The following is a 56,914-nucleotide window of genomic DNA, read 5'->3' as shown; positions in this document are numbered from 1 at the left end:
GGCCAACTCCGTCATCTCACGGAACCCCAACCGTCCGGAGAAGCGGCTGTGGACCGCCGAGGGTGAGGGCCACAAGATCATCGGTTACGTGGGCGAGAACGAGCACGACGAAGCCCAATTCATTGCCAAGGAAATTGACCGGCTCCAGGACGAGGACAACCTCCGCCCGGGAGATGTCGCAATTTTCTACCGGACCAACGCCCAGTCGCGCTCCATCGAGGACGTGCTGGTCCGCGTGGGCCTGCCGTACAAGGTGGTGGGCGGCACGCGCTTCTACGAGCGCAAGGAGATCAAAGACGCCCTCGCCTATCTGCGCGTCCTGGTCAATCCGGACGACGACGTCAACCTGCGCCGGGTGCTCAACGAGCCAAAGCGCGGGATTGGCGACCGCGCCGAGGGCGCCGTGGCCGCGCTGGCCCAGCGGGAACGGATCTCATTCATGGCTGCAGCCCGCCGTGCTGAACAGGCTCCGGGCATGGCAACCCGGTCCGTAAACGCGGTCCTCGGGTTTGTGAAGCTGCTGGATGACCTGGCGGAGGTGGCGGCAGGCTCGGGCGCGGCGGCGGCGCTGGAAGCCGTCCTGGAGCAGACCGGTTACCTGGCCGCGCTGCGTTCCAGCACCGATCCGCAGGACGAGTCGCGGGTGGAAAACCTGGCGGAACTCGTCGCCGTGGTCCGTGAATACGAGCAGGAGAACCCGGAAGGATCACTGGAGGCCTTCCTGGAACAGGTGTCCCTGGTGGCCGACGCCGACCAGATCCCCGACGCCCCGGGAGCGGACATTGATGCAGCCGTCGCCGAGGCAAAGCGGCTTGGCGTGGTCACCCTCATGACGCTGCACACCGCCAAGGGCCTCGAATTCCCGGTGGTGTTCCTGACCGGCATGGAACACGGGCTGTTCCCGCACCAGCGCTCGGCTACCGATCCGAAAGAGCTGGCGGAGGAACGCCGGCTGGCCTACGTGGGCCTCACCCGCGCCCGCAAGCGGCTCTATGTCACCCGTTCCGAGGTCCGCAGCATGTGGGGGCAAAGCCAGTACAACCCCGCCAGCCAGTTCCTGGAGGAGATTCCCGCTGAACTCCTTGAGTGGAAGCGTGAAGGAACCAGCAGGCAGTCCAACTGGGGCGGCGGGTCCATCAGTTCGGGCCGCTACAGCGGATCCTTCTGGGGCGCCGGAACTTCCCGCGGTGCTGCCGCCGACCCGTCAGCCGGCTTCAACGCCGACGTCCCCGCCGTCATCGCCCGGAACCGGGTGCAGCCGCAGAAAGAGATCGTCGCCGTCAGTGTGGGGGACAAGGTCAACCACACAAGCTTTGGCAACGGGACCGTCCTGGCACTCGAGGGAGCCGGGGACAAAACTGTCGCCAAGGTGAAGTTCGACGTCGGCGAAAAACGGCTGCTGCTGCGGTACGCGCCGCTCACCAAGCTCGACGCCTAGAAGGAGGCCGGACCAGGTCCGCCCTTGTCCGGCCCGCCCGGCGGGTTTACAGTTCAGGAACCTTTTCCCAGCAGCCGTAAACAACAAAACGGAGCGGGCCGTGAAGATTCTGTTTGCCAGCCAGGCCATCGACGGCCATTTCAACCCCATGACCGGGGTGGCAATGGAGCTCACCAAACGCGGGCACGATGTCCGCTGGTACACCGGTCCCGTCCTGGCAGACAAGCTCCACGAGCTCGGGATTCCGCTGTTTCCTTATAAGCGGGCCATCGAGCACCGCGCCGACAACCTCACCGAGCTGTATCCGGAACGCGCCAGGCTGAAAGGGCCGCGCGCCATTGGCTTCGACGGGGAGAAAATCTTCGCCAGCAACATCAGCAGCTTCTTCGAGGACATCCGGGAACTGGACCGGGACTTTCCGTTCGATGTCCTGGTGGCCGACACTTCCATGTTCATCCACCGGCTCGTCGCGCACCTGATGGGGAAGCGGGTGGTGGGCTTTGTGGTGATTCCCAATATGGAAAGCGACCCGCTGGTGCCTCCGCTCTTCTTTGGCTTCCTCCCGGCCCGGAACCTGGGAGAGAAGGCCCTGCAGGCCGCGGCCGGGCTGCTGTCCGACAAGGTCATCCTCCGGCCCGCCAGCCAAAGCTACCGGCGGCAGCACGCGTTCTACGGGCAGGAGGTGCCCAAAGGGGGCCGGCTCACCGACGAGCCCTACCGGTGCTCTGACGCCGTTATCCAAACCGGCCCCAGGTCACTGGACTTCCCGCGGCGCAGGGACAACCCCAAAGTCCGGTACGTCGGAGCGCTACTGCCCTACCGGCTTCCGCGGGCTGCTGTTCCTGACGCCCGCGCTGAAGATTTTGCCAACACAGTTGTGGTCACCCAGGGCACGGTCGACAACCTGGACCCGAACAAGCTCATCGTTCCCACGATCGAGGCCCTGAAGGGCGCGGACATCCTGGTGCTGGTGGCGACGGCAGGCCGCGGAACGGCGGAACTGCGCCAACGCTATCCGCAGCCGAACATCCGGATCCATGGCTACATCGATTTTGCGGCCGTCTTCGAATTCTCGGACGTTTTTGTCACCAACGGCGGGTTTGGCGGAGTCCAGCTCGCACTTTCCAAGGGAGTCCCCCTGGTGGCGTCAGGGCTCAACGAGGGAAAGAACGATGTCAACGCACGGGTTGAGTACGCCGGAGTGGGCATTAACCTGCGGACAGACAACCCCTCAGCGCAGAGCATCGGCAAGGCCGTCAACAGCATCCTGGCGGACCCGGCATGGAAGCGCCGGGCGCAGCAGATGCGCCGGGATTTTGGTTCAAACAACCCTGCGGAGGCGGCGGCCGATGTGGTTGAAGACGTACTCGGCAACAGGTAAAGCACCGCCGTAAAGCATAATGGGGCGCATGCGACGGACTGTTCTGGGGGTCTTCGCCGCCCTCATCCTGGCGGCGGCCACTGCCTGCACCATCACCACCCAGGATCCCGGCTACGTCCCGCCGCCACCGCTGCCGCCTCTCAAACAGCTGGAACAGGCCGCTTTGGTGGACGCCAAAAACTTTGCCAACGGCGATGGGGTGATCTCTTTCATCACTGAAGACCGGACCGTTGCCTGTTCCCTGACGTCAGCCAGGGGCGAGCACGTGAACCTGCCGTACGAGCAGAACAACTTCGATGATTCGGCCAACAACAAACTCGCAACGGTGCCGGTGGCGCACTGCGAACTTGCCACGTACCCGCAGCCTAAGGCGGGGGACGCGAAGGACGACTGCGCAGGAACCAACCTCGGCTACCTGGGCGGCGTTGTACTGCTCACCCCGGACAGCGCCCGGTACGGCGAATGCCGCTCCGGCGTCACACAAATGGAGGCAACTTACGGCCCCAAAGGAAGCAAGGCGGGGGAGATTGCCCAGCTTGAGGTGCTGGGGGAGGGGCAGAACCTCGAAGGGAACGGACTGCGCTGTTCGGCCTACAACGGCGGGGTGGCGTGCGGAAACGTCTCCGCCGGCGTCGGATTCTTTGTTTCCCCGGAGCATTACGAGCTTATTTCCGGGTCTTCCGGAAGTGCCTCCCCGGCCCCGGCAGAAGGCTCAAAAACCTCGTAAATCCGCGGTTTTTCTACGCTCCATAGAATAGTGTGCTTACTCACATAAGCGGTAGTCTTGGACGGGCCGGTCCCTTCAAAGGACTAGAGTTCCCAGTGGAGCATCACGCCGCGTGGCTCGTTTCCAACAGGCCGCCGGTGCGTGCAATTCCGCAGCCCGGTCATCGTCTTCGATGGTGTCCGACTGTACAGAAACTACTTCGACGTAGAAGGACACTAAACCGTGGACCTGTTTGAATACCAGGCGCGCGATATGTTCGAGGCGCACGGTGTACCCGTGCTTGCCGGCATCGTGGCGCACACCCCAGAAGAAGCAAAGGCAGCTGCCGAGAAGATCGGCGGCGTAACTGTCGTCAAAGCACAGGTCAAGGTTGGCGGCCGCGGCAAGGCCGGCGGCGTCAAGGTCGCAAAGTCCGCTGACGAGGCACTTGAGCACGCCACCAACATCCTGGGCATGGACATCAAGGGCCACACTGTCAACAAGGTGATGATCGCCCAGGGTGCTGACATCGCCGAGGAATACTACTTCTCCGTCCTCCTGGACCGGGCCAACCGCAACTACCTGGCCATGTGCTCGGTCGAGGGCGGCATGGAAATCGAACAGCTCGCCGTCGAACGCCCCGAAGCGCTGGCCAAGATCGCCATCGACCCCGCTGTGGGCATTGACCAGGCCAAGGCAGACGAAATCGTCGCAGCCGCCGGCTTCGCTGAGGAACTCCGCGGCAAGGTGGCCGACGTGATCCTCAAGCTCTGGGACGTCTTCAAGAAGGAAGACGCCACCCTCGTAGAGGTCAACCCGCTCGTCAAGACCGGCGCCGGCGAGATCGTGGCCCTGGACGGCAAGGTCTCGCTCGACGAGAACGCCGACTTCCGCCACGCCAAGCACGCCCTCCTTGAGGACAAGGACGCAGCCGACCCGCTTGAGGCCAAGGCAAAGGCGCAGGACCTCAACTACGTCAAGCTCGACGGCGAAGTGGGCATCATCGGAAACGGTGCAGGCCTGGTCATGTCCACCCTGGACGTCGTTGCCTACGCCGGCGAAAACCACGGCAACGTCAAGCCCGCAAACTTCCTGGACATCGGCGGCGGAGCCTCTGCTGAGGTCATGGCCGCCGGCCTGGACGTCATCCTCGGCGACGAGCAGGTCAAGTCCGTCTTCGTCAACGTCTTCGGTGGCATCACCGCCTGTGACGCCGTAGCCAAGGGCATCGTCGGCGCGCTGGCCGAGCTCGGCCACACCGCCAACAAGCCGCTGGTGGTCCGCCTCGACGGCAACAACGTCGAAGAAGGCCGCCGCATCCTGAACGAGGCCAACCACCCGCTGGTTACCCTGGCCGCCACCATGGACGAGGGCGCCGACAAGGCCGCCGAGCTCGCCAACGCAGCGAAGTAAAGGGACGCGACAATGTCTATCTACCTCAACAAAGACTCCAAGGTCATCGTCCAGGGCATCACCGGCGGCGAAGGCACCAAGCACACCGCCCTGATGCTCAAGGCCGGCACCAACATCGTTGGCGGCGTCAACGCCCGCAAGGCCGGCACCACGGTCCTCCACGGCGACGACGAAATCAACGTCTACGGCACCGTCAAGGAAGCCATCGCGGAAACCGGCGCTGACGTTTCCATCGTCTTCGTGCCGCCGGCATTCACCAAGAACGCTGTTGTGGAAGCCATCGAAGCCGGCATCGGCCTCGTTGTGGTCATCACCGAAGGCGTGCCGGTCCAGGACTCCGCCGAGTTCTGGGCACTGGCCCAGTCCAAGCTGGACGCCGACGGCAACCAGGTGACCCGCATCATCGGCCCGAACTGCCCCGGCATCATCACCCCGGGCGAGGCGTTGGTGGGCATCACCCCGGCCAACATCACGGGCAAGGGCCCCATCGGCCTGGTCTCCAAGTCAGGCACGCTGACCTACCAGATGATGTACGAACTGCGCGACCTCGGCTTCTCCACCGCCATCGGCATCGGCGGCGACCCCATCATCGGCACCACGCACATCGACGCCCTGGCCGCGTTCGAGGCTGACCCCGAGACCAAGGCGATCGTGATGATCGGCGAAATCGGCGGCGACGCCGAAGAGCGCGCAGCCGACTTCATCAAGGCCAACGTCACCAAGCCGGTCGTCGGCTACGTGGCAGGCTTCACGGCTCCCGAAGGCAAGACCATGGGCCACGCCGGCGCCATCGTCTCCGGTTCCGCCGGAACCGCACAGGCCAAGAAAGAAGCCCTCGAGGCTGCAGGCGTGAAGGTCGGCAAGACGCCGTCCGAGACCGCCAAGCTGCTGCGCGAAGTCTACGCAGCGCTCTAGGCTTTACGAGCAACCAGCGCGGGGTCACTTCCCGCCCGTTCCACGCAGTGGGATGGGTGCGAGGTGACCCCGCGTCGCTGTTTAAGCGCGTTGCTGTTCAGGTACGACGACGGCAGGTCACCTTTCCGGGAAAGGTGACCTGCCGTCGTCGTACTTTTTTGTCTAGACCTTGGCGCCGCTGAGCAGCTCGTCCAGGCGCTCGTAGCCTTCGCTCATGCCGCCCTCCATTCCGGACTGCGCCATGCCGTCCCGCGCCTCCTGGCTGGGGTAGACGGAGTGGCCGCGCAGCCGCGTCCGGCCGTTGCCGAGGTCCTCGAACGTCATGAATTCCAGGCTGACCACATCCGGGTACCCGCCGAATTCAAAGGTTTGGATGGCGAACTCGTTTTCGCGGACGGTGTGGAAGATGCCCTTGAACTCGTAGGGCACGCCCTCGGGACCGGTGTGCAGGTAGCTGTAGCTGCCGCCTGTGCGGAAATCGTAGTGGTCGATGTCCATCTTGTAGCCGCGCGGCCCCAGCCACTGGACAATCAGGTCCGGCTCCTTGTGGGCGCGGAACACGTCCGCGAGCGGGAAATCAAACTCGCGCTCGTAATCGATGAAGGGGACGCCCTCAGGAACGCTGAGTTTCAGGGAATTGCTCATGATGACTCCTTGGGTTTGTCGCTGCTGCCCGCAGCGTTTGATCTAAGTACGGCGTCGAGGCTGCGGAACTGCCCTTCCCGGACCAGCCTGTACTGGTCGATCCAGGCGGTGAGGGCCTCAAGCCGTGCCGGGTTCAGGTGGACGGGCCTGCGCTGCGCATCCCTGGTCCGGGTCACCAGTTCCGCCTGCTCGAGTACCTGGATATGTTTCGAGACCGCCTGTTTGGAGATCGCGAACGGTTCTGCCAACTCATTAACCGTGGCCGGGCCCCGGCTGAGCCGGGCGATAATGCTCCGCCGCACGGGGTCGGCCAGGGCCATAAAGGCCGAGTCCAGTGCCGCGCTTTCGAAGCTCATGATCGACCTCTTCTAATCAACTCTCTTGTTTATCAACCTGTTGGTTGTTTAATGATATGCCCTTGGTGGGCAGCTTCAATAGTTTCAGCCTTGTTTGTCAATGCCAGAGTTTGTTATTATGTCAGGACAAACTGCAAAAGGAGAAGCTCGATGCCACTGGTCCGTATTGACCTCAATGAAGGCCGGTCCGTGGAGGACCTGCAGCGGCTTAGCCGCGGGATCCATGACGCGATCCTCGCCGAATATGGCATCCCGGAACGCGACTACTTCCATATCCTTACCGAACATCCGCGGGGGCAGATCGTCGCGCAGGATGCGGGCCTGGGCTTCGAGCGGGCCGGGGGAGTGGTGCTGATCCAGATCTTTACCCAGGGCGGACGCACCCAGGAGGCGAAGCAGCGCCTGTTCGCTGCGGTCGCCGATGAATTGTCGGCGGCTGGGGTTGCCGGGGAGGACGTTTTTATCGGCTATGTCGAAAACGGCGCGGGCGACTGGTCATTCGGCTTCGGCCGGGCGCAGTACATTACGGGGGAGTTGGCGGTCCCCAAAAAGTAGTTTCCTCCGCCCTTCTCCGAAGTTGCGGGAGGGCGAAAGTTTCGTTGTAAGTATGTCATTACAAACCTTTGACAGGACATTCATTCTAGGGCAAAGTAGTGCCTGTGGCCCGCACCACGGCCTGCCAGTCCAGGAACTCCTGCCGCTCAAAGGACCCGAGTTCCACACCAGAAAGGTCCACGATCACCGTGACCCACGAGCTTCTTACGATCGGGCGCATCAGCGTTGATATCTACCCGAACGACATCGGGGTTGGCCTGGAGGATGTCAATTCCTTCGGTAAATACCTGGGCGGTTCACCGTCGAACGTTGCCGTTGCCGCCGCCCGATACGGACGACGGACCGGAGTCATCACCCGCACGGGGGATGACCCGTTCGGCGAGTACCTGCACCGCGAGCTGCGCAAGTTCAACGTCGATGACACCTTCGTGTCCCCGGTGAAGGAGTATCCGACGGCGGTCACGTTCTGCGCGATCAAGCCGGCGACAGACGAGTTTCCGCTGTACTTCTACGGCCGGTTCCCCACCGCGCCGGACCTGCAGATCGAGGCTGGGGAACTTGACCTGGACGCCATCCGGGAAGCCGGGATCTTCTGGTCCACCGTGACCGGCCTGTGCCAGGAGCCGAGCCGCAGCGCCCACATCGCCGCCCATAAAGCCCGCCCCCGGACCGGCCTGAAAGAGGGCCAGTTCACCATCCTGGACCTGGACTACCGGCCCATGTTCTGGGCTTCGGAGGAGCAGGCCCGCGCCGAGGTCGCCAAGATCCTCCCCCAGGTCACCGTTGCCATCGGCAATGACAAGGAATGCGCCGTGGCCGTAGGTGAAGGCACCCCTGATGAGCAAGCAGACCGGCTCCTGGCAGCCGGCGTGGAAATCGCCGTCGTCAAACTCGGCCCTGAAGGTGTCATGGCAAAGACCCGTACAGAGCGTGTAGTTTCCGCCCCTGTTCCCGTGGAGACCCTCAACGGCCTGGGTGCCGGTGACTCCTTCGGCGGCGCCTTCTGCCACGGGCTGCTCTCCGGTTGGCCGCTTGCCCGTGTCCTGGACTACGCCAACGCCGCAGGCGCCATCGTCGCCTCCCGCCTCTCGTGCGCCGATGCCATGCCGACCCCGGACGAAGTTACCTCGCTGTTGGCCGAACGCGGCCGTCCGGTTCCCGGCACCGGGGCTGCCGGCTCCGAGGCCAATGCCCAGCTTGCCGTTGAAGGAGCAACGCTGTGACTCTCACCCCGATTGCCCCGAACAATTCCGTGGACGACGATCCGCGCCGCTACGAGCACCTGAGCACCATCCGGCTCGAAGACCCGGAAGCCGTGGCCCGCGCCGCCAAGTCCCGGCGCCGCCACCCCGGCCTCAAGGCGGGCCGGCAAAACTTCATCGTCGCCGCCGACCACCCCGCCCGCGGCGCCCTTGCCGTCGGCAGCGACCCGGTGGCGATGGCCGACCGGCGGCAGCTGCTGGACCGGTTGCAGATCGCGCTCGCCAACCCCGCCGTCGACGGAGTCCTGGCGTCCCCGGACATCATGGACGACCTTCTGCTGCTGGGCGCACTTGACGGCAAGCTCGTGTTTGGTTCGATGAACCGCGGCGGACTGTCCGGGCTGGTCAACGAGATCGACGACCGGTTCACCGGCCACACGGCCGCTGCGCTGGAAGCCCTCGGGGCTGATGGCGGCAAGATGCTCACCCGGATCTGCCTGGCCGACCGGGACACCGTTGCTACCTTGGAAGCCACCGCGAAGGCTATTGATTCGCTCGCGGAGCGGAAGCTGATCGCCATGGTGGAGCCGTTCCTGTCTATCCGCGAGAACGGCAAAGTCCGCAACGACTTGTCCACCAACGCGGTGATCAAGTCCATCGCTATCGCGGAGGGCCTGGGATCAACCAGCGCCTACACCTGGATGAAGCTTCCCGTGGTAGCCGAAATGGAACGCGTTATGGCCGCCACCACCATGCCCACCGTTCTGCTGGGCGGGGACCCCGACGGCAGCCAGGACGAAATCTTCGCCACCTGGCAGTCCGCCCTGGCGCTTCCCGGCGTCCAGGGCCTCACCGTGGGCCGGACCCTGCTTTACCCTGCCGACGGGGACGTCGCAGGCGCTGTCGCCAGCGCTGCCTCGCTCCTGCACCACACCACCGAAATCCCGGAGTAAGAATCATGGGCATAACAAAAGGAACGCGCAGAATGACGGTGGCCCAGGCCGTTGTCGAATACCTTTCCAAGCAGTACACCGTGGACTCGGTCAACGGCGTTGACTACCGTGAGCGGCTCATTCCGGGCACGTTCGGTATTTTTGGACACGGCAACGTCGCAGGCGTTGGCCAAGCGTTAAAGCAGTACCAGCAGCTGGATCCGGCCATCATGCCGTACTACCAGGGCCGGAACGAACAGGCCCAGGTCCACCAGGCCGTCGGCTACGCCCGGCACACCCGCCGCCGCCAGACCTACGCGATCAGCACCTCCATCGGCCCCGGCTCCTCGAACCTGCTCACCGGCGCCGCACTCGCCACCACCAACAGGCTTCCCGTGCTGCTGCTGCCCTCCGACACGTTCGCCACCCGCGCTGCGGACCCGGTGCTCCAGCAACTGGAACAGCCCTACGCCTACGACATCACCGTCAACGACGCGTTCCGGCCGCTTTCCAAGTTCTTCGACCGGGTCAACCGGCCCGAGCAGCTGTTCTCTGCCTTCCACCACGGGCTGCGCGTCCTCACCGACCCGGCAGAAACCGGTGCCGTCACCATCTCGCTGCCGCAGGACGTCCAGGCAGAGGCATTCGACGTTCCCGAGGAATTCCTGGCTGAACGGGACTGGCGGATCCGCCGGCCGGACGCGGACGACGACGACATCACCCGCGCCGCCGCTGCCATCCGTGCCGCCAAACGGCCGCTGATTATTGCCGGCGGCGGTGTCCTGTACGCCTACGCCAATGATGAACTGGCCAAATTCGCCGAGCTGACGGGCATCCCGGTGGGGAACACACAGGCCGGCGTCGGCGTCCTGCCCTGGGACCACCAGTTCTCCCTCGGAGCCATCGGCTCCACCGGCACGACGGCGGCTAACGCCATCGCAGCCGAGGCGGACCTGATCATCGGCATCGGCACCCGGTACGAGGACTTCACCACCGCGTCGCGGACCGCGTTCCAGAACCCGAACGTGAAGTTCATCAATATCAACGTGGCTGCGATCGATGCGTACAAGCACGGCACCACGCTCCCGATCGTGGCCGACGCCCGCAAGGCACTGGTGAAGCTCAACGCAGCGCTGGGCGGCTACCGTGTGGGTGCCGACCTGGAGCAGAAAATCGCTGCCGAGAAGGAGCGCTGGGACGCCACCGTGGATGCCGCTTTCGATACGCGCTACACGCCCCTGCCGGCGCAAAACGAAATCATCGGCGCCACCTCCCGGGCCATGGACGCCCGCGACGTGGTCATCTGCGCGGCCGGGTCCCTGCCCGGTGACCTGCACAAGATGTGGCGGGTCCGGAATCCGTTCGGCTACCACGTCGAATATGCCTACTCCTGCATGGGTTACGAAATCCCCGGTGGCCTCGGCGTGAAGCGCGCGGCACTGGCCGAAGCCGCCAGTACGACGGCGGACGGCGGCACTGACGGGACTGGCAGCACCGGGGTGCGGGACGTCGTCGTGATGGTAGGGGACGGCTCCTACCTGATGATGCACACCGAACTGGTCACCGCCGTCGCCGAGCGGATCAAGCTGATCGTGGTCCTGATCCAGAACCACGGCTACGCGTCCATCGGCTCGCTCTCCGAATCCCTCGGTTCGCAGCGGTTCGGTACGCAGTACCGGGCCCTGAACAAGGACCAGCACAGCTTCGACGACGGCGAGACCCTGCCGGTGGACCTGGCCCTGAACGCCGAGTCGCTGGGTGTAAGGGTCATCCGGATCGAACCGGGCGAGAAGGTCGTCGCTGAACTCGAGCAGGCCATCCGCGATGCGAAGGCTGCTCCGGAAGGAACAGGGCCCATCCTGATCCACGTCGAGTCCGATCCGCTCCTGGACGCACCGTCCTCCGAGTCCTGGTGGGACGTCCCCGTCTCCCAGGTCTCCGAACTGGAAACCACCCGGCAGGCCTTCCAGACGTACACCGACCACAAGAACCGCCAGCGCAAACTGCTCGGCTGACACCCCCTCCTGACCCACTCAAGGAAGAGTCCTTCATGACTGCCACGACCACTGAGACCACCGTCATCAACCACTTCATCAACGGCGCCGAAACCGCCGGCGGGGGTGACCGCACCACGCCGGTCTACAATCCGGCCACCGGTGCCGTGTCCGCCACCCTGCGCCTGGCCAACCGTGCCGACCTGGACGCCACCGTCGCCGCCGCCCGCAAAGCCGCCGACACCTGGGGCGACATTTCCCTGGCCAAGCGCACCGCGGTCCTGTTCAAGTTCCGCGAACTGGTCGCCGCCCACGTGGACGATCTTGCTGCCCTGATAACCGCCGAGCACGGCAAGGTCCTTTCCGATGCAAAGGGCGAAATCGGCCGCGGCCTGGAGGTCATCGAATATGCCTGCGGGATCCCCAGCCTGGTCAAGGGCGACTACTCGGACCAGGTCTCCACCGGCATCGACGTCTTCTCCTTCCGTGAGCCCCTCGGCGTGGTCGCCGGCATCACCCCGTTCAACTTCCCCGTGATGGTGCCGCTGTGGATGGCCCCGATGGCCATCGCCACCGGCAACGCGTTCATCCTCAAGCCCTCCGAACGCGACCCTTCCGCGTCCCTGCTGCTGGCCAAGCTCTGGAAGCAGGCCGGTCTGCCCGACGGCGTGTTCCAGGTCCTGCACGGCGACAAGGAAACCGTTGATGGCCTGCTGACCCACCCGGATGTGGATGGCATCTCCTTCGTTGGTTCCACGCCGATCGCCCAGTACGTCCACGAAACTGCCACCAAGCACGGCAAGCGCGTCCAGGCCCTGGGCGGGGCAAAGAACCACGCCATCGTGATGCCCGACGCCGACCTGGACAACGCAGCCGACCACTTGGCCGCCGCCGCTTTCGGCTCCGCCGGCGAACGCTGCATGGCCATCTCAGTCGCCGTCGCCGTCGGGGACGCCGCCGACCTCATCGTCAAGAAGGTCGAAGAACGGGCCCTCGCCGTCAAGGTCAACAACGGCACCGAGCCCGACGCCGAAATGGGCCCGGTCATCACCCCCGCCTCCAAGGATCGCATCGTCAGGATCGTCACCGAAGCTGAAGCCGCCGGGGCAGCGATGGTGGTGGACGGCCGCGACCTGGTAGTCCCCGGCCACGAGGACGGCTTCTGGGTGGGTCCCACCGTCATCGACCACGTGAAGACGGAAATGACCGCCTACACCGAGGAAATCTTCGGTCCGGTCCTCGTGGTGGTCCGCGTCGACACCCTCGAAGACGGCATTAAGCTCATCAACGCCAACCCGTACGGCAACGGCACCGCCATCTTCACCTCCTCGGGCGCAGCAGCCCGCACGTTCCAGCGCTCCGTCACTGTGGGCATGATCGGCATTAACGTGCCCCTGCCCGTTCCGGTGGCCTACCACTCCTTCGGCGGCTGGAAGGCGTCCCTCTTCGGCGACAAGCACATCTACGGTCCCGAAGGCGTAAGCTTCTACACCCGCGGCAAGGTCATCACGTCCCGCTGGCCCGAAACGCACCATGCCTCCGGCGCCTCCTACAACTTCCCCTCGAACTGATCCCTACCGCCACCCTCGAGGCAGACACAAGGATTGAGAAATGACTGAGAACAAACTGATTATTGGCACGGCGCCGGACTCCTGGGGCGTATGGTTCCCGGATGACCCCAAGCAGACCCCCTGGGAACGCTTCCTGGACGAAGTGGCCGAGTCCGGCTACAAGTGGATCGAACTGGGTCCCTACGGCTACTTGCCCACGGACCCTGCCCGCCTGGCGGAAGAGCTCAAGGCCCGCGATCTGCAGATCTCCGCCGGTACTGTATTCACGGCGTTCCACCGCGGCCTGGACCAGTGGGAAACCGCCTGGGAACCGGCCCGGAAGGTGGCCGAACTGACGGCAGCGATGGGCGGCGAGCACATTGTGGTGATTCCGGCCATGTGGCGCGACGACGTCACGGGCGAAGCCGTGGAAAGCGGCACCCTGAGCGAGAATGCCTGGAGCGACCTGTTCACCGGACACAACCGCCTGGGTAAGACCCTGCTGGAGGACTTCGGCCTGAAGCAGCAGTTCCACTCCCACGCCGACTCCCACGTGGGCGCGCAGGAGGACATTGAAACGCTGCTCGGCGCAACGGACCCGCAATACCTGAACCTGTGCCTGGACACCGGCCACGCTGAATACTGCGGCGCCTCAAGCCTGGAACTGATCAAGAACTACCCGGACCGGATCGGCTACCTGCACCTGAAGCAGATCAACCCGGAGATTCTGAAAAAGGTCAACGAGGAAAACATGACCTGGGCCGCCGCGAACCTGGCCGGCGTGATGACCGAACCCCCGAACGGGCTGCCGGACCTTCGCGCGGTCATCCAAGCCGTGGAAGCCCTCGACCGGCCCATCTTTGGCATCGTGGAGCAGGACATGTATCCCGTCGCCTTCGACGTGCCGATGCCCATCGCTAAGCGCACCCGCAACTACCTGCTGTCCTGCGGCTCCCGTACCGCCGTCAGCTAACCCCGCGACTTCGAGACTAAAAGGACGAAAACAATGAGTGAAAACCTTCGAGTCGCCGTCATCGGCGCAGGCCGCATGGGTGCCGACCACATCCAGCGCCTCCACAAGCGCATTCACGGAGCTGAAGTTGCCGCCGTCGTCGACGTTGACCTGGCCCGTGCGCAAGCTGCCATCGAAGGCATCCCGGGTGCCGTTGCCCTGGCCGATGCTGACGAGGCCCTGAACAACGGCGACGTCAACGCCGTCCTGATCGCCACCCCCGGTTTCCTGCACGAGGACATCCTGTTCAAGGCCATCGCCAAAGACATCCCGATCCTTTGCGAGAAGCCCCTCACCCCCGATGCCGAATCCTCCTGGAAGATCGTCCAGGCTGAGGTTGAGCTGGGCCATAAGCGCATCCAGGTCGGGTTCATGCGCCGCTTCGACGCCGAATACGCCTCGTTGGGCAAGATCATCCGTGACCACGAACTGGGCGAACTGCTGATGCTCCACCACCAGCACCGCAACCCGAGCACGCCTGAGGGTTTCACGAATGAGATGCTCATCAACGATTCCGTGGTCCATGAGTTCGACGCCATCCGCTTCTTCACCGGCGAGGAAATCACTTCCGTGCAGGTCCGGCTGGGCAAGGCCACGAAAAACGCACCCTCCGGCCAGCACGACCCCCAGCACGTCCTGCTGGAGACCGAGTCCGGTGTCCTGGCAGACGTCGAAATCTATGTCAACGCCAAATTCGGGTACGAGGTGGCCACCCAGGCCTCCTTCGAAGAGGGCATTATCAGCATCGGCGGTGACAAGGGACCCTACACCCGCAGCGCCGGCCGTTGGGGCGGCAACGTCACTCCAGGTTTCGAGGAGCGCTTCGGCGCCGCTTACGACGTCGAGATCCAGTCCTGGGTGGACGCGGCACTGAAGGGCGAGATCGGCGGCCCCTCCGCCTGGGACGGATACGCCACGGCAGCCTGCTGCGAAGCCGGCGTCGAAGCCCAGAAGAACGGCGAAAAGGTGGCGGTCAAGCTCGCGGCAAAGCCCGACCTCTACAACTAGCCCCTAGGAGTTTTTGTCCACATATGCAGACTTTCAGGCCCATTAGCCCTGCATATCTGGACAAAAACTTCCATCCGTGACTGATCCACAATGGAGTGTTTTACGTGAAAATCGCGCTTGACCCCACACCGTTCCACCACTCGCACAGCCTGCTCGAGTTCCCCAGGGTGGTTGCGGACCTCGGTTACAAGTACATGCAGATGACCCCGCACGCAGACCTCATCCCCTTCTACAACCACCCCAAAGCGGATGATGAGCTGGTAGGCCACCTGAACAAGGCTTGCCGGGATGCGGGCATCGAAATTGCATCCGTCCTGCCGGTGCTGCGCTGGTCCGGCCCGGACGAGGACGCCCGCGAGGCAGCGGTCCGTTACTGGAAGCGTGCCATCCAGATCACCGTGGACCTCGGCGTCAGCACCATGAACACCGAGTTCAGCGGCCGGCCGGAAAAAGCGGAGGAGTCCGAGCGCGCGTTCTACCGTTCCATGGAGGAACTGCTGCCGATCATTGAACGGGAAGGCATCGACCTCCTGATAGACCCCCACCCTGACGACTTTGTCGAGGAAGGCCTCGCCGCCATCCGCGTGATCCGCGGGCTCAACTCGAAGAATGTTGGCTTGGTCTACGTGGCATCGCACAGCTTCCACATGAAGGACTCGCCGCTGGAGATCATGCGGGCGGCGGGGGACAAGCTGCGCCTGGTCCACGTGGCGGACACCATGAACCATCACGCCTCGCACGGACTGCGCTACATCACCAACCCGCCGGGCAACCCGGTCCGCGTCCACCAGCACCTGAAAATCGGCGCCGGCGACGTGAACTGGGACGAGTTCTTCGGCGGTCTTAAGGAGATCGGCTTCCTGGACCGGGACAACACCGTAATGGTCTCCAGCGTCTTCGCCGAGGATGAGAATGCCGAGGAGGTCTCCCGGTACCAGTTGGAGACCATGAAACAGTACGTCCAGAAGGTCAGCGTATGAGTAGCCCTGCTCCAGCTTCCACCAACGTCGAAGCTCCTGGAGACCACAAGAAGGCGCTTCGGACAGTCACCATCATCTCCACGTTCGGCGGGCTGCTCTTCGGTTACGACACCGGCGTGATCAACGGTGCGCTGCCGTATATGCAGGAAGACCTGGGCCTCACGCCGCTGACCGAAGGCCTGGTCACTTCTTCCCTGCTGTTCGGCGCCGCTTTCGGCGCCTTGTTCGGGGGACGCCTGGCGGACCGGAACGGGCGCCGGAAGATGATCATGGTCTTGGCGGTCATCTTCCTCGTCGGCACCCTGGCCTGTACTTTCGCGTCAAGCACCGAAGTGATGATCGCGGCCCGGTTCGTGCTGGGCCTGGCCGTGGGCGGCGCGTCCGTGACCGTCCCCGTGTACCTGGCCGAAGTCTCGCCCAGCGCGCGGCGCGGGCGGATCGTCACGCAAAACGAACTGATGATCGTCACAGGGCAATTGCTGGCCTTTATCTTCAATGCCTACCTTGGCAACACCTTTGGCGAAGCCGGCGGCATCTGGCGGTGGATGCTGGTGATCGCCACCCTCCCCGCCATCGCACTATGGATCGGGATGAACTTTATGCCCGAAAGCCCGCGGTGGCTCGCCTCGATGGGCAGTTTCGGCGAGACACTCAGTGTTCTCCAGCGCATCCGGTCCCAGGCTGATGCCCGGGCCGAATTCGAAGAAGTCAAGGCCATGGCTGTGGAGGACTACAAGTCCAAGATGGGCTCGTGGAAGGACCTGAGCATCCCGTGGCTCCGCAGGATTTTCGTGGTGGGCCTGGGCCTGGCGGTGATCCAACAGATCACCGGCGTGAACTCCATCATGTACTACGGCACCCAGATCCTGTCCCAGTCCGGCTTTGGCCGGGAGGCGGCCCTGACCGCCAACATTGCCAATGGAGTGATCTCGGTGCTCGCCACGTTTGTGGGTATCTGGCTGCTGGGCAAGGTGGGTCGCCGCAGGATGCTGATCACCGGACAGGTAGGCACGACGTCGGCCCTGCTGCTGATTGGGCTCTTCTCGCTGATCCTGCCGGAAGGCTCCGTCCGGGGTTTCGTTATCCTGTCGCTGACCGTCACGTTCCTGGCGTTCCAGCAGGGGGCCATCTCGCCGGTGACCTGGCTGATGCTCTCCGAGATCTTTCCCTTGAAGATCCGAGGCCTGGGCATGGGCGCTTCCGCCTTCCTGCTCTGGATCGTCAATTTCCTGATCGGGTTCGGCTTCCCTCAGCTCCTGGCCGCCATCGGCATCTCCAATACGTTCTTCGTGTTTGCGGTGCTGGGGGTGGGCGCCATCGCGTTTGCCGCGAAATACGTGCCGGAAACCAGGGACAAGAGCCTCGAAGACCTGGAGCACTACTTTAAGAACGTGGCGGCCGGGAAAGCATAGTCTGCCCGTGGGGCCGGCCGGTTGGCCCCGCTTCGGCCAGCACTAATCCATGGATGATGCCCCGTTGAGCTGGTCTCAACGGGGCATTTTCCATGTCCGGGGCACAGTGGAAGCACCGCCGTTCCTCCGATTTGTGCGGCCCGCGAAGCGCAGGACCAATACTCGGCTACGTAAGAACATGCTAATGACAGGACAAAGTATTGACTTTTGTGAGTCGGGTCACCATGATCTAGGAGAAGGCATTCGGCAGCGCGTAACGAAGCGCGCGGAACAGCCCGAAAATCAAAGGAGATTTATCGTGAAGAAGTTTTCCTGGCGGAAGGCGGCGCTCGTAGCAGCCGTTGTCCCCATGATGGCCTTGAGCGCCTGCTCCAGCACAGGCGGCAAGACCGAGCAGGGCGGTACTTCCGGCGGGGGGCAGGTCGCAACCACTGCACGAATGAAGATCGCGCTTGTCACCCACGCGGCTCCGGGCGATACGTTCTGGGACATCCTGCGCAAGGGTGCCGAGGAAGCAGCAGCAAAAGACAATGTGGAGCTGCTCTACACCTCGGACCCGGAAGGCGGACGCCAGTCGCAGCTGATCCAGCAAGCCATTGACCAGAAGGTTGACGGGATTGCGGTGACCCTCGCCAAGCCCGACGCGCTCAAGGACGTGCTGAAGAAGGCGACGGAAGCGGGAATCCCCGTGGTGAGCCTCAACTCAGGCGCCGACGTCTGGCAGGGCCTGGGTGCGTTCACCCACTTCGGTTCAGACGAGAACCTGGCGGGTGCGGCCGTCGGCGAGAAGCTGACGTCCATGGGCGTAAAGCGCCCCATCTGCGTCATCATGGAGCAGGGAAACGTTGCCCTTGACTCCCGCTGTGCAGGCGTCAAGTCCAAGATTCCCGCGACGGAGAACCTGTTCGTGCAGGGCACGGACATGACGCAGGTTTCCTCGACTGTCACCGCCAAGCTGCAGGCCACGCCCGAAGCCGACGCCATCATCGGGCTGGGGGCACCGTTCACCCTCACCATCAACAAAGCGGTGCAGTCCCTGAACCTGCAGGACAAGGTCAAAGTGGCCTCATTCGACATGAACGGTGAACTGGCCCAGGCGATCATCGACGGCAAGGTGGCCTTCACCGTGGACCAGCAGCCGTGGCTGCAGGGCTATGGCGCAATCGACGCCCTCTGGCAGGCCAAACGCGCAGGCATCCACGTCGGCGGCGGGCAGCCCGTGCTGACCGGCCCCTCGATCGTCGACAAGGCTGCCGCTCCCGATGTCCTTAAGTTCGCCCAGGAAGGCGTCCGCTAAGGACGCCGCTGCAGGTTTACGGGGCCCCGGCCCCGTAAACCTGCACCAAGCAGGAGAATCTCACATGACTCAAGTAGCGGTACAACTCAAGCCGGTGGACGAACGAATCGCCCGGCAGAACCCTTTCCAGAAACTTCTCGGCAGGCCGGAGGTAGGTGCCCTGGTGGGCGCCATTGTCCTCTTTATCTTCTTCGCCTCCGTATCCCAGACGTTTATCCAGCCGGCCTCCTTCGCCACCGTTCTGTACGGCAGCTCGACCATCGGAATCATGGCCGTAGGGGTGTCGCTGCTGATGATCGGCGGCGAGTTCGATCTCTCCACCGGTGTTGCCGTCATCAGTTCGGCACTGACTGCCTCCATGTTCAGCTGGTACTTCAGCATGAACGTGTGGGTAGGCGTGGTGCTTGCCCTGCTGGTATCGCTCGGCATCGGATTCATCAACGGCTGGATCCTGATGAAGACCAAGTTGCCCAGCTTCATCGTGACGCTGGCGACCTTCCTGATGCTGACAGGCCTGAACCTGGGCCTGACCCGCATGATCGGCGGCGGTGTCTCTTCGCCGTCAATTTCGAACATGGACGGGTACAAGTCGGCCCAGGCAGTCTTTTCCTCCTCCGTCACCATCGGCGGCGTGGCGGTAAACAACACCGTCTTCATCTGGATCGCACTGGTGGCCGTGGCCTCGTGGGTCCTGCTGCGGACCAAAGTGGGCAACTGGATCTTCGCCGTGGGTGGTGACGCCAATGCGGCCCGCGCTGTGGGCGTTCCCGTCAAGGCAACCAAGATCGGACTCTTTATGGCCGTTGGCTTCTGCGGCTGGGTGCTGGGCATGCACAACCTGTTCGCTTTCGACGCGGTCCAGTCCGGCGAAGGCGTGGGCAATGAATTCCTCTACATCATCGCCGCCGTCATCGGAGGATGCCTCCTGACCGGCGGCTACGGATCGGCCGTTGGCGGAGCAATTGGCGCGTTCATTTTCGGCATGGCCAATAAGGGCATTGTGTACGCACAGTGGAACCCGGACTGGTTCAAGTTCTTCCTTGGCCTCATGCTGCTGCTGGCCACCATCGTTAACCTCATCGTCAAGCGCCGTGCGGAACTGAAGTAAGGGCGGGAAATGAACAGCGAAGCGATCGACCAACAAACCCTGCTCAAGAATGAAAAGGACCCGCTGACGCACACACCTGTGCACCTGCTCTCCCTCGAAGGAGTGGGCAAGCACTATGGAAACATCGTGGCGCTGCGGGATGTCACCATGGCAGTGGACAACGGACGCGTCACCTGCGTCCTCGGCGACAACGGGGCAGGCAAGTCCACCCTGATCAAGATCATCGCCGGCCTCCACCAGCACGACGAAGGCACGCTGAACATCATGGGCGAGGAACGGAAATTCAATTCCCCCCGCGACGCCCTCGACGCCGGAATCGCCACCGTTTTCCAGGACCTGGCGGTGGTCCCGCTGATGCCCATCTGGCGGAACTTCTTCCTCGGTTCCGAGCTCACCAGCGGCTTCGGTCCCTTCAAGAGCATGGATGTCCAGAAGATGAAGGACATCACCAAAAAAGAACTGGCCGAAATGGGGATCGACCTTCGGGACGTGGAGCAGCCCATCGGCCAGCTCTCGGGCGGCGAACGCCAGTGCGTCGCCATCGCAAGGGCCGTGTACTTCGGCGCCAAGGTCCTCATTCTGGACGAGCCGACGGCGGCCCTCGGCGTCAAGCAGTCAGGTGTGGTGTTGCGCTACATCCTGCAGGCCAGGGACCGCGGGCTCGGAGTCATCTTCATCACCCACAACCCGCACCACGCGTTCCCTGTCGGGGACAGATTCCTCCTCCTCAAGCGCGGCAAGTCCATCGGCTACTACGACAAAAAGGACATTTCCCTGGACGAGCTCACGGCACAGATGGCCGGCGGTGCCGAGCTGGCTGAACTGGCCCACGAGCTGGAGCAGCTCGGCGGACACAGCGATGTGGTCAAGGAGGTTCAGGCCGAGGTGGCCGATGTTGCCTACAGCGCAGAAACGCCAGGGAGCAGCAGCCCGCGGCACGTGTAGCAGTGCGGTGCAGCAGGACCGGGACGGGCCCGCCCGAAAGACGGGCCGGCCCGGCCGCCTGCCGCGGCGAAACAGACGAACAGCAGACGGGAAGACAGCATGCCGATCCGGGTTGGCGTTATCGGCGCCGGTGTTATGGGCGCAGACCACATCAGGAACCTCTCCACCACTATCAGCGGGGCTGAAGTCACCTTCGTGGCAGACCTCGATGGCGACCGCGCCGCTGCGGCAGCGCCACCATCGGCCCGCACCACCACGGACCCTTCGGAACTGATCAACTCCAGTCAGGTTGACGCCGTCGTTGTTGCCTCGCACGACTCCACCCACGCCGGCCTGGTGCTGGAGTGCTTCGAAGCAATGACGCCGGTGCTGTGCGAAAAGCCGCTGGCGCCTACCCTGCTTGAAAGCCGTGAGGTGGTGGCAGCCGACGCCGACATCGTCGCGGCAACCGGGGCGTCGTTGCTGTCGCTGGGCTTCATGCGGCGCTTTGACCCTGGCTATGCCGCCCTCCGGGGTGCAGTCCAGGACCGCGTCCAGGGCGAGCCGCTGATGGTCCACTGCACCAGCCGTAATGCCACCTCAGGCCCGGGGGCAACCGCGGAATCCGCCGTCACCAACTCCGCTATCCATGAACTGGACATCATTCCGTGGTTGCTCGGTTCGCCCATTACGGAAGTCTCCTGGCAGGCAGGCAGGACCACGCGCCACGCTGAAGGCGGACTCCAGGACCCCGCGTTGATGCTGCTCCGCACCGCCAACGGAACCCTGGCCACGCTGGAACTCTTCCTGAACGCGCAGTATGGCTACACGACCCGCTGCGAAGTTGTTTCCGAACGCGGGGTCACCGGGCTCAGGGACCCTGCCCTTTTGGGCATGGAACAAGACGGCACCCAGCGCACCGCCGTGCCCGCGGACTGGCGCCCCCGCTTCGCTGATGCGTACAGGCTGCAGCTGCAGGCCTGGATCACGGCACTCCGCCACGGCGACCAGCCACCCCTGGCCGGTGCGATGGACGGTCTGCACGCATCGCTGGCGGCACACGCGATGATCCAGGCCATGCACAGCGATGGTGCCTTCACCAAGGTCAACTACTCGTGAGCAGCCTGAAACTGCCGGCATCCAGGATCCCTGATTCGAGCGATGCCCCGGTGCTGCGCTGGGGAATCCTGGGGCCAGGCTGGATCGCGCAACGCTTCACTGAATCAGTCCAGGCCCACACCGGCCAGGTAATCGCCGCCGTCGGGTCCCGTTCATTCGATCGTTCCAAGGCGTTCGCCGAGTCCTTTGGCATCCCCGCAGCGTTCGGCAGCTATGAGGAACTGGTGGCCGATCCGGGCATCGATATCGTCTACGTATGTACGCCGCACACCGCCCACCATGCGGCGGCGGTCCTGGCCCTCGACGCCGGCAAGCATGTGCTGATCGAGAAGCCCCTCGCGCTTAACGCGGAACAGGCGCGTGACATTGCCAGGCGCGCCCAAGCTGCGGGAGTTTTCGCCGCCGAGGCCATGTGGAGCTTCTTCCTGCCAAAGTTCGATGTGATCCGGCAGGTCCTGGATGCCGGAACCCTGGGCACGATTACCACGGTGGTTGCGGAATACGGTGAACACTTTGCGCCCGGCCACCGCATCTTCGATCCGGCCCTCGCTGGTGGCCCGTTACTGGACCTGGGCACCTACCCGCTTGCCCTGGTCACCGAGGTCCTGGGCCGGCCCCAGCGGCTGCACGCGATGGGCCAGCCCCACCCCTCCGGTGTCAACGCCCAGCTTTCCGCAGTGATGCAGTTCGAGGGCGGTGCCCAGGCCGTGGTCAACACCCATGTCCACAACTTCACACCCACCTGCGCAGTGATCGCCGGCGCCGAGGCGACCCTTACCGTGGACGGTCCCTTCACTATGCCGGGAGGCTTCGAGCTTCGGTTCCCCCGTGGAGAACGGCTGCGCTATGAGGAACCGCCGGGAGGCCATTTCGAAGGCCTGCATTATGAAGCAGCTGCTGTTGCCCGCTCCATCGCGGCTGGCGAGACAGAAAGCCCTCAGCGTCTGCTCGCTTCCTCCATCCAGACCCTGGAAGTAGCCGACGAAATCCGACGCCAGCTTTCCATCGAGTTTCCGGGCGAAGGCAGCCGGCCCGCCTGAATCCACTTTTGTTCCGACTATTGAAAGGACGGCCACATGGCCTACATCACCCAAGATCCAACACCAGGTCCCGCGCCGGTGCGGATCGGTCTCATCGGCTCCGGCTGGATGGGAGCCTTCCATGCTGACAGCATCGCCCGGCGGGTCCCCGGCGCATCCCTGGCGGCCATCGCAGACCCCAACGTTGAATCCGCCCAAACCCTGGCCGGGAAACTGGGTGCTGCGAAGGTGACGGCCAGCGCTGAGGATATCCTCGCAGACCGGGAAATCGACGCCGTCATCATCGCCAGCCCGGCCCGCTTCCATGCGTCGCTGATCGCGCAGGCCGCGGCCGCCGGCAAGCACGTCTTCTGTGAGAAGCCGGCCGCGCAGGGGCTGGAGGAACTCGGCGCCGCGCTCACCGCCGTAGAGCAAGCGGGCGTGCACTTCCAGATAGGCTTCAACCGCCGGTATGCCGAAGACTTCCAGGCAGCCAAGAGGGACCTGGCCGCCGGTGTTGCCGGAACGCCGCAGCTCCTGCGCTCGCTGACGCGCGATCCCGGGACGGGAAGCATCCCCAACGCCGCCAGGGTGCCAGCCTGGACCATCTTCCTGGAAACCCTCATCCATGACTTCGACACCCTCAACTGGTTCAATGAGGGGGCCGAGCCCGTCGAGGTGTACGCCGTGGCGGATGCGCTGGTGGAACCCTCCCTGCGCGAACAGGGATTCCTCGATACAGCGGTAGTGACCATCAGGTACAGCAACGGTGCCATCGCGGTGGCGGAAGCGAACTTCAGCGCCCTGTACGGGTACGACGTCCGCGGCGAAGTCTTTGGTTCCAAAGGTATGGTCCAGGCCGGCCGTTCCACGGAAACTGCGGCCCGCCGCTACACGGCGGAGGGGCTCGCCGCGGACACCCCGCGGCTCAATGTCGAGCTGTTCAGCCAGGCCTACACGGACGAACTCGCCGACTTCGCCGCGGCCGTGCGGGCAAAGCGCGACGGCGGCCTCCCGCCGTCGTCCGCTTTCACCTTGACGCCCGTGGGCGCCCACGCCCGACGCGCCCTGGCCATGGCCCTGGCCTGCATCGAATCGGTCAAAAGCGGCGCTCCTGTAGCGGTAACAGAGAAGGCAGGCGTCTGATGCGGCTGGCCGTCTGCGCGGAGATGGTCTTTACGGACCTTCCGTTTGTGGAACGGGTACGCCGGATCAGCGAGGCGGGATTCGACGTGGAACTGTGGGATGCCCGGGACAAAGACATCCAGGCACTGAAGGCAACGGGAGCAGTTTTCTCATCCATGACCGGCTATTCGTCCGGCAGCCTCGTGGATGCGGATACGGCCGATGACGTGGTCCGGACGGCTGAAGCGCTGATCCCCACAGCACTGGAGCTGGGCGTGAGCCGGATGGTGGTGCATCCGGCGGAACTGGTCCAAGGCCATGCCGCACGCCCCGTTTACCGTTCCTCAGGCCGCATGTGGGCGACAGGCGCGCGGACCCTGGAAAAGCTCGGGAGGTTGGGCGGGAAGCATGGCGTGACGTTCTGCCTGGAGAACCTGAACACCGTCCTCGACCACCCCGGCATCCCTTTGGCCCGCGCGAAGGACACGCTCATGCTCGTGGAAGCGGCAGGCCATCCGAACGCCAAACTGATGCTGGATCTCTACCATGCACAGCTGGGGGAGGGGAACCTTATTGAACTTGTGAGGGCGGCCCTGCCGTACATCGGTGAAATCCAGGTGGCAGACGTTCCCGGACGCTGCGAGCCGGGTACGGGGGAAATCAATTACGCGGCTGTTGCCCTGGCTCTTGCTGACGCCGGATATGAGGGCACAGTGGGCCTGGAGGCGTGGGCCAAGGACGACAGCGATGCGGCACTCGAGGCCTTCCGTTCCGCATTTACCGTCTATGCAGGGGAAAAACGATGAAAGATGTGACGCTTGGCCTGGTGGGCGTAGGCAGGATCGGCGTGATGCACGCCAATAACATTGCGGCCCTCAATGGCGTGTTGAACCCGAAGCACATCAACGTCCGGCTCCAGCTCACGGATGTGGCCGAAGAGCATGCCCGGAACGTGGCCGCCGGCCTCGGTTCCGGGTACCAGCCGTCCGTTGACGCGCTCCTGGCCTCCGGAATCGACGGCCTGGTGGTAGCCACGGGGACTGCCACCCATCCGGAACTGATCAGGGTGGGGGTGGACGCGGGCATCCCGGTCTTCTGCGAAAAGCCGGTGGCCTTGAATGTTGCAGACGCCCTTCCCGTCCTGGACTACATCAGGGACAAGAACGGCGTGGTCCAGATCGGCCACCAGCGCCGCTTTGATGCCGGGTACCTGGAAGCCAGGAGGGCTTACCAGGCCGGCGAGTTGGGATGGATCCACTCCCTGCGTGCGGTCACCTGCGACATGGCCCCGCCGCCCGTGGAATTCCTGGCAACCTCCGGCGGGCTCTTCCGCGATTGCTCGGTCCACGACTTTGACATCCTGCGCTGGCTGACCGGCCGTGAAATCGTGGAAGTCTATGCCAGGGGATCCAACAACGGGGACCCGGCGATCGGCGCTGCGGGGGATGTGGACACCGCGCTGGCGCTGGTGACGTTCGACGACGGCACAGTCGGAACAGTCTCGGCGACGCGGTACAACGGGGCCGGCCACGATGTGCGGCTGGAAATCCAGGGTTCCCGCCGGTCGCTCATGGTGGGCCTTGACGAAAAGACCGCCATGGCATCGGCGGAGCCGGCGGTCGTTTTTCCCCCGGGTGAGGCGCACAGGACGTTTGCCGAGCGTTTCGACCAGGCATACCGTTCCGAGATGGCCGCTTTTGTTGAGCTTGTCCTGGGCCAGCGGGATAACCCGTGCACGCCCGAGGACGCCGTGGCCGCGTCCCGGGTGGCCGACGCCGCCCAGGAGTCCCTGGCCAGCGGCCTTCCGGTTCGGGTGGCAGGAGCTGTGGCCAGCCCGGTGTCTTAGGCCACAGCGGGTCAGGACACTGCATGCAGCCTGGGGAGCGCGTCCACCAGGGGAGCCAGTTCCGGAATGTCGCGCGCCTCTCCCAACGCACGTTCGAGGGTGGCGTTGTGCACCGGCCTGGCTTCCTCCAGGAGGCTGAGGCCGGCAGGTGTCAGCTCGGTGTAGATGCCGCGCCGGTCATCTGCGCACAGGATCCTGGTCAGGAGGCCGCGGTCCTCCAGCCGGTTCACCAGGCGCGTGGTGGCGCTGGGGCTCAGGGCGGAAGCGCGGGCGAGTTGCTGCATCCGCATGTGCCACCCGTCCTGGCGGCTGAGGGCGTCCAGGACGGTGTACTCCACGACCGACAGCTTTGATTCCGCCTGGAGCGCACGCTCCAGCTCGGTTTCGATCAGCCCGTGGAGGGCGGCCAAGGTGCGCCAACCCTGCGCGCGGACCTCGACGGCGTCGTCCTTGATGCCCATACATTGCTCCTTGAAAGGGGACAGCCGGGCCGCCGCGGGGGACGGCAGCCACCTGCCCGAGAGTGCACACAAATAGTTGCTTGCGCGGGATATTTGCATGTGCAACAATAAATACCGCGCCTGCAACTATTTTAGGCCTCCAACGCACCCCACACAACCCAAAGGAGCACCGGCATGCCTGTCGGACTGATAGCCCTCGCCCTTGGCGGATTTGGCATCGGACTCACTGAATTCGTGATTATGGGCCTCCTGCCCGAAGTGGCTGCCGACTTCCAGGTCACCGAGGCGCAGGCGGGCTGGTTCATCTCCGGCTACGCCCTGGCTGTAGTGGCCGGCGCCCTCGGGCTCACGGCAGCTGTCACCCGGCTTGACCGCAAGCCCGTGCTGGCCGCGCTGCTTGTCCTGTTTATTGCCGGTAACCTGCTCTCCGCCACGGCGGCCGGCTACTGGCCCATGATGGCCGGCCGCGTTATCGCCGCGCTCGCGCACGGAGCGTTCTTCGGCATCGGCTCCGTCGTCGCCGCCGGAATGGTGCCGGCCAACAAAAAAGCAGGAGCCATCGCACTGATGTTCACCGGCCTCACAGCAGCGAACGTCCTGGGCGTTCCGTTCGGCACCCTTCTGGGCCAGGCCGCCGGTTGGCGGGCCACCTTCTGGGCCATTACGGTCATCGGCGTGGCCGCGCTCGCCGGGATCCTGGCACTCGTCCCCAGGGCCGCCGGCGGGAAAGCCGAGGCCGGGGGACTGCGCCGCGAACTCCGGGCCTTCCGCTCGGGCCAGGTATGGCTCTCCATTGCGGTCACCATCCTGGGATTCGGTGGAATGTTCGGCGCCTTCACCTACATCGCCTACACCCTGACCGAGGTCACCGGCTTCGCCGCCACCACCGTGCCATGGCTGCTGATCGTCTTCGGTGTGGGTCTCTTCGCGGGCAACACCCTTGGCGGAAAGGCCGCCGACCGGAACATCGACCGCACCCTGCTGGTGGTCCTTGCCGTCCTGTCCGCTGTGCTCGTGCTCTTTGCCCTCACCGCCACTAGCCAGGTGCTCACGGTGGCATCCCTGGTGCTGATGGGCGGCTTCGGCTTCGCCACTGTTCCCGGCCTGCAAATGCGGGTGATGACCTACGCGAGCAGCGCCCCCACCCTGGCCTCCGGCGCCAACATCGGTGCGTTCAACGTGGGCAATGCCCTGGGCGCATGGCTCGGCGGCGTCACCATCACCGCTGGCCTCGGCTACACGTCACCCATGTGGGCCGGCGCCGGTATCACGCTGCTTGGCCTGGCCGTGATGGCGTTCGCCGCCGCTGCTGCCAGGCGCAATCACGTCCGGCTGACCCCGGCGGCCGAGGCGTCGCCGGAACCCAAGGGCGCCCTGAAAGTGTGAGTTTTTGTCCAGATATGCAGGGCTGTAACCAGCGGAAGCCTGCATATCTGGACAAAAACTCCTCGTTAGGCCCCGAACGGCAGCCGGGGGTCGATGTCCTGGCCATCCCAGCTTTGGCGGACCCAACCGTGGTGGGGGTCGTCGCTGATGAGCCATTCGCGCACCGGACCCGGGCCGGCCATGACGTTCAGGTAGTACAGATCGTAGCCGGGCGCCGCCATGGCGGGGCCGTGCCAGCCGTACGGTACAAGGACAACGTCGCCCGTGCGGACCTCGGCCGAGACATCGATGGGACGCTCGTCGGAGGCGTAGACGCGCTGGTAGCCGATGGCGTCGGCGTCGGCGGGCGCGGCCGAACCGGCCGCCACCTGCGTCTCGAAGTAGTAGATCTCCTCGAGATGGGTTTCGCTGTCCTTCTCCTCGTCATGCTTGTGCGGGGGATAGGAGGACCAGTTGCCGGCCGGGGTCAGGACTTCGCAGACGATGAACCGGTCGGCCTCCAGTGCGACCGGCGTGCCGAAGTTATGAACCTGCCGGGAGCAGTTGCCCGCTCCGCGCAGCTCCACCGGGGTTTCGGCCGCCGTCACCAGCCGGGTGGGGTGGGAGGCGTGGGCCGGGGCGGTGGCAACCGCCACCCGGCCGCCGTCAGCCGAGCTGATGGTGACCGCCCGCCCGGTGCCGGAGTAGAGAACGTCGCTGGGCCCGTGAAACACGGACGCCCTGCCCTCCAGGAAGTATTTTTCACCGTCTACCGTGACTGTGAAGGCTCCGTTGAGCGGCACCACGATGCGTTCCTCATCCGCGGCGGGAAGTTCGACGGCGGCCCCGGCGGTGAGGGTGGCGACCTTCAGTCCGGTATGCGCCCAGCCGTCGACCGTAAGGGTGGAGTCCGACGTTCCGATCGAGACGTCCCACTTGCCGTCGGCGGCGGCGCCCAGGGGGTAGACCCAGTTGGTCATGGAGTTGGCTCCTTGGATTATCGCTGTACGAGAGTCATTTCAAAACTGTAGGAATCGGCGCGGTACACGTGGTGGCCTGTCTCCACGCGGCGGCCGGTGTCATCCGTGGCGGTACGCTCCATCGTGACCAGGGCCGACCCTTCGCCGGTCTCCAGCATGGACGCCTGGTACTCATTGGCCGTCATGGCGCCGATCCGCTGGTTGGCGAGCCGGAAATTGACGCCGCCCCGGCGGAGGATCGCGTAGAGGCCTTCGGCGGTGAGCGTGGCCTCGTCCATTTCCGCAATATCGTCGCGCACCCAGTTCTCCATCAGGGCGAGCGGTTTGCCCCCCACTTTCCGAAGCCTGGTGAAGTGGTACACCTTCGAGCCTGCGGGGAGCTGGAGCGTGGCAAGGATGGCGTCGTCGGCTTCGATATGGGAGAAGCTCAGGACTTCCGTGGTGGGTTTCTTGCCGTTGTTGGTGAGGTCGTCATAGAGGCTGGAAAGCTCCAGGGGACGCCGCACCTGGCTGGACACCACCTGGGTTCCCACCCCGCGTTTGCGCACCAGCAGGCCGGACCGAACCAGCTCGTCCATAGCCTTACGCATGGTGGGGCGGGACAGGTTCAGCTGGGCTGCGAGGTCAATCTCGTTGTCCAGCCGGCTTCCAGGTTCCAGGACTCCGCTGTAAATGGCGGCCTCGATGCCCTGCACCACTTGGTGGTAAAGGGGGACGGGGGAGGAGCGATCGATGCTGAGACCCAGGTTGTTCGCCACGTTACGTTCCTGCTCCTTGATTCAGTCCCGGCCCGATCGGGGCCCGCGGAGGCTGCTGCTTTGCCACTATATGTTCGCTTGATAGGACATAGTTTCTTCATCGATCGTAGCAGGCCCGCCTTTGTTATCAAGTGCATTCCGGAAACCAAGGGCCGCTCGCTCGAACAGCCCGAGGGCGCATTTCCGTGGAAGCGCCGAGCCGGCCCGTTGCGTGTAGCGGTGCCCTACGCTGGGTGGATGAGCACCATCAAGGGGCGGCCATGAATCTCTCCGGAAATCTCGGGCCCAGCCCCCGCACCTTGGACGTGGAAGACCTGGCCAGCTTCGACCGGCTGGTCAGCGCCGGAGCCGGGGAGATGGATGGCTGGCACGCCCAGTCCCTTGATCTCCGCGGACGCTCGGACGCCTTGAACCGGATCCGCGTTGAGGGTGCCATCTTCCTGGGCTGCCTGTTTGACGAGGGCATGGAGGACGCGCTCCGGCGCCGGGGCGCCCTGATCTTCCCCCGCCTGGAGGGCGTACCCTTCAACCCCTACCGGGCCGGCCTGTACTCGCCTCAGGAGCTGTACGCCGGCCTCGCCGATTCCCCGTACGAGGAACTGCCCGACGCCCGGATCTACCAGTGGAGCATCCAGCCCGGGCTGCGGCACCGGCTCGATGCCACCCTCGCCTCGGCCCTGCACGACCACGCCATTGGTGATGCCCTGGACGAGCTGCACCGCTCGAATGCATGGGCTGGCCGGAAAATGGTGGGCGTCATGGGCGGACACGCCGCCCAGCGGGGCAGCGCCGATTACGCCCAGGCGGCACTGCTGGGGCGGTTGTTGGCGCGGGACGGCCACGTGGTGGCTACGGGCGGCGGGCCGGGTGCCATGGAGGCCGCCAACCTCGGCGCCTACCTCAGCCAGGCCGACGACGGCGCGTTGCCGGGTGCGCTGCAGACCCTTGCCTCCGTCCCCGGTTTCCGTCCCTCGGTGTCCGCGTGGGCACGCGCGGCGGCTGCCGTCGTCGAGCGTTATCCAGGCGGTACCGCATCGCTGGGCATCCCCACCTGGTTCTACGGCCACGAACCGCCCAACTACTTCGCCACGCACATCGCCAAGTACTTCGCCAACGCCGTCCGCGAGGCCATCCTGCTGGAGCTCTGCCACGGCGGCATCGTGTTCCTGCCCGGCGCCGCGGGAACCGTCCAGGAGATCTTCCAGGATGCCTGCGAGAACTATTACGCCGCGGACGCGAAAATTACTCCGATGGTGCTGGTGGGCAAACATCACTGGGAGCACCAGTACCCGGCCTGGCCCATGCTCCGCAGCCTGGCGGCGGGACGGTCCATGCAAGACCGGATCTTCCTGGTTGACTCAGTGGAGGACGCCGCGGCAGTCCTGCACGGCTGACGGGCACGGAGCGGGTTACAGGTCCTTCCGGCACTGCGCCTTGCTCAACTCGTACAGGCCGTTGAGGTCCCCGGCGGAGAGTCCCTGGGGAGTGCCGATCTCCGGATACATCAGCTGGGTGGGATCCTCAACGTGGTCCAGGCCCATGACGTGGCTGAGTTCGTGCAGGATCACGGCGGTAGCGTAGAGGTGCCCGTCGGGGTTCTGGAGCTCAGCACCGATCTGCGGGGCGTCCAGGTCCAGTCCGCCCGTTACAAAGGTCTTGGGGCCGTCGTCGTAGCTGTAGTGCGTGCTGCCGCCGGTGCCGATCACCTTGCCCTTGAGTTGCGGCGCAACCTCGGGAGTGGTCCACGCGATGAGCAGCGGCGCCCAGCGCTCGCCGTAGGCTTCAGGCTGGTAGGGCGGCCGCTGCGGTGACGGCTGCTCGCTGGACGTGCCGTCGTAGACAAAAGTGATGCCGGTGGCTGCGGAAATTGCGGTGATGGCATCGGACACCAGCTGCTGCGCGCCCGCCGGGGCCAGGTCATCGTTGACCACGTAGTGCAGGGGCCGGCAGGGGGAGTAGCCCACGGGACTGCCGTCGCCGTTGACCGCCAGGAACTTGTAGGAGTCGCTACCCAGCGCGGGAGGCGCGGGCACCCCCAAGGGGGCGTCGGCCTCCTCCAGCCCCGCGGGCGGAGCTTCCGTCCGTGCCTCTGCCGGCCCGTTTGATCCGACCTCGCCGGCGGATGCCTGCGGCTCTTCCTGCTGGGCGCCCGGTCCCAGGCGGACATCCAGGAAGTCCTTGACACGCGGATCGTCCAGGGCCAGGGCGGCGCCGAAGAGTGCGGCGGAGAACAATGCACCCGTGAGCACAAAGCGAAGGGCGCCGCCGCTGCTTCCAGCGTGTGCCCGCCTTCCGGCATGGCGCGGCGGCTGGTCCTCCACTAGTGCACCCCCATCTGCTCAGTGACCCTTACTGTTTATGGAGCCTACTGCCAAAAACAGTGCCGCTAGCCAACAACAGTGCCGAAAACGAGCCCCAGCAGGTAGGTGACCGCGGCGGCGCCCAGCCCGATGCCGAGCTGGCGCAATCCCCGGGTCAGGGGAGAGGTACCGGAAAGCAGGCCAACGATGCCGCCCGTGACCAGCAGGGCAAGGCCCACCAGCACCCCGGCAAACACCAGTGCAGTGACGCCGGTCAGGCCAAACAGGAACGGCAGGATGGGCACGATGGCGCCGGAGGCAAAAAAGCAGAAGCTGGACAGGGCCGCACCCCACGCAGTGCCCACGGCCTCGTGCTGGTCTTCGGTGTCGGGAATTTCAGGCTGCAGGGACAGGCTGGGATCACAGTCGCAGGACAGCAGGCCCATACGTTCGGCAACGCGGTGCTGCGCGGCTTCCTGGGACATTCCCCTGGCCAGGTAGACCAGCAGCAGTTCGTTGTGCTCCAGATCCAATTTGGGTGCAGCGGCCAGGGTGATCTGGGTGGGGCGGGTGGCTGCGAGGAGCTCGCGCTGGGAGCGGACGGAGATGAACTCCCCGGCGCCCATGGACATGGCCCCGGCAAGAAGGCCGGCGATGCCGCTGAGCAGCACCACGCTGCTGGCCACCCCGGACGCCGCCATGCCCATCACCAGGGAGAGGTTGCTGACCAGGCCGTCGTTCGCGCCGAAGACGGCGGCGCGGAACGTGCCTGCCAGCCGGTTGCGTCCGCGCGTGGCGAGCCCGCGGACCACTTCCTCGTGGATCTGCTCGTCGGCGGCCATTGCCTCGGTGGCGTTGGGGTCCTTGGCGTAGGGGGAGCGGCCTTCCGCGCGCTGGGCCAGGGCCAGGACGAACACCGAGCCGAAGTGCCGGGCCAGGAAACCCAGCAGCTGGCTGCGGGCGGATGCCGGACGCGGCCTGCCTGCGTGCTCACCCAGGAGCCGGAGCCAGTGGTCCTCGTGCCGGCCTTCAGCTTCGGCCAGCGCCAGCAGGATCTCCCGCTCTTCGCCCTGCCGGTTTTGGGCAAGGTCCCGGTAGACCGCGGCCTCTGCGCGTTCGTCCGCCAGGTACTGGCGCCAGCGGCGGATATCCGCCGCCGTTGGCTGAGACTCGCGTTTGGCTGAAGCGTGCTGATGGGGATGGGCGTGCTGCGACACGGAAAACTCCTGGGCTGGATGGGGCACGATGTGGCCCCATTGCTCCGCCAGCTTACCGCGGAATTCCGCGGTTTTTCGGCTGGCATCCCTCACTCCGGAGTTTCGGCAGGCCTCAAAATCGCGGTTGTTTTGGCTGCCCGTGCGGCTGACAACGCACCCTTGACCGTGGCACCTGGCGGTGCTGTGATGAAAGTGTGGCGCCCGCCGGCACCCGCCAAAAAGAGCACGTCAGGTACGAACAAACGGAGGTTGCACAATGAACACCACCGGACAGCACCCGGACATGCCCCACCTGGATTCCGTCGAGGCCGATCCTGCTTACGACTACGCCGAGGATGCCCCGGTCGCCGACGAAGACTGGGACACCGAGGATGAATTCCTGGACGCGGAGGAACCCGTGGTCCAGGCACCTCCTGTCGTCATAGACGCCGAGGACCGGGTGGTCCCGCTCGATGATGACGAGGTCCGCGAACCTGAATAGAACAGACGACGGCGGCACCTTCCTTCGCTGGAAAGCGAAAGGAGGTGCCGCCGTCGTGCGTGTCCTTAAAGCTGGCGCTACTGCGCCGTGGGGACTGCTTCCGGTGCCTCTTCGGAAGCCTGTCCCGCGACGCGGCGCTGCCAATTCCGCATGACATGGGGATCGGTGGGCTTTGTCAGCAGGGACACGGCTACGTACACCGCGGCCGAGGCCAGCAGGCCGTAGTAGATGGGCTCGTTGGCGTAGATGCCGTCCAGGGGTGCTTTGGCGTTGATTTCCAGGATGATCATGGTGCCCAGCGTCACCACGGAGCCCACGGCCATGGAAGCCGCGGCAGCCGCGCCTGTCCCGCGCTTCCACACCAGGCCGCCAAGGATGGCGACGAGGAGGCCGCCCACCAGGATGTCGTACGCGATGGTCAGGGCGGCGACCACGTCCTTGGTGATGATGGCGATGACGATTGCGACGGTGCCCAGGACCAGGACCCAGATGCGGTTGGCTTTGACGTCGTGCTCGGGGTTGTCGCTGTCCTCGGTGTTGATGTCCTTGCCGAACCAGCTGGCCACGAACGGCAGGACGTCGGCGCGTGCCACGGTTGCAGCGGCGATCAGGGCGCCGGATGCAGTGGACATCATCGCGGCCACGGCTGCCGCGAGCACCAGTCCGCCGATGCCCAGGGGCAGCAGGTTCTGGGCCACTTCGGCGTACACATCGTCCTTGGCGGCAATCTCGATATCGGACAGGGCAACGCTGGCAGCCATGCCGATCAGGGCGCCGGCAACACCGTAAAGGATGCAGTAGATTCCTGCAGTCGCGCCGCCCCAGCGTGCCACGCCCGGGGTCTTGGCCGTGAAGACCCGCTGCCAGATGTCCTGGCCGATGAGCAGGCCCAAGGTGTACACCACGAAGTAGGTGATGATGGTCTGCAGGCCGATGCCGTCGATCTGGAAGAAGCTCTCATCCACGCGGCTGCGGATGCCGTCGATGCCGCCCGCAGCGCTCAGGGTGAAGGGGAGCATCAGGAAGAAGATGCCCACGGTCTTGATGACGAACTGCACCTGGTCCGCCAGGGTGATGGACCACATGCCGCCGATGGTTGAGTACACCAGCACGATCGCGCCGCCCACTGCGATGGCGAGGGCCCGGTCCCACCCGAACAGCACCACAAAGATGGTGGCGTAGGCGCCGGTGGACGTGGCGCACAGCATCAGGGTGTACGCGAGCATCACGATCCCCGAGGCCTCCGTGGCCCTGCTGCCGTACCGCAGGGTGAGCATCTGCGAGACGGTGTAGATCTTCAGCTTTTGGATGGTTCCGGCGAAGAGCAGGCTCAGCAGCAGCACACCGGCGCCGATGGCCACCACCAGCCACATGCCGGAGATGCCGAACTTGTAGCCGAGGCCGACGCCGCCAACGGTGGAGGCTCCGCCGAGGACGACGGCGGCCATGGTGCCTGTGTAGAGGAAGGGGCCGAGGCGGCGGCCGGCCACCAGGAAGTCGCTGTTGTTCCTGGTGCGGGACTTGCCCCACCAGCCGAAGGCAAGCATTGCGAGTAGGTACACCACCACAATGGCGATGTTGATGACACGTGCGTCCACGTTGGACTCCTTGGAGCTGTGGGCAGCCGGGGTGGCCTCCGGAAGGGGGAATTACGGAAGCCGCTGCACTGGGGCGGGGGGTGAGAGTGGATTCTCGATTATTGCCCGATAGGCAACAGATGTTTTCCAAAGAGTAGGCTGTGACCGTGGTAACAGTCAAGGGGAAACTGGTGCCCGGAGCCACGCGCGCCATGGAGGCGTCACAGAAGCGGCTGGCCATTAGTATTGCTCCAGAGTCGGGGCCGGACTGCCGGCCATGAAAGGTACGCAGATGAAGGCACTGCCAGTCGAGCCAAGCAACGTGCCCGTTGCCATCGGGTCCAGGATCCGGGCGGCGCGGCAGTCCCAGCGGCTCACTATCGAGCAGGTTGCCGACGCCACCGGGCTCACCAAAGGGTTCCTCAGCCGGGTGGAACGGGATCTGACGTCCCCCTCCGTAGCCTCCCTCGTGACGCTCTGCCAGGTCCTGTCGATTTCCATCGGCGACCTGTTTGCCGCGCCGGAGACCCACCTCACCAAGCGCAATGACGGGCCGCGGATCTCGCTTGGTGGCCAGGGGATCGTGGAGCGGCTCCTCACGGCGCGTTCGGAGCGGCGGATCCAGATCATCCAGGCCTGCATCGAGCCGCACGGCCGTGGCGAGTCCGAGCTCTACGCGGTGGACTGCGACGTTGACGTGCTGCACGTGATCAAGGGCAGTATCCGGCTGATCCTCACCAATGAGCAGTATGACCTGAACACCGGGGACACCGTGACCTTCCCCGGCCGCGAGCCGCATACCTGGGTCAACCCGACGGATAAGCCGGTCGAGGTTCTCTGGGTACTGGTTCCCGCGGCAAGCCGGTAGCTTCCCTTCGGGGATGTGCGTTCCTGCCCGGTTACTTCCGGGGGCGCGCTGATCCTGCCGCCCGCGCCAGCGCAATCCGCCGGACCCGGGGTTGCTTGACGTGGAGTAACTGGGCCGGACCGCACGCTCCTCAGCGGGTCGGCTGCCTGCGGTCCGCCAAAACCGCCCTGATTTCTGCTGCCACCCGGTCTGGGTTGAACCAGATGTGTTCGGGCATGTAGCGCAGGACGGCAAAGCCTTTCACTGTTGACGCATTGTTCCGGTCCCTGTCCCGGAGCATGTCAGCTCTTTGTGAGTGGAAGGCGAAGCCGTCGATCTCGACAATGAGGAAGCCGTCCAGGAGGAAATCCACCCTGCCGATGCCCGGGATAGACACCTGTGCCTCGTAGGCAATCCCGTTCGTTCGAAAGAGGTGCTGGGCATCGACTTCGACAATGGATTCGGCCCGCATATCGATTTCCCGAAGTGCCCGGAGTGCTGTTCCGGAACGGTCTGCCCGCAGCTGGTCTGCCAGTAGTTCCCTGGGCACACCATGCAGGCGGATCGCGGATGTCGCCATCGCGATGGATGCCGGGGGTGTGAGGCAGCCGAGCGCATGCAGGGCTACATCTTCGACCGCCGCGATCGGCATGAGTGGATGCCCTTGGAATCTGACGGTGCGGTGCCGGACGAATCCGTTGCCGTGGCCGTGGTTGCAGGCCAAATGAAGCCGTTCGGGCGGTTGTCGGAGCCAAAGTCCGTAGTGCGCGGCTGCACTGGCGCAGCTGAGCCGGCCGTTATGCCGGATCGCGGCGCGGAGGGACTGGTCGCAGTCCGGCAGGGCAAAAACTCCGCGCCTGGGCTGGGTGACGCCGGACTCTTTGAGCCGCAGCAGGTCCCGGCGTGAAAATCCGGCGTCCAGAAGTTGTGCTGAGCGGGCCACTCCGCCAGCCCGCTTCAGGTAGTCGAGAATTTCCATACCCCTATCTGATGCTCGCGCCTGCGGCAGGGGAACCGGTGGGCAGATGTATGTGGGTAAGTCCAGGGGTTGAAGTGTGTGCGGTCCCGCCCGGTTGCTTGGCGGGCGCGCTGCGTTGAACGCTGGCGATGGCGGGGCTCCTGCACGGTCCGAGTGCTCTTGCAGAGGTAACTGGGCAGGAAGGCGCATCGGGCCTCAGCACGTTGAGTAAACAATTGATGCGCATTAGAAAACCAAGGTGTATGATGGCAGTCACATCAGTCCCTCAACTCCTCGAAGGAGAGGCCTCCATTGGAAGAGCTGCGCATCGAAGCCAACGGCAACCTTGGCCCCATCGATTCATCCCGTATTCCCCGTTACGCCGGTGCTGCCACGTATGCCCGCCTTCCGCGCCTCGACCAGGTGGCGAAAGCCGACGTCACGGTGGTGGGCGTGCCCTTCGATTCGGGCGTCTCCTACCGCCCGGGCGCCCGCTTCGGCGCCAACCACGTCCGCGAAGCCAGCCGGCTGCTGCGCCCCTACAACCCTGCCTGGGACGTCAGCCCGTTCGAGAACGTCCAGGTGGCCGACGCAGGGGACATGGCCGTCAACCCGTTTAACATCAACGAAGCCATCGAAACCATCCAGCAGAATGCCCTGGACCTCACGGCCGCCGGCAGCAAACTGGTGACCCTTGGCGGTGACCACACCATTGCCCTGCCCCTGCTCCGGGCCGCCGCGGAGCGTGCGGGTGGACCCATCGCCATGCTCCACTTCGATGCGCACCTGGACACCTGGGATACCTACTTCGGCGCCGAGTACACGCATGGCACCCCGTTCCGCCGCGCCGTCGAGGAAGGCATCCTGGACACCGAAGCCATCAGCCACATCGGCACCCGCGGCCCGCTGTACGGCAAAAAGGATCTCGACGACGACCACCGCTTCGGGTTCGGCATCGTCACCTCCGCGGACGTCTACTACCAGGGCGTCCTGGAAACGGTGGCCAAGGTCCGCGACCGGATTGGCAACCGTCCCCTCTACATCTCCGTGGACATCGACGTCCTGGATCCTGCCCACGCTCCCGGCACCGGCACCCCGGAAGCCGGCGGCATCACCAGCCGCGAACTGCTGGAAATCATCCGGGGCTTCCGCGGCATGAACCTGGTGGGCGCCGACGTGGTGGAGGTGGCCCCCGCCTACGACCACGCTGAAATCACCGGCGTCGCGGCAAGCCACGTCGCCTACGAACTGGTGACCCTCATGGCGGACAACGCAGTACCCGGCGACCGCTTCGGAGCGGAAACGGGCTACGCGGCGCAAGCCCTCGGCCAGGAAGCGCGACGCCCTGCAGGCTTCGCTGCCGCGGGCAAGGAGTAGCCGATGATCGATTTCGATCCGGGGACTGCGGCCCCGACTAAAGGCACGGGACAACGCAACGGCGGGGATCTCGTCGTCGAAACCCTCGAGGCACTGGGTGCGAAGACCGTCTTCGGCATTCCCGGGCAGCACGCCCTGGGGCTGTTTGACGCGATGGGCCGCGGTAACCTGCAGTTTGTGTCCTCCCGGGTGGAGAACAACTCTGCGTTCGCGGCGGACGGCTATTCGCGGGCCACCGGCGAGGTGGGAGTCCTCTTCCTCTCCACCGGTCCCGGCGCGCTGACGTCCCTGGCCGGCCTGCAGGAGGCCTACGCCACCGGCGTGCCCATGGTGGTGGTGGCCAGCCAGATCCCGCTCGAGGGGCTGGGCGCGCGGCGCAAGGGCATGCTGCACCAGCTTGATGATCAGAAGGCGTCCGCGGCGAACGTGACCAAGAGCCAGCGGCTGATCCAGCACGCGTCCGGCATCCCATCGGCCATCCAGGACGCCTGGACCGAGGCGATCTCCTCGCCCCAGGGACCGGTGTGGATCGAAATTCCGCAGAACGTCCTGCTCGATCCGATTATGGTTCCACCGGTGGAGGACGCGCTCGCGGAAGCGGCGGACAACCCGCCGCGCGTGGAGCTGGTCCGCGAGGCGGTCAAATGGCTGCAGGCGGCGGAACGTCCGGCCATCATCGCCGGAGGCGGCACCCGCCGCGGCCGGGCGGAGAAGTCCCTGCTCTCCATCGCGGAGAAACTCCGCGCCCCGGTCATCTGCACCCCGGGCGGCAACGGTGCGTTCCCCTGGAACCATGAGCTGTCGCTGCAGTCCTGGATCGAGGACCGCCACATGACCGATCTGCTCGAGGACGCGGACGTCCTGGTGGTTATCGGCTCGTCCCTGGGCGAGGTCACCTCCAACTACTTTACGTTCGAGCCGCGCGGCCGGATCATCCAGATCGACGCCGAACCCCGGGTCCTCGAATCCAACCGCCCCGGTTTGGGCATCCGCGCGGATGCCGGGCAGGCCCTGGCAGCCCTCGACGAAGCGCTTGAGGCCGGCCGGGCCAGGCCCGGTTGGCACGGGACATCCCCGGAGGACCTGGTGCAGGAATCACTGGCCAAGGTCCGGGCCCGGCTGGAATCACAGGACCTGGCCAAGGAACTGAAGTTCATGGCAGACATCCGCGAAGCAGTCCCGGCCGACATGCAGACCTTCTGGGACATGACCATCTCCGCGTACTGGGGCTGGAGCTGCTGGGACGCCCGCGAGGGCCAGTTCCACTCGGCCCAAGGCGCCGGCGGCCTGGGCTACGGTTTTCCGGCAGCGATCGGTGGAGCGGTGGGCCTGGAGACGGTGGGCAAGCCTGGCCGGGTCCTCGCGGTCTCCGGCGATGGCTCGTCGATGTACTCCATCTCCGAACTTGCCACTGCCAAGCAGCACAACGTTCCGGTCACCTGGCTCATCGTGGACGACGGCGGCTACGGCATCCTGCGCGAATACATGGTGGGAGCCTTCGGCAAGGCCACCGCCACCGAACTGGCACGCCCGGATTTCGTTAAGCTCGCCGAAGCCTTCGGTGTGCCGGCCACGAAAGTGGCGCCTGAGGATGTGGGGGAGGCGCTCAAGGCGGGATTTGCCGCGGACGGGCCCAACGTCGTCGTGGTGGAAACGCTGCTGAAGATGTTCGCCCCGACGCACCTGCCAGACTGAGGCCCCGCCCAGACTGATCAAACGCTTGCGCTTACTGGATAACCCCAAGAAGGTCCCGGCTCCCATGTGGAACCGGGACCTTCTGCATTCCCCCTTCAAGGCTCCTTTAGTTTCCCAAAGCAACCAAGTTAAGATATAGTTGCTTTAGGCAAACAAGTAAGGAGCCTGAAGCAATGGCAGTAGCACCGGATACGGCAGCGGATCTGGTCTACCAGATCTTCGATCTCCAGCGCGCAGTGCGGTGGATCGCTACCGCCAATGTCCGCGGGCAGGAGACGGGTGTAGCCCTTCAAGGGGTCCTGCGGTTCGTGGGGGAGGGGGAAACCCGTGCCACCCGCCTGGCCGAGCGGCTGGGCGTCAGCGCTCCCGTCCTCAGCCGCCACATCGCGGACCTTGAGGAGCACGGCCTGGTGGTCCGCAGGCAGGACCCCCACGACGGCCGGGCCCAGCTGGTTGCCCTCACACCGTTGGGAGCCGAGAAGCTCCGCCACATCGAGGAACAGCGCACCACGGTCCTGCAGGACTACCTGCGCGACTGGAGCGAGGAGGACGCCGGGGACACGGCGAGATCCCTCCGCAGGCTCACGGAATCACTCAAGAAATCAGTCCGGGCAACGGCGGCCGGCACCACCAGCGAACAGAAAACCTTGGAGGAGTCACTTAATGGCTAACGCCACCGCCACCGCCCAGCACGAGCACGCCCGGACCGGGAAGCAGGAATCGCGGCAGTCCAAGCGCCACGAGCCCGGTGCCCCCATGAACCACCGGCAGATCATGGAGGCTCTCACCGGCCTGTTGGCTGCCTTCTTTACCGCGATCCTCAGCAGCACCATCGTGGCCAATGCGCTGCCCACCATCATGTCCGAGCTCAAGGGCACGCAGACGGACTTCGCCTGGGTGATCACCGCGGCCCTGCTGGCCAACGCGGCCACCACACCCATCTGGGGCAAGCTTGCCGACCTCTTCGACAAAAAGCTCCTGGTCCAGCTGAGCATCGTGATCTTTGTTGCAGGCTCCGTCATGGCCGGTTTCTCCGAGAACATCCCGTTCCTGCTCACCGCCCGCGTGATCCAGGGCATCGCCATGGGTGGCCTGACTGCCCTGGCCCAGGCGATCATCGGTTCCATCATCCCGCCGCGCGAACGCGGAAAGTACTCCGGCTACATGGGTGCGGTCATGGCTGTCGGCACTGCCGGCGGCCCGCTGCTGGGCGGCTTCATCGTGGACAGCCCGCTGGGCTGGCGCTGGACCTTCTTCGTCTGCGTCCCGCTCGCTGTCGTGGCCCTGATCCTGCTCCAGGTGACCCTGAAAGTTCCGCACATCAAGCGGCCGGCCAAGATCGACTGGCTCGGCGCCATGCTGCTGACCAGCGGCGTGAGCCTGCTCCTGGTCTGGGTCTCCTTCGCAGGCAAGGCCGACTACTACGACTGGTGGTCCTGGCAGTCCGCGCTGATGGTGGGCGGCGGCGTCCTCCTGCTCGCCCTTCTCGTGCTGGTTGAATCCAAGGTTTCCCAGCCGATCATCCCGCTGAAGATCATTTCGGAGCGCACCACGGCCCTGTCCATCGTCGCGTCCGTGGCCGTCGGTGTGGCCATGTTCGGGTCCTCCACCTTCCTGGGCCAGTACTACCAGGTGGCCCGCGGCGCAACGCCCACAGAAGCCGGCCTGCTGACGCTCCCCATGATCGCCGGCAACCTGGTCGGTTCAGTAGTATCCGGCCAGCTCATCAGCCGCTACGGCAAGTGGAAGCGCTTCCTGATCGGCGGCACCGTCCTGCTGATCGCGGGCCTGGCCCTCGCCGGGACCATGGACCACGCCACCGAGCTTTGGCTCACCGGCCTCTACACCGCAATCTTCGGCGTCGGCCTGGGCATGCTGATGCAGAACCTGGTCCTGGCCGTGCAGAACACCGTGAAGGCTTCGGACATTGGCTCCGCCAGCGCCTCTGTTGCCTTCTTCCGCTCGGTTGGCGGCGCCATCGGCGTCTCCGTCCTCGGCGCCATGATGGCCAACCACGTCGAGGACCTGGCCACGGACGGGCTCACTAAGCTGGGCATCCAGGCCTCTGGCAACAACGGAGCCACCCTGGACCTGAAGGACCTCCCGGCGCCGGTAGCCGACGTCTTGCGCGCCGCCTACGGTGACGCCACTGCGGGAATCTTTATGATCTCCGCCGCGGTCAGCATCGTTGCCCTGCTTGCCGTCCTGTTCATCAAGGAAAAGCCGTTGCGCCGGACCGTGGACATCACTCCTGAACCCACTCTGCAAGCCAATGCCGCAGGTGAGGCCGGCATGACCGCCATGACCGGACAGTTGCCCCGGATATCGGCCGCCGTGTCCGGCAGGGCTGCCGGCCCGGTAGCCGGCAGCGGCTCGGCGAGGACGGGCAGCGCCGGCAGCAAGGCGTACGACGGCGGCACCTCCGCAGTGCCGGGTGCCGGTTCCGCCGTGCTCACCGCAGACGAGTTTGAGGAAGCCTTTGCCCTCAACTTCGAAGCAGGCCAGGCCGCGGAGACGTTCCAGAAGCTCCAGGACACCCAGCACCTGCTGGCCCGGCAACAGGTGGAGCTGGGGAAGCTGGTGCTGGACATCCAGGAACAACTGCGCTCACAGCGCGAGGTGGCGGCCCAGCAGACCGTGACCGCGGCTGAGCTGAGCCGGCTGAAACGCAGGCTCCTCAAGGAACGGAAGTCGCAGGCTGCCGCCGCGCTCTACATCGCCAGCCACGGCAGGCACAGCGCCGCTGCATCGCAGGACTGAACGGTCCAGGACTGGACGCTCGCGGACTGAACCTGCAGAAGTCAGCACCTCACCAAGCCGCCGCCGGGCACCGGAATCTACCGGTATCCGGCGGCGGCTTTGTGGTGCCCGGATCAGAATTAATCAATTCCACGGAAAATCTGCTTCCCCGGCGGCGCGTTGTCGGTGGCCAACACTAGAGTTGGGTTCATGCTCCTCACCCTCATCCGGCGCTACTCAAAACCGTATGCGCCGTACATTTTGGCTGTCATCTTCTTCCAGCTGGCCTCCACCATTGCCGCCCTTTACCTTCCCAGCCTGAACGCCCAGATCATTGACGAAGGGGTGTCCCGCGGCGACACCGACTTCATCTGGCGCACAGGTGCCGTGATGCTTCTGGTGGCGTTCGTCCAGGTGGGTACGGCCATCGCCGGTGTCTACTTCGGTTCCAAAACGGCAATGGCGCTGGGCCGGGACCTGAGGCGGGCCGTATTCCGCAAGGTCACCAGTTTCTCGGCCAAGGACGTCAACGCCTTTGGTGCGCCCACCTTGATCACCCGCGGCACCAACGACGTCCAGCAGGTGCAGATGCTGATGCTCATGGCGCTGAACTTCATGGTGGCCACCCCCATCATGTGCATCGGCGGCATCATCATGGCATTGCGCGAGGACATCAACCTGTCCTGGCTCGTCTGGGTCTCAGTGCCCGTCCTGGTCGTGGTGGTGGGTTACCTGGTGGTCCGGCTGATGCCGCTGTTCCGGTCCATGCAGAAAAAGATCGACCGCATCAACGCCGTGCTGCGCGAACAGATCATCGGTATCCGGGTGGTGCGCGCGTTCGTCCGCGAACCTTACGAAACCGGGCGGTTCGGCGAGGCCAATAAGGAGCTGACCGACGTCTCGCTGAAGATCGGCTCCCTCTTTGTCCTGATGTTCCCGGCCATCGGGATGATCCTGCACCTGTCCACCGCCGCAGTGCTGTGGTTCGGCGGCCAACGCGTGGACTCCGGCGAGATGCAGGTGGGCGCCCTGACGGCGTTCCTGCAGTACCTGCTCCAGATCCTGGTGGCCGTTATGATGGGCACCTTTATGGCCATGATGATTCCGCGCGCCTCCGTGTGTGCGGACCGCATTGGCGAGGTGCTCGACGTCGAACCCTCCATCCATGATCCCGAGCGGCCGGAGGCGCCCGCGTCCCTCACCGGCGTCGTCGAATACCGGAATGTCACGTTTGCCTACCCGGGCGCCGAAGCGCCGGTACTGAGCAACGTCAGCTTCACCGCCCGCCCCGGGCAGACCATCGCCATCATCGGCTCCACCGGTGCGGGAAAAACGTCCCTGCTCTCGCTCCTGCCGCGCCTTTACGACACCGTTGAGGGCGAGGTGCTGCTGGACGGCGTTCCCGTCAGCAGGCTCGACCGTGCCGAAATCACCAAACGGGTGGCGCTGGTCCCGCAGCGGCCCTACCTCTTCTCCGGCACTATCGAGCACAACCTGCGCTTCGGCAAGACCGAGGCCGCGGACCAGGAACTCTGGGACGCCCTCGAGGTGGCGCAGGGCGCCGACTTTGTCCGGGAGAAGAAGAACGGACTGGACTCCCGCATCTCCCAGGGCGGCACCAACGTCTCCGGCGGGCAACGGCAGCGCCTTTGCATTGCCCGGGCCCTGGTCACCACGCCCCGGGTCTACCTCTTTGACGACTCCTTCTCAGCGCTGGACGTCGCCACCGATGCGCGCCTCCGTACCGCGCTCAAACGCACCACCGCGGACGCCACCGTCATCATCGTGGCCCAGCGGATTTCCACGATTACCGAAGCGGACCAGATCCTGGTCCTGGACAACGGCCGGATCGTGGACCGTGGAACACACGAGGAACTCCTGGAAACCTCACCCACCTACCAGGAAATTGTTGAATCCCAGTTGAGCGTGGAGGAAATGGCATGAGCGCCCGCAAAAAGGACTCCACCGGGGTGAAAGGCACCGCTGCCGAAGAGCAGCTCAATGCCGGAGCAACGGCAGAAGTGTTGGAGGACGACGACTTCGTCGAGGAGGAGTACAAGCCCTCCGAAGCTGACGGCGACATGTTCGGCGGCATGCCCGCCAAGAAGGCTGAGCACTTCTGGCCCTCAGCCAAGCGGCTGATGGGGCTGCTGAAGCCCGAGGCACTGGGCATCTACGTGGTGGTGGCCATGGTGGTGGTCGCCGTGGTCCTGAACGTGATCGCCCCCAAGATCCTGGGCCAGGCCATGGACGTCATCTTCTCCGGAGTGGTGGGCAAACAGCTCCCCGCCGGGGCCAGCAAGGAACAGTTCGTGGACGGGCTGCGCCAGCAGGGCCAGGACAACTTCGCGGACATGGTGTCCCGGATGGAGCTGGTGCCCGGCACCGGCATCAACTTCGACAAGCTCACCACGCTCATCGCCGTCGTGCTGCTGATGTATTTCGTGGCCAACATCTTCCTGTGGCTGCAGGGCTACGTGCTGAACCGCATCGTGATGAAGGTGATCCGCCGGCTTCGCGACGATACCGAGAAGAAGCTCAACCGGCTGCCGCTGAATTACTTCGACACCCGCCAGCGCGGCGACGTCCTGTCCCGGGTGACCAACGACGTCGACAACATCCAGCAGGCACTCCAGCAGGCTTTCGCGCAGCTGATCAACTCCGTCCTGACGGTGTTGGGCATCGTGGTCATGATGTTCATCGTTTCCTGGCAGTTGGCCCTCATCGCGCTGGTGGCCCTGCCCCTCTCGGGCGTGGCGGCCGGCATGATCGGCGTGCGCAGCCAGAAGCTGTTCGCTGCCCAGTGGAAGAACACCGGCTCACTTAACGGGCAGATCGAGGAATCCTTCTCCGGGCACGACCTCGTGCGGGTCTTCGGCCGGGACGCCGACATGCTGGAACGGTTCGAGGAACGTAACGAAGCCCTCTACAAGGCCAGCTTCGGGGCCCAGTTCGTCTCCGGCATCATCTTCCCGGTGATGCAGTTTGTGTCCTACCTCAGCTACGTCGGGATCGCCGTGGTGGGCGGCCTCCGGGTCGCTTCGGGCTCCATGTCACTGGGAGACGCGACGGCGTTCATCCAGTACTCGCGTGAGTTCACCCAGCCGCTGGGCCAGATGGCCGGCATGGCGAACATGCTCCAGTCAGGTGTTGCGTCCTCCGAGCGCGTGTTCGAGTTCCTCGACGCCGACGAACAGGACGCCGAGACGGCTACCGAGCACCTTCCGCCCAAGACCGACGGGCACGTGGACTTCAAGAACGTCACGTTCAGCTACACCGAGGACAAGAAGCTGATCGAGAACCTGTCCTTCACGGCCGAACCGGGAAACACGGTGGCCATCGTCGGACCCACCGGCGCGGGCAAGACCACCCTGGTGAATCTGGTGATGCGCTTCTACGAGCTCAACTCCGGGTCCATCACCCTGGACGGGGTGGACATCACCCACCTCAGCCGGTCCGAACTCCGCTCCAAGGTGGGCATGGTGCTGCAGGACGCCTGGCTGTTCGGCGGCTCCATCTACGACAACATCCGGTATGGCAACCTTGACGCCACCGAAGAGCAGGTCATGGCCGCAGCCAAGGCCACGTTCGTGGACCGTTTCGTCCGTGCCCTGCCCGAGGGCTACGACACCGTCATCGACGAGGAAGGCAACAACGTCAGCGCCGGCGAAAAGCAGCTCATCACCATCGCCCGCGCGTTCGTGGCCAACCCGTCGCTGCTGATCCTTGACGAAGCCACCAGCTCCGTCGACACCCGTACCGAACTGCTGGTGCAAAAGGCCATGGCAGCGCTGCGCACGGACCGCACCAGCTTTGTCATCGCGCACCGGCTCTCCACCATCCGCGACGCCGACACCATCCTGGTGATGGAAAACGGCAGGATCGTGGAACAGGGCAACCACAAGGTCCTCCTTGCCGCCCAGGGCGCCTACTACCGGCTCTACATGTCCCAGTTCGCCGGCGCGGACGCCGGGGAAGCCACGGTGGATGACTCGACGGCGGTGCACAGCTGAGCGCGCAGGAGGCCCCCGTGCAGGAGGAAACTATGCAGGCGGACAGGGTGCAGGAAGCCAACCGTATCGAGGTGCTGATACCCATGCGCTGGGGCGACATGGACGCTTACGGGCACATCAACAACGTCCAGATTGTGCGGATGCTGGAGGAAGCCCGGATCGCGGCGTTCGGACCGCCCCGGGGAGCAGGCCTGCCCGGCGTGGAACCGCGCGTCTCCCTGTTCAACGACGTCCCCGAGGGCACCATGGCGCTGGTGGTGGACCACAAGATCCGCTATGTCCGAACGCTGGAGTACCGGAACATTCCGGCTGTGGTGCAGGTGTGGATCGGCGCGGTCAAGGGCGCCAGTTTCGATATCCACTACCTTCTCCAAGACCCCGTCACGGGGGAGGACTGCGTGAAAGCCAGCAGCCACCTGGCGTTTGTGGATGAAGCCACCGGGCGGGTGCAGCGCCTCACGCCCGAACAGAAGGAACGGATGGCACCGTTCACGGCGTGACCGGGAGGCCCATGAGGCTGGCATCTGCAGAAAAGATTGCGCGGCAAAGCACACCATCAGAAACTAATAACCCCCACCAAGGAGCAGATCATGGCTAAGAAGAAGACCTGGAAGGAAATGTCCCCGTCCGCGAAGGCCGGCACCATACTGGTCGCCATTGCGCAGGTGTCCCTGCTCGTGGCCGCCCAGCGGGACATCTCAAAGCGCCCGGCGTCGCAGATCAACGGACCCAAGGCTGCCTGGCGCGCGGCCTCGTTCATTAATTTCATTGGCCCGGTGGGCTACTTCACCTTCGGCCGGAAGCGGCCAACACCAGGGATGTAGTACCTGAAACCGGACGGGCGCCAGTCCACTCTGAGCGCCCGTCCAGCTTCACCCTGTAAATTTGAATCCATGACCCCCGCCTCCACGACTGCCATCACCCGTGCCCTCGGTATCTCGAAGGAAATTGAGGATGCGGCGTGGTTCGTCCTTGGCCCCGGACTCCTCGGCAAGCCGTCCGCCCTGGACGGACGCACCATGACCTGGACGTCGGAGGCCGCGGCGGAGCTGCTGGACAGGCTGGAGCTGGGCACGCCGGACCCCAAGGCGCCCATGATGACCAACCTTCGGCAGAACCTCGACGGCGCATCCCGGCAAGCGAAGCAGCTCGCCGTCGAACTGCTGTTCCTGCAGTCGCTGCCCCTGGCACATGAGGTGAAGTCCCTGAAGGTCAAGCGTGCGCGCGTGGCCGAGGCCGCCTCCTGGCTGGAGCCTCCGCTGGAGCTGCCGGAGCAGCTCTACGAGGGGCTGACGGACCACGGTGTGATCCGGGACCGCACGGCCGAATTCAACTGGACCATCTGGGACCACCTGAAATGGCTGTGCCGGTTTGTGCAGCACGTGGACCAGCAGCCCACCGCGGACATCGCTGCCGCCCTGCAGGACCCGCTGGAGTTCCACCGGCTCGCGGCGGCTACACGGGGGGACCAGCCGGCCATCCGCCGCAGCATCGAGTTCCTCACCTGGCCCAGCTACTTCGAACCCGTGGTGGCGGACGTGGAGCGCCAGGAAATCCGCGACGCCTTTGCCTCGCTGGTGGGCGGAGCCAAGGGTGACACCGAGGAAGACATCACCGCGGACATCCACCGCATCCGCCGCCACCTGGATGAGCAGGCCGGCCAGCGCATCGACTGGTACGCCCGGCAGCTGGTCAGCCAGTGGCGCAAGGTGGGCGACCCCGGCAGGCGCGCGTGGCTGCTCCGCACGCACAGCGACAACACCGAGCTGCTCACGGCGTGGCGGAGCGAGGAGAAGGTGACGCTCGACGTCGAACATCTCCGCCTGCTGGGCCCCGGCGTCACCGCAGGGGTGGTCCAGCACGCCGTGGACGAGGACTACAAGCACCTGGGCTACGTGGAACGCGAGGACACCAAAACCGCTGTTTTTGCCTTCCTGACCGTGATGAAACCCGGGGACCTGGTGCTCTACCAGCACGCCGGGACCGTACGCCTGGGCGGGGTCCTCGGCGAGCCCGAACACAACGAGGACAACCGGCGGCTGCGCCGCAAAGTCCGCTGGTTCGACGAAGGCCACACCACCACCAGCCTGCCCCGGCACGTCCAGCGGCAGCTGGCCACCCCGGGCATCGTCGTCGACGTGACCCGCGTGGTCCAGGCCCTGCAGGGCCTGCTGCCCGCCGAAGCGGAAAACGAGCCCGACGGCGACGCTGAAGCAACCGCCGTCGTCCCTCCCGTCCAGGAAGGCTTCCGCCCGCTGACCCGCGAGTTCGCCGACTCGCTGCACATGGAACTCGAGCCGCTTCAGGAGATTGCGGAGCTGCTGGAGGAGAACCGGCAGCTGGTCCTGTACGGCCCGCCCGGCACCGGCAAGACGTACCTGGCCAAGCACCTCGCGGCCGAGCTCGCGGACGACACCACGGACGAGCGGGTCAAACTGGTCCAGTTCCACCCGTCGTATGCCTACGAGGACTTTTTCGAGGGCTACCGGCCGGACAAAACGGACGAGGGCCAGGTGTCCTTCAAGCTCGTCGCCGGGCCCCTGCGCCGGCTTGCGGAGGAGGCGGCCAAGCCCGGCAACGAGAAAAAGCCGTACTTCCTGATCATCGACGAGATGAACCGCGCCAACCTCGCCAAGGTGTTCGGCGAGCTGTACTTCCTGCTGGAGTACCGCGATGACCGGATCTACCTGCAGTACAGCCCCAACGAGCCGTTTACGCTGCCGGACAACCTGTACATCATCGGCACCATGAACACCGCAGACCGCTCCATTGCCATGATGGATGCGGCCATCCGGCGCCGGTTTGCGTTCATTGAACTGCACCCGCAGACCGAACCGGTGAAGGGCTCCCTGCTGCGGTTCCTTGAAGCCCGCCAGCTGGATACCACCCCGGCGCTGCTGCTGGATGCCCTGAACGGGGCGATCGACGAGTGGGACCGGGACTTGATGATCGGCCCGTCCTATTTCATGAAACCGGCCGCCCAGACCCCCGCCGGGCTGCGGCGGATCTGGAAATACGAGCTGATGCCCCTGCTTGAGGAGCACTACCACGGCCAGCTGACCCGGGCGCAGCTCGAGGAGCGGTTCGGGCTGGACCGGCTGCTGGAACGCCTTGCGGGCCGCTGACCCACGCGCTTCCGTCCGGCATCTGGTGCTGGACGAACTGTCCCGGGGCATCGTGGAACGGCTGGATCCGGCCAGTGCTTCCTTCCTGAACTCCAGCGGCTTGGCCAAAGCGTCACCCATGGGCATGGGCCTCTACCGGATCGAGCCCGTGGGCAAGGTGGGTTCGGTGCGGACCCCCACAGTGCAGCTGGACGTCAGGCCCAAGGACCGGCTGGGGCTCAGCCGGCTCCTGTTCCTGCTCAGCTACGCGGGCGAGCAGGGTTTCCGCCCTGACTCTGTGGCCGCCGTGGAGGAACGGGAACTGTGGAGCGCCCTGGCTGAATCCCTGGTCCAGCTGGCTGAGCGGGCACTGGGGCGCGGTGTGCTGCAGGGCTACCGCACGGTGGACGAGTCACTGCGCACTGTCAAGGGCCGCATCCGGATCTCGGACCAGATCTCCCGCCGGCCCGGCATGCTGGTGCCCCTCGAGGTGTCTTACGACGAGTTCAGCGAGGACATCGCCGAGAACCGGATCCTGCGGGCGGCACTGGAACGTATGGGCCAGGTGCCAAGGGTCCGCCCCGACGTGCTGAGCCGGCTGCGCCAGCTCAAGGGAAAGCTCGACGCCGTCACCCGCCTTCCAGCCGGCGCCCCGCTGCCGCCGTGGACGGCCACCCGGATGAATGTCCGCTACCACGCAGTCCTCCGCCTGGCGGAGCTCATCCTGCGGAACGCCTCTGCAGAAGCCGGTGACGGCAAGCAGCAGACCGCGTCTTTCGTGGTGGACATGGCGCAGGTGTTTGAGGACTTCGTGGGCAAGGCGCTTCGCGAAGCGATGGCGGCATACACGGGGGAGCTCCGGCTCCAGTACAACGCGCTCCTGAGCGAGGCCGTGCGGGACGCGGACCGGCTGTCCGTGCGGCCGGACGCCGTGCACCTGCTGGGCGGACGGCCCGTGGTGGTGTACAACACCAAGTACAAGGCCGCCTCGGACCTTGGAGCCTCCCTGACCGCCGACCATTACCAGATGCTGGCGCACTGCACCGCGCTGGCGGTGCCCACGGCCTGGCTGGTCTACGCCGGTGCGGGCGAGGTCAAACTGCGGCGCATCCTGAATACGGATATCGACATTGTCGAGTTCCCGCTCGACCTGTCCCGGCCGCCGTCGGAAATCCTCGCCGCCATCCAGGAACTCGCCCGGCAGTCCTGGGGCGAAATAGTCCGGCAGGCAACCCTGTAGCTTGGGTGGGCCCACGCCCGCAGGGTTACCTGACCGAGCTTGCGAGGTTAGGGTGCGGGTGGGGACTACACGGGAACCCGGAACGTAAACGTGGTGCCTTCGCCGAGCGCGCTTTCCACTTCGATGGTGCCGCCATGGGCTTCGACGATGGCCTTGCTGATGGGCAGGCCCAGGCCGACTCCGGGGATGGCGGTCCTGCGGACGTTGCTCGTGCGGAAGAACTTGGCGAAAACCTCTGACGCGTCCTCCGCGCTCATACCCATCCCGGTATCGCTGACCCGGCAGGCCAAGTGGCCGTCCTCCTGATCCAGCGAAACCAGCACGTTCCCGCCGTCGGGGGAGTATTTGATGGCGTTGGACACCAGGTTGTCCAGGACCTGGGAGATGCGTGCTCCATCCACGTGCGCTTCCAGCCGGTCCGGAGTCTCCGCAGACAGCACCACACCGGATGCGTCAGCCTTCGGCATTGCCGACGAAACACTGGTGCGGACAAGCTCCGCCACGTCCACCGCGTGCGGGGTAACGATCAGCTGGCCGTTGCGGCTGGACAAAAGATCAGACACCAACGTCAGCAGCCGCTCCGAGTTCCTGCGGACGATTTCCAGCATGTACCGCTGCGATTCCTCGGGCTCGTCCCCCAGCAGGATCTCCACGTACCCCAGGATCGACGTCAGCGGCGTGCGGAATTCGTGCGAGACGCTGGAGACGAAGTCGTCCTTGGCGGTCAGTGCGTTGACGAGGTCGGTCACGTCGCTGAACGCGATCACGGAACCGGAGAATTTCCCGTCCGCGTCCTTCATGGCGCGGGCGGTGGTGACAAAAGCGCGCTGTTCGCTCCCGGAGCCCAGCCAGACGAGGTAGTCGGTAAAGGTTTCGCCCAGCACAGCCCGGCGGACCGGGCGGTCCTCCACCGGAACAAGGGTCTTCCGGTCCGGACCGAAGACCAGGAGCTGGGACTCGTTCGGGTCCGCAATATCCTTGGGCCGGGCCAGTTCGTGGTTGGTCCGCTGCTTCCGGTTCATCAGTACGTCATGCCCGTCGGCGTCCACGGCGAGGACGCCCAGGTGGACCGTGTCAAGGACGGTATTAAGCAGTGATTCCTGGCGCTGGCTGGTGCGCAGGTTGGCCTGCAGCTGGGCATCCTTTTCCTCCAGCTCACGCTGCTGCCGCATCATGCTGAGCGTGAGGACACTCACGGAAACGCCGATGCCGAGCATCATCACTGGCAGGAGCAGGGACCTGGCCAGGTCCTGTCCGGTGAGCTGGCCCCTGACCAGCAAGGGGACCCAGATGATTGCCAGGGGCGCGAGGAAGGACAACCACAACGCGGCCCGGGGGTAGTAGCCGGAGGCGCACAACCAGATCACCGGGAAGACAGCCAGCAGGCTGATGCCGATCAGGCTTTCCTGCCCGCCCTCCCGGCCCAGTGCAATGGAAACGAAGTCCAGCAGCGGAATAACCAGGAAGCTCGTGTACGGCACCCGGTCCCAGGGGACCAGGTAGCACAGCGCCATAATGGCGATCTGGGACACCAGGAAGGCAACGAACAACGGGTTGCCCATGGTCGCCGGGAAGAACGCCCAGATGAGGAAAGCTGTCAACAAGGTGGTGACGAACAGCGGCATCTGGCTCAATGCCACGCGCTCGGTCAGGGTGTACTCATGGAAGGGGCGCCGGAAGAACCTAAGCTTCCCCGTGGACCAGGCGATGGGGTCAGTCATTACGCGGTAAGTTATGGGGCAGGGTGTGCAGAGCCATAGCAGCAGGATATCCGCAGCCAGCTATATACTTCTGACGTCGGCTGCTGAGGGGGCGCTATGAGTGATGCACGAGTGGGACTGGTCATCGAGGATGACCACGACATTCGGGAACTGGTCCGTACGGTCCTGACCCAGGCGGGCTTTGATGTCACGGTAGCAAGCAGCGGCGCCGAAGGCGTCCTGACCGCGAAGACCTTGAATCCTGACGTTATTACCCTCGATCTTGGCCTGCCGGACATCGATGGCTTCGAGGTGTCCCGGCAAATCCGGGAGTTCTCTGACGCGTACATCGTTATGCTCACGGCCCGCACCGAGGAACTGGATACTCTGATCGGGCTCGAGTCCGGCGCGGACGATTACCTCACCAAGCCCTTCCGGCCCCGCGAGCTCCGCGCGCGCATTGCAGCGATGATGCGCCGTCCCCGGTCTGTCCCTGAGTCTGCGGAAGCGGCGGGGGTGGAGGCCTCAGCCGACGCCGCCGCACATCCCGAGCGGGGAAACTACAGCCACAATGGGCTGGAACTGAGCTACGCGTCCCGTACGGTGACGGTGGACGGCACGGAAATGAACCTGACGCGCACGGAGTTCGAACTCCTCCACGCGCTCCTGGAAGCCGGCCGGACGGTCCGGACCAAAGCGGACCTGGTACGGCGGTTGCGCGACGAGGATTACGACGTCGGGGGCTACATCAGCGAGGCGGACGAACGGTCCGTCGAGGTCCATATGGGCAACCTGCGCAAGAAGCTGGGTGACTCGCCGCAGAAGCCGCGGTGGCTCCAGACTGTGCGCGGCGTCGGCTACCGGCTGGCTCCCGGGGAACACTGAGCCTGCAGCCGGTGCATCGTCTGGCGGCTGCACTGGTCTATGGGGTGCAGGAAGGACGCCGCGAGCCTGGGCAGAATGACGGCGACGTCGGCGTCGTATGCCTCGGTGCGGATTTCACCTTCCAGCGCCATGGCCAGGCCTGCCAGCCGCTCGGCACCGACCATCTGGCTTGAGGTCTTCAAACTCAGGACCGCGTCCACTGACCCATCCAGGTCCCCGGTGGTCAAAGCCCGCCACAGCCGCCCGATCCGGTCCGGGAGATAGTCGATGAAGTTCCCCACGAAAACCCCGCAGTAGCCCTCATCCTCCTCAAGTTCCTCACGAAGACGGTTCAGGACTGATTGGTCCACGAGCGGCCTGCCGGCATCATCAGACGGCGTCATTGCGGTCCTTTCGGCTGGCGTTTTCCAACTCGGAAACGGTGCGGTCATCGGGGGAATTTCTTCTGCTTCAGATTAGGCGTGTTCCTTTTGCGTTTGATGGTTTACGGGGAGAATTGTGGGTTTCTTGACGGGTCTGCGGGTTTCTGTGCCTACTACTTGAGCCCGGAAATTTCTGTCTGACAGCAGGCCCAATTTCCCTTCGCGCGGTGGTGTTATTGTTCCGGAAGCACAGGTTTTTAGCCCTTACCGGGACAACTCATCCATCCTTCTCGAACCGCATCAAGAACGGCTGGGACAAAACCCAAAGATTGCCTCAAGATCGCGGTTTCTACGGACTGGTGCCGTGGGGTTGGCTGGTGGTTTCCAGGAACCGCACCAGCTGGGATTCCAGGGCTGAATTATTCTTCAGCTCGCATTCCCAGACAGTGAGCACTTCCCAGCCGGCATCCTCCAGCTGGCGGCGCTGTCCGGCGTCGCGCTCCTTAGTGCGTTCCCGCTTGGCGGCCCAAAACTGGGCATTCGCCTTCGGCGCGTGTTGCCCCACGCGGCAGTCATGGAAGTGCCAGAAGCATCCGTTGACAAAGATGACCTTCCGCCTGCCGGCGAACACCAGGTCCGGGTTGCCCGGCAGCCGGGTTCCGCCTGCCTGCCCGTGCAGGCGGTACCGGTATCCCTTGGCGTGGAGGAGCCGGCGCACCAGCAGTTCAGGCTTGGTGTGTTTTCCCCGGATCCGGGACATGTTCCAGCTGCGCCGCTCCGGGGTGAGCTTGTCCGCCATGCTTCCAGTCTAGGATCCTGGGTTCAGCGCTCCGGCTGCTCCCCGAGCTGGAAATGGCGTCCGCTGATGGACATCGGCTCGATCTCGACGTAGAAGTCCTTCAGAGTTGGCACCCATGATGTGAGCCCCAGTTCTTCCACCTCCGCCAGCTCGGCGGAGGTGTTCAGAATCCTGGCCTTACCTCGAAGAACCACTGACCATGCCTCATCGGAGAGGATCCCGTCAGCTTCGAAGAGCACTGCTGAGTTGATGGCCAGCTGGGCGAGTTTGTTACCGGGCGCTGTCCTCAAGTACAGCTTGTCCTTGGAGCTGACGTAGTTGACGGGGAAAATATCCGGTTCGCCGGCCACGGAGACAACGAGCCGCCCATGCCTTGTCTCTTCCAGCAGGCGCCAGGACTGTTCGTCATTGAGTTCCAGGACAGGGTTTTCATCAGGGTGTTCAAACATCATGGCACTATTGTTCTACGTTGCGTAGAAATGCGCTAGGGGTGATTGGCTCCCTGGTCATTATTGACAAGTTCGGTGGGGGATTAACAGGCTGGAAACAATGTCGTGACGGAACTGTCGCGCGGGCTGGATAGCGTCACAGCAGGCAAATCCTGCAACGAAAGCGACGCACCTAGATGAGTAATGACACGGAAACCACGAAACTACTGGAGCCGGCGGCGCAGGCCCCTGCCGCCGTCGTCGGCCATTCTGCAGCGGGTAATACCGCTGCGCTGAATGCCACGAAGGAAAGCCTGGAGGACTACACGCTCCGGTTCGCACCGCGCTCCTACCGGAAGTGGAGCGCGGGAGTTGTGGCCACGAGTGCTTTGGGTGGCATCGCCTACCTGGCGGACTTCTCCATCGGCGCGAACATTGGCATCGCCTACGGCACCGTGAACGCCATCTTCGGCATCCTGGTGGCCGCCGTGATCATCTTCGCCACGGGATTCCCGCTGGCCTATTACGCGGCCCGGTACAACATCGATCTGGACCTGATCACGCGAGGCTCCGGCTTTGGCTACTACGGGTCAGTGGTTACGAACGTTATTTTTGCGACCTTCACCTTCATCTTCTTCGCGCTGGAAGGTTCCATCATGGCGCAGGGGCTCGAGGTGGGACTGGGCGTTCCGCAGTGGCTGGGGTATGCGGCGTCTACGGTCATCATCATTCCGCTGGTGATTTACGGAATGAACACCCTGGCCAAGCTGCAGGTGTGGACCACGCCGCTATGGCTGCTCCTGATGGTGGTGCCGGTCGGTTATCTGTTAATTTCGCACCCGGAGAGCATCAACAGCTTCTTTGCGTACACGGGCGAATCGGGCGACGGCGGGCCGAACCTTGCCTCCGTGATGCTCGCCGCGGGCGTCTGCCTGTCTTTGATGGCGCAGATTGCCGAGCAGATCGACTACCTCCGGTTCATGCCGCCGCGCACCGACGCCAATAGAGGCGCATGGTGGCGGGCCGTGATTCTGGCCGGGCCGGGCTGGGTGATTTTTGGGGCACTGAAGCAGATCGTCGGGTTGTTCATTGCCATCTACCTGATTGCGTCCCTGGACCCCGCCGCGTCTGCCACCGCGAATGAGCCGGTGCACCAGTTCCTGGGCGTTTATCGGGAGATGATGCCGGCGTGGCTGGCCATGACGCTGGCCGTGGTGCTGGTGGTCATTTCGCAGATCAAGATCAACGTCACCAACGCCTATTCGGGTTCCTTGGCCTGGACCAACTCGTTTACCCGGATCACCAAGACGTACCCGGGCCGGATGGTTTTTGTGGTGGTGAACCTGCTGATTGCGCTCGTGTTGATGGAAGCCAACATGTTCGACTTCCTCAACACCATCCTTGGCTTTTACGCCAACTGCGCCATGGCGTGGGTTGTCACCGTGGCGTCCGATATCGCCATCAACAAATACCTCCTGAAGATCTCACCCAAGGTGCCCGAGTTCCGCCGCGGAATGCTGTATGCGGTGAATCCGGTGGGCTTCGTGTCAATGCTGGTTTCCGCAGGGATCTCGATCGCCGTGTTCTTTGGGGCTTTTGGTTCCGGGATCCAGCCGTATTCGCCGATCTTCGCGGTGGGCCTGGCCCTGGTTCTTCCGCCGGTGCTGGCTCTTCTGACGAAGGGTCGGTAT

General features: G+C 64.7%; 51 protein-coding genes (1 of these 51 cut by a window edge). 38 read left to right on the top strand and 13 right to left on the bottom strand.

The window, feature by feature from the left end:
• From pcrA to sucD, 5 genes are all read left to right on the top strand, one after another.
• Positions 1-1,438, top strand: the 3' portion of a protein-coding gene (gene pcrA, locus ARTSIC4J27_RS16155; protein ID WP_407681136.1) for a DNA helicase PcrA. It extends 1,052 nt beyond the left edge of the window; only the last 1,438 of its 2,490 coding nucleotides appear in the window; its start codon lies beyond the left edge, outside the window; it ends in the stop codon at positions 1,436-1,438.
• A 100-nt stretch (positions 1,439-1,538) separates the two neighbouring features.
• Entirely contained in the window at positions 1,539-2,819 is a 1,281-nt protein-coding gene (locus ARTSIC4J27_RS16150) for a glycosyltransferase (RefSeq protein WP_050056229.1), read from the top strand.
• A 19-nt stretch (positions 2,820-2,838) separates the two neighbouring features.
• Positions 2,839-3,546 carry a hypothetical protein gene (locus ARTSIC4J27_RS16145; protein ID WP_050056228.1) on the top strand — a complete coding sequence of 236 codons (708 nt, stop codon included), beginning with the start codon at positions 2,839-2,841 and terminating at the stop codon, positions 3,544-3,546.
• Positions 3,547-3,768: 222 nt separating this feature from the next.
• A complete protein-coding gene (gene sucC / locus ARTSIC4J27_RS16140; RefSeq protein WP_050056227.1) occupies positions 3,769-4,938 on the top strand; it encodes an ADP-forming succinate--CoA ligase subunit beta in 1,170 nt (389 codons plus the stop codon).
• A 12-nt stretch (positions 4,939-4,950) separates the two neighbouring features.
• Positions 4,951-5,853: a succinate--CoA ligase subunit alpha gene (gene sucD / locus ARTSIC4J27_RS16135; protein ID WP_050056226.1), complete on the top strand. Its 903-nt coding sequence runs from the start codon at positions 4,951-4,953 to the stop codon at positions 5,851-5,853.
• A gap of 162 nt (positions 5,854-6,015) precedes the next feature.
• Here the strand turns inward: sucD and ARTSIC4J27_RS16130 are convergent, their stop codons facing one another.
• Both ARTSIC4J27_RS16130 and ARTSIC4J27_RS16125 read right to left on the bottom strand, forming a co-directional pair.
• Entirely contained in the window at positions 6,016-6,498 is a 483-nt protein-coding gene (locus ARTSIC4J27_RS16130) for an SRPBCC family protein (RefSeq protein WP_050056225.1), read from the bottom strand.
• Entirely contained in the window at positions 6,495-6,854 is a 360-nt protein-coding gene (locus ARTSIC4J27_RS16125) for an ArsR/SmtB family transcription factor (protein ID WP_050056224.1), read from the bottom strand. Before ARTSIC4J27_RS16125 ends, ARTSIC4J27_RS16130 begins: the two co-directional genes overlap by 4 nt.
• A 150-nt stretch (positions 6,855-7,004) precedes the next feature.
• On the opposite strand from ARTSIC4J27_RS16125, the gene ARTSIC4J27_RS16120 reads away from it, so the two are divergent.
• From ARTSIC4J27_RS16120 to ARTSIC4J27_RS16040, 17 genes are all read left to right on the top strand, one after another.
• Positions 7,005-7,409: a tautomerase family protein gene (locus ARTSIC4J27_RS16120; protein WP_050056223.1), complete on the top strand. Its 405-nt coding sequence runs from the start codon at positions 7,005-7,007 to the stop codon at positions 7,407-7,409.
• A 188-nt stretch (positions 7,410-7,597) separates the two neighbouring features.
• The gene (gene iolC, locus ARTSIC4J27_RS16115) at positions 7,598-8,632 is read left to right on the top strand and encodes a 5-dehydro-2-deoxygluconokinase (protein WP_050056222.1); all 1,035 of its coding nucleotides are present in this window, start codon (positions 7,598-7,600) and stop codon (positions 8,630-8,632) included.
• Entirely contained in the window at positions 8,629-9,564 is a 936-nt protein-coding gene (locus ARTSIC4J27_RS16110; protein WP_050056221.1) for a Cgl0159 family (beta/alpha)8-fold protein, read from the top strand. The genes iolC and ARTSIC4J27_RS16110 overlap by 4 nt, the downstream gene beginning before the upstream one ends.
• 32 nt (positions 9,565-9,596) lie before the next feature.
• Entirely contained in the window at positions 9,597-11,558 is a 1,962-nt protein-coding gene (gene iolD, locus ARTSIC4J27_RS16105; RefSeq protein ID WP_050056220.1) for a 3D-(3,5/4)-trihydroxycyclohexane-1,2-dione acylhydrolase (decyclizing), read from the top strand.
• A gap of 35 nt (positions 11,559-11,593) precedes the next feature.
• Positions 11,594-13,108 carry a CoA-acylating methylmalonate-semialdehyde dehydrogenase gene (locus ARTSIC4J27_RS16100; RefSeq protein ID WP_050056219.1) on the top strand — a complete coding sequence of 505 codons (1,515 nt, stop codon included), beginning with the start codon at positions 11,594-11,596 and terminating at the stop codon, positions 13,106-13,108.
• A gap of 40 nt (positions 13,109-13,148) precedes the next feature.
• Complete coding sequence (locus ARTSIC4J27_RS16095; RefSeq protein WP_050056218.1) at positions 13,149-14,060, top strand: sugar phosphate isomerase/epimerase family protein; 912 nt, start codon at positions 13,149-13,151, stop codon at positions 14,058-14,060.
• A 33-nt stretch (positions 14,061-14,093) separates the two neighbouring features.
• A complete protein-coding gene (locus ARTSIC4J27_RS16090) occupies positions 14,094-15,107 on the top strand; it encodes a Gfo/Idh/MocA family protein (protein WP_050056217.1) in 1,014 nt (337 codons plus the stop codon).
• Between the two features lie 104 nt (positions 15,108-15,211).
• Entirely contained in the window at positions 15,212-16,087 is an 876-nt protein-coding gene (locus ARTSIC4J27_RS16085; RefSeq protein WP_050056216.1) for a sugar phosphate isomerase/epimerase family protein, read from the top strand.
• Positions 16,084-17,499 (top strand): sugar porter family MFS transporter, encoded by a 1,416-nt coding sequence (locus ARTSIC4J27_RS16080; RefSeq protein ID WP_050056215.1) that lies wholly within the window; start codon positions 16,084-16,086, stop codon positions 17,497-17,499. The genes ARTSIC4J27_RS16085 and ARTSIC4J27_RS16080 overlap by 4 nt, the downstream gene beginning before the upstream one ends.
• A gap of 298 nt (positions 17,500-17,797) precedes the next feature.
• On the top strand, positions 17,798-18,796 hold the full coding sequence (locus tag ARTSIC4J27_RS16075) for a substrate-binding domain-containing protein (protein ID WP_200900845.1): 999 nt from the start codon (positions 17,798-17,800) through the stop codon (positions 18,794-18,796).
• Positions 18,797-18,860: 64 nt separating this feature from the next.
• The gene (locus ARTSIC4J27_RS16070; protein ID WP_050056213.1) at positions 18,861-19,904 is read left to right on the top strand and encodes an ABC transporter permease; all 1,044 of its coding nucleotides are present in this window, start codon (positions 18,861-18,863) and stop codon (positions 19,902-19,904) included.
• 9 nt (positions 19,905-19,913) lie between these two features.
• A complete protein-coding gene (locus tag ARTSIC4J27_RS16065; RefSeq protein WP_050056212.1) occupies positions 19,914-20,849 on the top strand; it encodes an ATP-binding cassette domain-containing protein in 936 nt (311 codons plus the stop codon).
• Positions 20,850-20,948: 99 nt separating this feature from the next.
• The gene (locus ARTSIC4J27_RS16060) at positions 20,949-21,947 is read left to right on the top strand and encodes a Gfo/Idh/MocA family oxidoreductase (RefSeq protein ID WP_050056211.1); all 999 of its coding nucleotides are present in this window, start codon (positions 20,949-20,951) and stop codon (positions 21,945-21,947) included.
• The gene (locus tag ARTSIC4J27_RS16055) at positions 21,944-22,987 is read left to right on the top strand and encodes a Gfo/Idh/MocA family protein (protein WP_050056210.1); all 1,044 of its coding nucleotides are present in this window, start codon (positions 21,944-21,946) and stop codon (positions 22,985-22,987) included. The genes ARTSIC4J27_RS16060 and ARTSIC4J27_RS16055 overlap by 4 nt, the downstream gene beginning before the upstream one ends.
• 36 nt (positions 22,988-23,023) lie before the next feature.
• Positions 23,024-24,112 carry a Gfo/Idh/MocA family oxidoreductase gene (locus ARTSIC4J27_RS16050; RefSeq protein WP_050056209.1) on the top strand — a complete coding sequence of 363 codons (1,089 nt, stop codon included), beginning with the start codon at positions 23,024-23,026 and terminating at the stop codon, positions 24,110-24,112.
• Complete coding sequence (locus ARTSIC4J27_RS16045; RefSeq protein ID WP_050056208.1) at positions 24,112-24,897, top strand: TIM barrel protein; 786 nt, start codon at positions 24,112-24,114, stop codon at positions 24,895-24,897. The genes ARTSIC4J27_RS16050 and ARTSIC4J27_RS16045 overlap by 1 nt, the downstream gene beginning before the upstream one ends.
• Entirely contained in the window at positions 24,894-25,937 is a 1,044-nt protein-coding gene (locus ARTSIC4J27_RS16040) for a Gfo/Idh/MocA family protein (protein ID WP_050056207.1), read from the top strand. The genes ARTSIC4J27_RS16045 and ARTSIC4J27_RS16040 overlap by 4 nt, the downstream gene beginning before the upstream one ends.
• An 11-nt stretch (positions 25,938-25,948) precedes the next feature.
• On the opposite strand, the gene ARTSIC4J27_RS16035 is transcribed toward ARTSIC4J27_RS16040, so the two are convergent.
• Positions 25,949-26,398, bottom strand: a complete 450-nt coding sequence (locus tag ARTSIC4J27_RS16035; protein WP_050056206.1) for a MarR family winged helix-turn-helix transcriptional regulator — start codon at positions 26,396-26,398, stop codon at positions 25,949-25,951.
• A gap of 174 nt (positions 26,399-26,572) precedes the next feature.
• Here ARTSIC4J27_RS16035 and ARTSIC4J27_RS16030 point away from each other — a divergent pair, with 174 nt between their 5' ends.
• Complete coding sequence (locus ARTSIC4J27_RS16030) at positions 26,573-27,784, top strand: MFS transporter (RefSeq protein WP_050056205.1); 1,212 nt, start codon at positions 26,573-26,575, stop codon at positions 27,782-27,784.
• A gap of 65 nt (positions 27,785-27,849) precedes the next feature.
• Here ARTSIC4J27_RS16030 and iolB read toward each other — a convergent pair whose 3' ends face one another.
• Together iolB and ARTSIC4J27_RS16020 are read right to left on the bottom strand one after the other, a co-directional pair.
• Positions 27,850-28,743: a 5-deoxy-glucuronate isomerase gene (gene iolB, locus ARTSIC4J27_RS16025; protein ID WP_050056204.1), complete on the bottom strand. Its 894-nt coding sequence runs from the start codon at positions 28,741-28,743 to the stop codon at positions 27,850-27,852.
• Positions 28,744-28,760: 17 nt separating this feature from the next.
• Positions 28,761-29,501, bottom strand: coding sequence for a GntR family transcriptional regulator (locus ARTSIC4J27_RS16020; protein ID WP_050056203.1), 741 nt, complete (start codon positions 29,499-29,501; stop codon positions 28,761-28,763).
• 260 nt (positions 29,502-29,761) lie between these two features.
• Here ARTSIC4J27_RS16020 and ARTSIC4J27_RS16015 point away from each other — a divergent pair, with 260 nt between their 5' ends.
• Entirely contained in the window at positions 29,762-30,895 is a 1,134-nt protein-coding gene (locus ARTSIC4J27_RS16015) for an LOG family protein (protein ID WP_050056202.1), read from the top strand.
• Positions 30,896-30,910: 15 nt separating this feature from the next.
• Here the strand turns inward: ARTSIC4J27_RS16015 and ARTSIC4J27_RS16010 are convergent, their stop codons facing one another.
• On the bottom strand, positions 30,911-31,822 hold the full coding sequence (locus tag ARTSIC4J27_RS16010) for a matrixin family metalloprotease (RefSeq protein ID WP_050056201.1): 912 nt from the start codon (positions 31,820-31,822) through the stop codon (positions 30,911-30,913).
• Positions 31,823-31,887: 65 nt separating this feature from the next.
• Positions 31,888-33,018, bottom strand: a complete 1,131-nt coding sequence (locus tag ARTSIC4J27_RS16005) for a VIT1/CCC1 transporter family protein (protein WP_050056283.1) — start codon at positions 33,016-33,018, stop codon at positions 31,888-31,890.
• A gap of 256 nt (positions 33,019-33,274) precedes the next feature.
• On the opposite strand from ARTSIC4J27_RS16005, the gene ARTSIC4J27_RS16000 reads away from it, so the two are divergent.
• Positions 33,275-33,499 carry a hypothetical protein gene (locus ARTSIC4J27_RS16000; RefSeq protein WP_050056200.1) on the top strand — a complete coding sequence of 75 codons (225 nt, stop codon included), beginning with the start codon at positions 33,275-33,277 and terminating at the stop codon, positions 33,497-33,499.
• Positions 33,500-33,576: 77 nt separating this feature from the next.
• On the opposite strand, the gene ARTSIC4J27_RS15995 is transcribed toward ARTSIC4J27_RS16000, so the two are convergent.
• Positions 33,577-35,097, bottom strand: coding sequence for a sodium:solute symporter (locus ARTSIC4J27_RS15995; protein ID WP_050056199.1), 1,521 nt, complete (start codon positions 35,095-35,097; stop codon positions 33,577-33,579).
• A 271-nt stretch (positions 35,098-35,368) separates the two neighbouring features.
• On the opposite strand from ARTSIC4J27_RS15995, the gene ARTSIC4J27_RS15990 reads away from it, so the two are divergent.
• Positions 35,369-35,944, top strand: coding sequence for a helix-turn-helix domain-containing protein (locus ARTSIC4J27_RS15990; protein ID WP_050056198.1), 576 nt, complete (start codon positions 35,369-35,371; stop codon positions 35,942-35,944).
• A 130-nt stretch (positions 35,945-36,074) separates the two neighbouring features.
• On the opposite strand, the gene ARTSIC4J27_RS15985 is transcribed toward ARTSIC4J27_RS15990, so the two are convergent.
• Complete coding sequence (locus ARTSIC4J27_RS15985) at positions 36,075-36,902, bottom strand: type IV toxin-antitoxin system AbiEi family antitoxin domain-containing protein (protein WP_050056197.1); 828 nt, start codon at positions 36,900-36,902, stop codon at positions 36,075-36,077.
• Between the two features lie 291 nt (positions 36,903-37,193).
• Here ARTSIC4J27_RS15985 and speB point away from each other — a divergent pair, with 291 nt between their 5' ends.
• From speB to ARTSIC4J27_RS15935, 10 genes are all read left to right on the top strand, one after another.
• Positions 37,194-38,258, top strand: a complete 1,065-nt coding sequence (speB, locus tag ARTSIC4J27_RS15980) for an agmatinase (protein ID WP_050056196.1) — start codon at positions 37,194-37,196, stop codon at positions 38,256-38,258.
• A 3-nt stretch (positions 38,259-38,261) separates the two neighbouring features.
• Positions 38,262-39,953, top strand: coding sequence for a thiamine pyrophosphate-binding protein (locus ARTSIC4J27_RS15975; protein WP_050056195.1), 1,692 nt, complete (start codon positions 38,262-38,264; stop codon positions 39,951-39,953).
• A 173-nt stretch (positions 39,954-40,126) separates the two neighbouring features.
• Entirely contained in the window at positions 40,127-40,624 is a 498-nt protein-coding gene (locus ARTSIC4J27_RS15970; RefSeq protein ID WP_050056194.1) for a MarR family winged helix-turn-helix transcriptional regulator, read from the top strand.
• Positions 40,617-42,713: an MDR family MFS transporter gene (locus ARTSIC4J27_RS15965; protein WP_083435510.1), complete on the top strand. Its 2,097-nt coding sequence runs from the start codon at positions 40,617-40,619 to the stop codon at positions 42,711-42,713. The genes ARTSIC4J27_RS15970 and ARTSIC4J27_RS15965 overlap by 8 nt, the downstream gene beginning before the upstream one ends.
• 189 nt (positions 42,714-42,902) lie before the next feature.
• Positions 42,903-44,636 carry an ABC transporter ATP-binding protein gene (locus tag ARTSIC4J27_RS15960; RefSeq protein WP_050056193.1) on the top strand — a complete coding sequence of 578 codons (1,734 nt, stop codon included), beginning with the start codon at positions 42,903-42,905 and terminating at the stop codon, positions 44,634-44,636.
• Positions 44,633-46,705, top strand: coding sequence for an ABC transporter ATP-binding protein (locus tag ARTSIC4J27_RS15955; RefSeq protein ID WP_152683901.1), 2,073 nt, complete (start codon positions 44,633-44,635; stop codon positions 46,703-46,705). Before ARTSIC4J27_RS15960 ends, ARTSIC4J27_RS15955 begins: the two co-directional genes overlap by 4 nt.
• Positions 46,706-46,788: 83 nt before the next feature.
• Complete coding sequence (locus ARTSIC4J27_RS15950; RefSeq protein WP_050056280.1) at positions 46,789-47,205, top strand: acyl-CoA thioesterase; 417 nt, start codon at positions 46,789-46,791, stop codon at positions 47,203-47,205.
• Between the two features lie 90 nt (positions 47,206-47,295).
• Positions 47,296-47,529, top strand: a complete 234-nt coding sequence (locus ARTSIC4J27_RS15945; protein WP_050056192.1) for a PLDc N-terminal domain-containing protein — start codon at positions 47,296-47,298, stop codon at positions 47,527-47,529.
• Positions 47,530-47,598: 69 nt separating this feature from the next.
• The gene (locus ARTSIC4J27_RS15940) at positions 47,599-49,830 is read left to right on the top strand and encodes an McrB family protein (protein WP_050056191.1); all 2,232 of its coding nucleotides are present in this window, start codon (positions 47,599-47,601) and stop codon (positions 49,828-49,830) included.
• Entirely contained in the window at positions 49,817-51,049 is a 1,233-nt protein-coding gene (locus ARTSIC4J27_RS15935; protein ID WP_235436728.1) for an McrC family protein, read from the top strand. Before ARTSIC4J27_RS15940 ends, ARTSIC4J27_RS15935 begins: the two co-directional genes overlap by 14 nt.
• A 65-nt stretch (positions 51,050-51,114) precedes the next feature.
• Here the strand turns inward: ARTSIC4J27_RS15935 and ARTSIC4J27_RS15930 are convergent, their stop codons facing one another.
• A complete protein-coding gene (locus ARTSIC4J27_RS15930; protein WP_050056190.1) occupies positions 51,115-52,770 on the bottom strand; it encodes a sensor histidine kinase in 1,656 nt (551 codons plus the stop codon).
• A 96-nt stretch (positions 52,771-52,866) separates the two neighbouring features.
• Here ARTSIC4J27_RS15930 and ARTSIC4J27_RS15925 point away from each other — a divergent pair, with 96 nt between their 5' ends.
• Entirely contained in the window at positions 52,867-53,634 is a 768-nt protein-coding gene (locus ARTSIC4J27_RS15925; RefSeq protein ID WP_200900844.1) for a response regulator transcription factor, read from the top strand.
• On the opposite strand, the gene ARTSIC4J27_RS15920 is transcribed toward ARTSIC4J27_RS15925, so the two are convergent.
• The 3 genes from ARTSIC4J27_RS15920 to ARTSIC4J27_RS15910 all read right to left on the bottom strand — a co-directional run bounded on the left by ARTSIC4J27_RS15920 (position 53,607) and on the right by ARTSIC4J27_RS15910 (position 55,247).
• Positions 53,607-54,017, bottom strand: coding sequence for an Hpt domain-containing protein (locus ARTSIC4J27_RS15920; RefSeq protein WP_050056188.1), 411 nt, complete (start codon positions 54,015-54,017; stop codon positions 53,607-53,609). The two genes, ARTSIC4J27_RS15925 and ARTSIC4J27_RS15920, sit on opposite strands and share 28 nt — an antisense overlap.
• A 328-nt stretch (positions 54,018-54,345) precedes the next feature.
• A complete protein-coding gene (locus tag ARTSIC4J27_RS15915; protein WP_050056187.1) occupies positions 54,346-54,795 on the bottom strand; it encodes a very short patch repair endonuclease in 450 nt (149 codons plus the stop codon).
• A gap of 23 nt (positions 54,796-54,818) precedes the next feature.
• Entirely contained in the window at positions 54,819-55,247 is a 429-nt protein-coding gene (locus ARTSIC4J27_RS15910; RefSeq protein ID WP_050056186.1) for a pyridoxamine 5'-phosphate oxidase family protein, read from the bottom strand.
• A 173-nt stretch (positions 55,248-55,420) separates the two neighbouring features.
• On the opposite strand from ARTSIC4J27_RS15910, the gene ARTSIC4J27_RS15905 reads away from it, so the two are divergent.
• Positions 55,421-56,914 (top strand): purine-cytosine permease family protein (locus ARTSIC4J27_RS15905; protein WP_050056185.1); only part of this gene is annotated, 1,494 nt, incomplete at its 3' end.

This window comes from Pseudarthrobacter siccitolerans (assembly GCF_001046895.1).
GTDB lineage: Bacteria > Actinomycetota > Actinomycetes > Actinomycetales > Micrococcaceae > Arthrobacter > Arthrobacter siccitolerans.
This window is presented reverse-complemented; position numbering and strand designations above follow the sequence as displayed.

Excerpts from the sequence above, each read along its gene's own strand:
- ARTSIC4J27_RS15990 (WP_050056198.1), top strand. The coding sequence starts at position 35,369 with ATGAAGGCACTGCCAGTCGAGCCAAGCAACGTGCCCGTTGCCATCGGG.
- sucD (WP_050056226.1), top strand. The coding sequence starts at position 4,951 with ATGTCTATCTACCTCAACAAAGACTCCAAGGTCATCGTCCAGGGCATC.
- iolB (WP_050056204.1), bottom strand. The coding sequence starts at position 28,743 with ATGACCAACTGGGTCTACCCCCTGGGCGCCGCCGCCGACGGCAAGTGG.
- ARTSIC4J27_RS15985 (WP_050056197.1), bottom strand. The coding sequence starts at position 36,902 with ATGGAAATTCTCGACTACCTGAAGCGGGCTGGCGGAGTGGCCCGCTCA.
- ARTSIC4J27_RS15910 (WP_050056186.1), bottom strand. The coding sequence starts at position 55,247 with ATGATGTTTGAACACCCTGATGAAAACCCTGTCCTGGAACTCAATGAC.
- ARTSIC4J27_RS16060 (WP_050056211.1), top strand. The coding sequence starts at position 20,949 with ATGCCGATCCGGGTTGGCGTTATCGGCGCCGGTGTTATGGGCGCAGAC.
- ARTSIC4J27_RS16040 (WP_050056207.1), top strand. The coding sequence starts at position 24,894 with ATGAAAGATGTGACGCTTGGCCTGGTGGGCGTAGGCAGGATCGGCGTG.
- ARTSIC4J27_RS16100 (WP_050056219.1), top strand. The coding sequence starts at position 11,594 with ATGACTGCCACGACCACTGAGACCACCGTCATCAACCACTTCATCAAC.
- ARTSIC4J27_RS15925 (WP_200900844.1), top strand. The coding sequence starts at position 52,867 with ATGAGTGATGCACGAGTGGGACTGGTCATCGAGGATGACCACGACATT.
- iolD (WP_050056220.1), top strand. The coding sequence starts at position 9,597 with ATGACGGTGGCCCAGGCCGTTGTCGAATACCTTTCCAAGCAGTACACC.
- ARTSIC4J27_RS16120 (WP_050056223.1), top strand. The coding sequence starts at position 7,005 with ATGCCACTGGTCCGTATTGACCTCAATGAAGGCCGGTCCGTGGAGGAC.
- ARTSIC4J27_RS16130 (WP_050056225.1), bottom strand. The coding sequence starts at position 6,498 with ATGAGCAATTCCCTGAAACTCAGCGTTCCTGAGGGCGTCCCCTTCATC.
- ARTSIC4J27_RS15975 (WP_050056195.1), top strand. The coding sequence starts at position 38,262 with ATGATCGATTTCGATCCGGGGACTGCGGCCCCGACTAAAGGCACGGGA.
- ARTSIC4J27_RS15955 (WP_152683901.1), top strand. The coding sequence starts at position 44,633 with ATGAGCGCCCGCAAAAAGGACTCCACCGGGGTGAAAGGCACCGCTGCC.
- ARTSIC4J27_RS15960 (WP_050056193.1), top strand. The coding sequence starts at position 42,903 with ATGCTCCTCACCCTCATCCGGCGCTACTCAAAACCGTATGCGCCGTAC.
- ARTSIC4J27_RS15920 (WP_050056188.1), bottom strand. The coding sequence starts at position 54,017 with ATGACGCCGTCTGATGATGCCGGCAGGCCGCTCGTGGACCAATCAGTC.
- ARTSIC4J27_RS16000 (WP_050056200.1), top strand. The coding sequence starts at position 33,275 with ATGAACACCACCGGACAGCACCCGGACATGCCCCACCTGGATTCCGTC.
- ARTSIC4J27_RS16015 (WP_050056202.1), top strand. The coding sequence starts at position 29,762 with ATGAATCTCTCCGGAAATCTCGGGCCCAGCCCCCGCACCTTGGACGTG.
- ARTSIC4J27_RS16035 (WP_050056206.1), bottom strand. The coding sequence starts at position 26,398 with ATGGGCATCAAGGACGACGCCGTCGAGGTCCGCGCGCAGGGTTGGCGC.
- ARTSIC4J27_RS15930 (WP_050056190.1), bottom strand. The coding sequence starts at position 52,770 with ATGACTGACCCCATCGCCTGGTCCACGGGGAAGCTTAGGTTCTTCCGG.
- ARTSIC4J27_RS16045 (WP_050056208.1), top strand. The coding sequence starts at position 24,112 with ATGCGGCTGGCCGTCTGCGCGGAGATGGTCTTTACGGACCTTCCGTTT.
- ARTSIC4J27_RS15915 (WP_050056187.1), bottom strand. The coding sequence starts at position 54,795 with ATGGCGGACAAGCTCACCCCGGAGCGGCGCAGCTGGAACATGTCCCGG.
- ARTSIC4J27_RS16050 (WP_050056209.1), top strand. The coding sequence starts at position 23,024 with ATGGCCTACATCACCCAAGATCCAACACCAGGTCCCGCGCCGGTGCGG.
- ARTSIC4J27_RS15970 (WP_050056194.1), top strand. The coding sequence starts at position 40,127 with ATGGCAGTAGCACCGGATACGGCAGCGGATCTGGTCTACCAGATCTTC.
- ARTSIC4J27_RS15950 (WP_050056280.1), top strand. The coding sequence starts at position 46,789 with ATGCGCTGGGGCGACATGGACGCTTACGGGCACATCAACAACGTCCAG.
- ARTSIC4J27_RS16080 (WP_050056215.1), top strand. The coding sequence starts at position 16,084 with ATGAGTAGCCCTGCTCCAGCTTCCACCAACGTCGAAGCTCCTGGAGAC.
- ARTSIC4J27_RS16125 (WP_050056224.1), bottom strand. The coding sequence starts at position 6,854 with ATGAGCTTCGAAAGCGCGGCACTGGACTCGGCCTTTATGGCCCTGGCC.
- ARTSIC4J27_RS15945 (WP_050056192.1), top strand. The coding sequence starts at position 47,296 with ATGGCTAAGAAGAAGACCTGGAAGGAAATGTCCCCGTCCGCGAAGGCC.
- ARTSIC4J27_RS16030 (WP_050056205.1), top strand. The coding sequence starts at position 26,573 with ATGCCTGTCGGACTGATAGCCCTCGCCCTTGGCGGATTTGGCATCGGA.
- ARTSIC4J27_RS15965 (WP_083435510.1), top strand. The coding sequence starts at position 40,617 with ATGGCTAACGCCACCGCCACCGCCCAGCACGAGCACGCCCGGACCGGG.
- ARTSIC4J27_RS16090 (WP_050056217.1), top strand. The coding sequence starts at position 14,094 with ATGAGTGAAAACCTTCGAGTCGCCGTCATCGGCGCAGGCCGCATGGGT.
- ARTSIC4J27_RS16095 (WP_050056218.1), top strand. The coding sequence starts at position 13,149 with ATGACTGAGAACAAACTGATTATTGGCACGGCGCCGGACTCCTGGGGC.
- ARTSIC4J27_RS16070 (WP_050056213.1), top strand. The coding sequence starts at position 18,861 with ATGACTCAAGTAGCGGTACAACTCAAGCCGGTGGACGAACGAATCGCC.
- ARTSIC4J27_RS16145 (WP_050056228.1), top strand. The coding sequence starts at position 2,839 with ATGGGGCGCATGCGACGGACTGTTCTGGGGGTCTTCGCCGCCCTCATC.
- ARTSIC4J27_RS16065 (WP_050056212.1), top strand. The coding sequence starts at position 19,914 with ATGAACAGCGAAGCGATCGACCAACAAACCCTGCTCAAGAATGAAAAG.
- ARTSIC4J27_RS15940 (WP_050056191.1), top strand. The coding sequence starts at position 47,599 with ATGACCCCCGCCTCCACGACTGCCATCACCCGTGCCCTCGGTATCTCG.